The following is a 57,671-nucleotide window of genomic DNA, read 5'->3' as shown; positions in this document are numbered from 1 at the left end:
GGCGCGCTTCAGCTTGGGCCGGCGGCTACAGTTCGCGTCGGTAGGCCAAAGCTTTATGCAGCGTTACTTCGTCGGCGTACTCCAAGTCGCCGCCGACCGGCAGCCCCATCGCCAAGCGCGTTGTGCGTACGCCGATGGGTTTGAGCAAGCGCCCGATGTAGTTCGCCGTCGCCTCGCCTTCCGTCGTTGGATTGGTCGCCAAGATGACTTCCGTAATGTCCAGCGTCCGTAGCCGCTCCAACAGAGAGCGAATGCGCAGCTCGTCGGGGCCGACGCCGCGCAGCGGCGACAATGCGCCGTGCAGAACGTGATACAGCCCCTTGAATTCGCCGGTGCGTTCAATAGCGAAGACGTTGTGCGGTTCTTCGACGACGCACAGAAGTCGCCGGTCGCGGGCCGGACTGGTGCAGTAGGCGCAAGGGTCGTGATCAATATCGGTCAGGTTGTGGCAGACCGAACAAAACGTGATGCGCGTCTTGACTTCGGTAATCGCGGCGGCAAGGCGCGCGGCGTCTTCGGGTGCGCTCCGCAGGATGTGAAACGCCAGCCGTTGGGCCGACTTGTGACCGATGCCCGGTAGCCGTTTGAACTCATCAATGAGCCGCGCGATGGGTTCGGCAAACTCCGCCATAGGGCGCTGTACGAGTCGCTTGACCTAGGACGTGCCGGGGATTTTTAGATTGCCCAACAGGGACGACATTTGCTGCTGCATGTGCTGTTCAGTGACTTCATCGGCGCGACGAACAGCTTCATTGAAGGCGGCGGCGATGAGGGCTTCAAGCATTTCCTTGTCGGCCAGGGCTTCGGCGTCGAGTTTGACCGAGATGACCTGTTTGAGGCCGTTGACTGTGATGCGCACCATCCCGCCGCCGGCGGAACCTTCACAGCGTGCGCTTTCCAAGGCTCGCTTGATTTCCTCTTGTTTTTGCCGCATTTGCTCCATCGCCCGCTCAAAACCGGGCAGGCGATCCAAACCGGGTAACTTCATGGGGATAACTCCTTACGAAAGGCTCTAACCAAGCTTGGAAGTTCACTGGGGAGGTACAGCATAACGGTTTACCGGCTCAGAGTGAACCAACTTTCTCCGCAGCAGGCTGCTCCAAGGCAGGCTGATACAGAATTACATAGCCACTCAAACTCGCTATCACTTTGTAGCGCTGTAGAAAGCGCTCTGGAATCCCCATGATTTCCCGTCTCAAGAACCACCCCATCTGAAGGTGCTGCTTGATAATAACCCACTTTACCCGACGACGTTCCGCTTCTTGCACAATTTGCTCCGGGGGAAAGGGATTAGCGGTTCGATCAAAGATCACCATCGGGAGGGGAGGCCGCCGTCCAGTCATTACGTAGAAGGGGTCTTCCTGTGGAATACACACCACTGGCTCATCTTCAGGAATGTGCTCCCCAACAAAGCTCAGCAACTCAGCAAAGTTGCTAAGTTGAGGGCTGAAAGCCGTCAAGCCACGAAGTGGGCCTGTGGAAGCTGTTTGCCGAGTCGCTCCACTCTGGTCAGTGTAACGGAGACGAACATTGTTTTGGATGTATGGAACTGCAGCAGTTACCAAGGCAAGCCCCATTCCCCAACACAAGGCTGCTCGGCAACGACTACTGCCTAATGATTGCAAAGCAAACGCAATCATTAGAACAAAAAGAGCCCATATCCCATAAGATGACCGAACATACCCCTGCGAAAGAAATGAAAAAAAAGTCAGGCTAAGCCCAAACCATGGCAACAATTCGGATACCAAGCAAGGCGAGTGAAGTATGTTCAGTAAGCGCCAGATACCGCCAACAAAAGTGAGGCTCATTACCGGCACCCACAACCACAACAACGGGTAGTCAAACTCGACGAAGTAAGCATCAAAGAAAACCGTTGTTGCAGTGACAACGACAAACGGTCCGAGTAAAAGCGTTGTACCAAACAAGATACTTCTTGGAGATGCCGGCGACGCTGGCTTCCGTTTCCAAAGCCACCAACCCAAAGTCAGCAATCCCCCAGTTACCCAAGGTGCCCAATCACCATAGGTTTCCTTTATGGTGGGGCGTGCCAAGCGCTGACTAGCCGAGACAAACACCCAGAACCAGTAATTGTCCAACCCACATGTCGCGCCCAACCATAACACCGCCACTGCCAGCCCAACTAGTATCCCAACCCCAAACCATCTTACCCCCACTTCGCCGCCATCTTTCGCATCAACCCCCGAACTGTCCTCCACACCAACCCACCAACGCCGCAGCCATCCCCACCACACCACTCCAAAGACCACTAACGCCAAATACGGATAACCCACGTTCTGCTTCGCCAGCGCCGGCAACACTGTCGTCATCCCACACATCACCGCTGTAACTGCACTCACCCGCCCTCTCGTCACCCAGTGCAGCAAGTTCAAATTCAGGAGAATCAATAGGCAGGTGTCTGGGTCGTAAAACGGATGTGGGTAAATGCAGTGCGGCGCTAGCCACATCAGAGGCAAACACAGCCCCACTGCCGACCACGGCGGCAGCAATACCCGCAACAGCCGGTACGTCAACAGGACATACGCTACGTTGACCACCGTGCAGTACCACACCGTCAGCCGGTAGCTAAACCCGAACAACTTGATGAGCGTCGCCTGCACGTGGAATGTCAGCGGCGAGTGCGGCAGCACGAAGTCGCGGTACATCACCTCGCCCTGCGCAATCCGCCACGCAGTGTCCATGATGTAGGCGAAATCACCCAGCACCCCGATGCGCGTCGTCTGCCACTGATGCACCGCGCCCGCGCCGACCGCCACAAGACAAACGGCAAGCCACGGGGCAGCTTGCCGTCGGTATGACGCGGCAGCTTCGGGTAAGCCGTCGTCAGTCGAGCCGAATGCAGATTTTACCGAAGTGTCCACCCTGAGCCATCAGCTGAAACGCCTGCTGCGTCTCCTCAAGCGGGAAGATTTTGTCTACAACCGGGCGGATGCGGTTCTGCTCTAGCGCGCGGTTCATCGCTTCAAACATTTCCCGTGAACCGACGATGATCCCCTGAACACGAATGTTTTGCATCAGAATTGGCGCAATATCCACTTCACCGGTGCGTCCCGACAGCACGCCGATCAAACTGATCTGTCCACCAAACCGCACTGACCGAATCGCCTTGGCAAGCGTCCCAATGCCGCCGACCTCAACGACGTGATCCACACCACGCCCGCCGGTCATTTCGCGAACGGCTTTGTCCCAGTCCGGCGCTTGTTTGTAGTTGATAATCTCGTCCGCGCCAAGCGCCTTGGCGCGTTCCAGCTTTTCGTCGCTGCCGGACGTGATGATGACGCGCGCCCCAGCGGCCTTGGCAAACTGAAGCGCGAAGATGGACACACCACCTGTTCCCTGTACCAGTACCGTGTCGCCTGGCTTAAGCTGACCATGCGTTATCAGCGCGCTCCAAGCCGTCAGTGCCGCGCAAGGCAGTGTCGCCGCCTCTTCGTCATTGAGGTAGTCAGGAACTTTGACCACGCCCTCCTGCGACAGCGCTCGATACTCCGCCAACATGCCGTCTAACGGCCCGCCTAGCGTTGTTCCCCGTATTTTCTCAATAGACGGTTCACCAGCAATCCATCCCTGCGCAAAAATGCCAGCGACGCGGTCCCCGACCGCCACCCGCGTCACGCCGTCGCCAACGGCAACGATTTCCCCAACGCCATCCGAAAGTGGTATCAACGGCAGCGGTTGCTTTGGGTTGTAAACGCCCGTCACCGTCATTAGGTCACGGAAGTTGAGCGAAGCCGCCCGTACTCGCACCAAGACCTCGCCATACCCTAACTCTGGGTGCGGTCGTTCCTTCACAGTCAAATGCTCAATGCCGAACTTTTCGGCAATTTCGACACACTTCACAGCCAGGCTCCTCCCATCGCTTAAAAATCTCACGCTTCGGCGCGACTAAAAACCAGGGAGACGTTGGTTCCACCAAAGCCAAAGGCGTTGCTCATCGCGTAGTTCAGCGCCTTGTCGCGGGCGACGTGCGGCACACAGTCAAAGTCCACATCCGGCTCGTCAAGATTTAGGGTAGGTGGGATGCGTCCGTCCCGCAACGCAAGGACGGTGATCGCGGCTTCTAGTGCACCCGCCGCACCCAGTAGATGGCCGGTCATTGACTTTGTGGCGCTCACCGCCAAAGATGAAACCGCCTCGCCGAAGACCTGCCGAATGGCGGCGGCTTCGGCAGCGTCTCCAGCAGGCGTCCCCGTCGCATGGGCGTTGAGATACCCCACCTCCGCCGGGGTGACCCCTGCATCGGCAAGCGCCTGCTGCATCGCGCGCGCAGCTCCGTCCCCAACCTCACTTGGATGCGTCAGGTGAAAGGCATCCGCCGATTGTCCAAACCCGACAATTTCAGCCAGCGGAGCCTTGCCGCGCGCCAGCGCCTGCTCACGTTCTTCTAGAACAAGAATCGCCGCCCCCTCGCCTATGACAAAACCGTCGCGGCGCTTGTCGAATGGGCGACTCGCCTGCGTCGGTTCATCGTTACGGGTTGAAAGCGCCCGCATGGCGGCGAACCCACCAATGCCGGTCGGGGTTACGGCGGCCTCAGCGCCGCCGCACAGCATAGCGTCGGCGTCGCCGCATTGAATCATGCGAAAGGCCTCGCCAATGGCGTGCGCCCCGGAAGCGCAGGCAGTCGCCGGAGCGGAATTCGGCCCCTTTGCGCCAAAGCGAATCGAGACCTGCCCGCTCGCCAAGTTGATGATCGCCGCCGGAATGAAGAACGGCGACACCCGATGTGGCCCTTCGCGGTGCAATTTGGCATGCTCACGTTCAACAATGGTGAGGCCGCCCAGCGCCGACCCAATATGGACGCCGACCCGCGTCGCGTTGTCGTCCGTGATACGCAGCCCACTTTCGTCCATCGCTTCCTGCGCCGCCGCCAGCGCATATTGGATGAACGGATCCATTTTTTTGATCTCTTTTTTCTCGATGAAGGCCGCCGGATCGAAACCGCGCACCTCAGCGGCAATGCGCACCGTAAAGGCCGAGGCGTCAAAGCGCGTAATCACCCCGACACCGCTTGTCCCAGACAGAAGCGCCGCCCATGTCGCAGCGGCGTTCAACCCAAGCGGGCTGACGATGCCGATGCCGGTCACGACGACACGCCGTTTCATGAGACGCATCCTCCGCCGCCGATACCGTAACAGGAAACAAGCTTACCCAAGCTTGGACTGGATGTAGTTGACGGCGTCCTTGACGCTCAGGATTTTTTCGGCGTCTTCGTCGGGAATCTCAAGGCCGAAGTCTTCTTCAAAGCGCATGACGAGTTCCACCGTGTCAAGTGAATCCGCCCCCAAATCTTCAATGAACTTGGCTTCCATCGTCACTTCGCTCTCGTCCACGCCAAGTTCCTCGACAATAATGGCTTTGACTTTTTCTTCGATTGATTGCTCCGCCATGAGCGAACAAATCCTCTCTCTGTATGGATTGAACGGGGACGAACGTGCTTCGGAACACGTCGCCGCCGACAAAATCGGCGCACGTTAACCCGTCCGCGGCCTTGCCGCAACCGTTTCTCTTGGCGGCCAAAAGGTCGCTTCCTCTGCCGCAACGCCGGCCGACACACAGACGCCGCCGACCAGCGTCATCACCGGCGCACCCTTGAGCCGCCAGCCGTCAAACGGGCTGTTCCGCGCTTTTGACGCCCACCGACGCACATCCACCACGGTTTCACGGTGAATGTCCAGTATTGTCATATCCGCTGGACGCCCAATTTGCAATGTCCCGCCGGGCAGGTTGAACGCCCGCGCTGGGCCGGTCGAGAACAGTTCGATGACGCGCATCAACGAAATGCCCTGCCGCCAGTAAAGCTGATCCAGCATCAGGCTCACAGCGCACTCCAACCCGACGACGCCGAAGGGGGCATGCGTTAGCACTTGGTCTTTTTCAAGCGCTGTGTGGGGCGCATGATCCGTCGCAATGCACGTCACCGTCCCATCGGCGACCCCTTCGAGCAGAGCTTCCACATCGGCCGCCGTGCGCAGCGGCGGATTCATCTTGGCGAGCGTCCCGAACGTAAGGACAGCCGACTCGTCTAGCGTCAGATGATGGGGCGTGACTTCACAAGTGACGCGCAACCCTTCGGCCTGCGCGCGTCGCACCAGTTCCAGTGACCCCGCCGTACTTAGATGCGCAATGTGAATGTGCGCGCCGGTCACGCTCGCCAGTACGACATCACGCGCCACATCCACCTCCTCGGCGGCGCGCGTCATTCCGCGTACGCCCAACTGCGTAGACACAAAGCCTTCGTTGACGACGCCGCCTGCCGCCAAGTCGCGGTTCTCACAATGGTCAACCACCGGCAAACCGAAGTCACTGGCGTACTCCAACGCCCGCCGCAGCAGGTTGGCGTTGGCGATGCTGTGACCATCGTCGGAGAGGGCGACGATGCCAGCCGCCGCCATCCCGCCGATGTCGGCCAACGCTTCGCCTTGCAAGCCCTTCGTAACCGCCCCAATCGGATACACCCGACAAGCCGCCGCCTCACGCGCCCGGTCGAGAATGTAGCGCGTCACCACAGGGGAGTCGTTGACGGGCAAGGTGTTTGCCATGCAGCACACGGCGGTAAACCCGCCAGCGACGGCGGCGCGCGCGCCGGTGGCAATCGTTTCCTTGGCAGTGAACCCCGGCTCGCGCAGGTGTACGTGAACATCAATGAACCCCGGCGCAACCACCAATCCCGTTGCGTCCACCGTTTCGGCGTCCGGCGGGGCTTCCAAGTTCGGGCCAAGCGCCGCAATGCGCCCGTCCACAACGAGGACATCCATCACGGCGTCCAAACGCTGGGACGGATCGCACACCCGGCCGTTCCGAATCACAAGCGCCATACGCCGCCTTCAAACCTTGGCCAAGGTCAGCCCCGACTGGTACTGGTACTTGCCCGCGCGGTCGCTGTACGAGACAGCGCAGGGTTCGTCCGATTCAAAGAAAATGATCTGGACGAAGCCTTCCTCGGCATAGAGCCGCACCGGCAGGTTGGCGGCGTTGTAGAGTTCAATTACCAGCCGCCCCTGCCAGTCGGCCTCAAGGGGCGTGGTGTTTTGAATCAGACCACACCGTGCGTAGGTGCTCTTCCCCAACGCAATCGCCGTGACATTGCGAGGCATCCTGAAATGTTCAATGGTCACGCCCAGCGCATAGGAGTGCGGCGGAAGCAGCCAGTATTGGCTGCCGTCAGCGGCTGTTCGCAGCGGAATGTCGAGCAGGTTGTCGGGGTTGAAGTTTTTCGGGTCCACCTCCGTCCCCTGAATCGGCGAAAAGACCTTGAATTCGTCCTTAGCCAGCCGACAATCGTAGCCGTAGCTCGACAGGCCACAGCTAATGATGCGGCGATCTTCGACTTGGCGGATGAGTCGCCGCTCAAACGGAGTAATCAGGCCCTGCTCTTCGCACATGCGAAGAATCCACTTGTCGGATTTGATCACGTTCAACGTCCACAGCGTTTCAGAAACTCACACTTTTGGTCGGTAACGTTACACCGAAACCGGATGATATGGCAGCTCGACCCGCCTTGCTCAAGTACTTTTTCAGCGTAGCTAGTACGGCGCTGCTCAGTTTCAGCTTCGGAGTCTCCGCTACCGTCCGTGCGCCCCGAACGTCACCGCCGACGGCGGACGCCGTGCAAACTGAGCCGTTGTCGGAAGTCAACTTTTACCGGCTGGTGCAGCGCGTTCGCCAACGACAAACGACGACGGAAGCAGCGATTCAGGAGTTACGTCAACGCGGCATCGCCTTTGAAGTGACGGACGAGGTGCTGGCGCGCGCCCGCCAACTGGGTGCGCCAAACGACCTGCTGACGGCGCTCATCGAGCTGGACCTTCAACGCGCCGAACCATCTCCTCCCACCGTGCGTCCGCGACCAACGGGAGGCATACCGTCGGGGACACTTCCGGAGGCGTCACGTCCAACCACCACCGCGCCGACTGAAGCGTCAGCATTGTCTAATGACGCGCCCCTCGACGGCGACATAGAGCAGCGTTTGCGCCAGCTGCCCTTGATTGAACAGGCGCGGTTTTACGCCCTGCAAAGCGCCGATGACTTGCCGGATTTTCTCGTCACGCAAACCATTCGCCGCATGACCCGCGACAGCGATGGCCGTTGGCGACTGCGCGATGTACTTGAAACCGAAGTGCGCGTCGAAGGCGGTCGGGAACGGGTTGAACTGCTGTCCATCAATGGCCGTCCAACAAACCAGCGCTTTGAGGAGATCGGCGGCGCGACTTCCATCGGGGATTTTTCCGGTCAACTGGCTGCGCCGTTTCTCCCAGCGACCAACACCCGTTTCACCGAGGTCAAACAAGAACGCTACCGGGGCCGTTTGTGTCGGGTTTACGACTTCACCGTGCCGCAGGCGAACTCCGGCTACACCCTGACGGTACGCCTCTCCGACGGCCGCCCGCAGCGCATTCAGGTCGGCTACCAAGGCAGCCTGTGGGTTGACGAAGAAACCAAACGAATCGTCCGCATTGAGCATACGGCGACCGACATCCCGCCGGGTTTTCCAATGTCGCAGGTGGAATCCGCCGTGGACTATGACTGGGTGACGATTCTCGGCAGACGGTACTGGATGCCGCGTACGGCAGAGACCATTCAAGTCAGCGACGCCTACCGGCAAGCTTTTCGGAACATCAGCGAATTTCGGAACTACCGAAAGTTTGAGGGCGATATCAAAATCATTGATTAGCCTGATTTACGGGCAAATGTTGACAAGTTATCCGTTTTTGGCGTGCGGCGCGTTCCGCGCCGGAAAACTTCCGCTTTATACCGCCATCCTCTCCGGCGTGCGCGACGCTTTCGAGCCACTGTCACCACTGTTCAAGCGGGGTTTTTCAGTAACCTAAATACGCCTCTCGCACCCGCGCGTCCTGCGCCAACTCCGTTGCGGCACCGCTCATGACCACGCGACCGGTTTCGAGGACGTAGCCGCGATGCGAGCGCGCCAGCGCCAGATGCGCGTTTTGTTCAACCAGTAAGATGGTGAGGCCGTCACGGTTGAGTTCGCTTAGCGCATCAAAAATCGCTCGCGTGACCAGCGGGGCTAGGCCTAACGACGGTTCATCCAACAACAACAACGTCGGACGACTCATCAACGCCCGCCCAATCGCTACCATCTGCTGTTCGCCGCCGGACAGCGTCCCAGCACGCTGCCGAAGGCGCTCCTCGATGCGCGGAAACAGTGTACAGACTCGATCGAGGTCGCGCTGAAACTGGGCTCGGTCAGATTGCCGATATGCGCCGAGTTCAAGGTTTTCCAGCACCGTCATCTCTGGGAAGATCCCGCGTCCTTCCGGCGACAAGGCGACGCCGCGCCCAATGATCTCGTGGGTTGGGCGTCCGGTGATGTCCACGCCGTTGAAGAGCACCCGCCCATGTTTTGGGCGCAGCAGGCCGACAACCGTTTTGAGCGTCGTCGTCTTCCCCGCTCCGTTCGCCCCGATGAGCGTGACGATTTCCCCCTTCCCAACCGTCAGCGACACGCCATGCAGCGCTTCAATCGCTCCGTAAGCGACAGACAGGTTTTCCACGGTCAAGAGCGGCGGCGCAGCGGCGGCGCGGCGGCGTTGTTCGTCCATTCGCGGCTCGCTTTCTACTGGCGTCACCACGCGGCGGCTTCCAGCAGTGAGTTTTGGTAGGCTGTTCCTGCCACACGCCGTCGCGCATAGGCGCAGTAATCTGGGTTGATGTCGATCCCTATGTAACGCCGCCCCAACTTCTTGGCGGCGACGGCGGTCGTCCCCGATCCCAGAAACGGATCGAGAACGACATCGCCGGGGCGCGTTAGCAGGTGAATAAACTCCGTCACGACGGCTTCAGGAAAGACCGCTCGATGGGGACACCCTTTGAGGGACTCCACCGGCGTCTCAATCACATCGCGCTTGAGCCGTTCGCCATGCATGCGAATGATGGTGAAGCCGTCCCGTTCCAGATGAATGTTGCGCCCGCCTTCCCGTCCGCCAAAGGGTGCGGAGTGCAACCCACGAATTTTCATCCGAAAGTCCCGAATGGCGCCATCCCGAACTTCGGCAATAGCGGCTTCCAGTGCTGCCCGCGCCCGCGCCTTTTGCTCCGGCGTCAGCGTTGAAGCCTCAATAAGTTGGAAATACCGCCGCCCAATGCGCGTCCCGCGCCGCTCCTGTTCGGCTGCCGGAGTGCGTCGGAGGAGAAAACACTGCGGGAAGTACTGATACGCATCGGACACAACGAAATGGAAAAACGGCTCCGTACTCGACACCAAACGGCGTTGGAAATGGCGCGGCGTCGGGTTGCGCTTGACCCAGGTCACGTGGTTGACGAGCCGGACGGGAAACCGTTCTAGTGCGGCTGTCGCAAAGCGGTACGGAACCAACAGCAGACTTCGCCCCTCATACTTGTCGCCAACGTTGAACACCAAACTACCGGTTGGCTTGACGACCCGTAAGCATTCGCCAAACACCGCCAACAGCGCCACAAGGTAGTCTTCCAACGCCGCTTCATTGCCGATGCCGCGCCCGTAGTCGCGCTGACGAAAATAGGGTGGCGAAGTCAGCACCAAATCCACCGACGCCGAGGGCAGTTTCTGCAAGATGAACAGGCTGTCGCCGCAAAGAATAGTATCAAGCGGAAGGCGTCCGGCGGCGGTCAGTTCGGGGTTGTTTTCCGAGTCGATTTTGGTGTCGTCCTCAGGGTTGGTGGAGGCCATAGGGGGGTCACCTGGAAGCTTGGGCGCTGCCAAGATAAGCCGCAATGACGCGCGGATCGCGTTGGATGTCATCGGGCGAGCCAACGGCGATGGTTTGTCCCTGCTCCACAACTTGAATTCGCTCGCACGCGCCCATCACAACACGCATGTTGTGCTCGACCAGCACGATTGTCAGCTTGAAGTCATCTCGGAGTCGCTGAATTTGTCGCATAAGCGCCAGCGATTCCTGAGGATTCAAACCGGCGGCGGGTTCATCCAGCAGCAGCACTTTGGGCCGCGTCGCCAGCGCGCGCGCAATTTCGAGACGGCGTTGATCGCCGTATGACAACCCCTTAGCCGGCGCATGCCGGTACGCTGCCAGACCGAACCGCTCTAGCAGCGACAGCGCAAAGTCACGTTGTTCCTGCTCTTCAACTTGCCAACGCGCCGTCCGCAGCACCGTCGCCAACAAACCGGCGCGGCTGCGTGGATGGCAGGCCGTCATCACATTTTCCAAAACGGATAGTTCTCCAAAGAGTCGAATGTTCTGAAATGTCCGCACGACACCGCGCCGCGCAATCTCGTGGGGTGACAAACCAAGGATGCTCTTCCCCTCTAGTTCGACATCGCCGGACGTCGGCCGATATACGCCGGTCAGCACGTTGAAGATGGTTGTTTTACCAGCGCCGTTCGGCCCGATCAGCCCAAAAACCTGCCCTGCCGCCACCGTCAAATCAAGGTCTTTGACAGCCACCAAACCGCCAAAGCGTACTGTTGCGGACTTAATCGCCAAAAGCGCCGCAACCGATGACATACTCCATGTTCCAGCGCCGCAACGCTTGGTCGTCACGGCGGATTCCCGTGGATTAGTCGCTAAACGCCGGCCCTTCCTCTGGCTGGCCATAAATTTCCAGCAGACAGTCGCGGAGATAGGCAAACGCCTCCTCTGGCGTATCGGCGTAGCGAAAAAAGTCTAAGTCGGTGGCTGAAATCATGCCCCATTTGACCAATGCTTCAAAGTTAATGACCTCACGCCAGTAGGCCTCGCCGTAGATGACAATCGGTATGCGCCGGTTGAGCTTGCGTGTCTGAAGCAGGGTCAGCACTTCCAGCAGTTCGTCGAGCGTTCCGAAGCCGCCGGGGAAAATCACCAGCGCCTTGGCGGGATACACCAGCCAGAACTTCCGCATAAAGAAGTAGTGAAACTCAAAGCATAGTTCCGGCGAGATGTAGGGATTTGGGTACTGCTCAAATGGCAGACTGATGTTGAAGCCCACCGACTTGCCCCCAGCGATCGCCGCGCCCCGATTGGCGGCTTCCATGATGCCGGGGCCGCCGCCGGAGCAAATCAGAAACCGCCGCTGTGTCGTCGGCAGGCTCATCGCCCATGTGGTGAGCATGCGCGCCAAGTCCACGGCGTCGTCATAGAAGCGTGCCAGGGCAGGATCGGTCACACCGTCGCTAGGCTGTTCGCTCTCGTACTCCGGCGGGTACTTGCTGTTTTGGTTGGGATGAATCCGCGCCGAACCGAAAAACACAATCGTGTCACGGACGTTATGCTCACGCAGCCGGACAGCCGGCTCAAGGTACTCACTTTGAATGCGGATGATACGCGCAGCGCGGCTCTCAAGAAATTCTTGATTGCGATAGGCCTTAGGAGGTTTGACCAATCGCCTTAAGCTTTGCGTCATCGAGTCATTCCACTTACGAAAAATGGGTTGAACTTTAGTGTTGCTCCTATCGCCGGTAAGCGTTTTGGCGACCACCGTCCCGGTCAAAAACGCCAACCGACAACAAACAAACCCTGTTTGTAGCACAGTCTTTGCAGAGACAACGACACCAAAGCGACCGGCATCCATCCTGCGTCGCCTAGGACGCTCCACACGTAGCGCCGACAGTTTCAGGCGGCGGGGGCGTCTTCAGAGATTCCTAGCACGGCCTGCTCAAGGCGGCGTGACTCGGCGATGATGTGTTCGAACAATCGCCGAATAGCGGCGTCCTCCAGCGGCCCGGCATTGTGCGCCGTCACGCGCGTCAGCACTTCTAACTCGCGCGCTGGGATGTGAATCGGAAGCCCGCTGGCTTGCTTGACGTGCGCTACGGCGATGACCAACTCCGCCCGCCGGTTGAGCAGGGCGACGAGCTGGGCGTCGGTTTCGTCAATGAGACGGCGATATTCGGCGAGGGTCGTTTCAGCAACCATGAGCGGCACCGGCGCTGTGCACCCAAAAAGCCTTTGGCTTGGCTCTCGAGAAAGACGTATGTTTTATCACACTACACAACGGTTTGTGTTACTTTATCTCACCTGCCGGCCGTCGAGCTAGAAAACGCCATAGTCCTACGTTAGGAGACACAATTCCTGTATGCACAACCGTAGACTGTTGTTGGCGCTCATGACGAGCAGCCTGTTGATAGCAATGCTTATCCCTACAACGGTGTTCGCGCAGCGTCAGACGAGCAGCCCCCCGTCAACCAGCATGCGCGACAACCAACCCAAAAAAGGCAAAATCAGGATCGCCATTATTCCGCAGGATAACCAGCGCGGTTGGACGAAAGACATCATGGTGGCCGAACTGGAAACGGCGTTGACCGGCGGGCGGTTTGATATTTTGTCCCGCGACTCCCTCGACTCCATCATCGCCGAGCAAAAGCTTGCCAACTCCGATTTAGCCGACCCCAACAACGCCATCAAGGTCGGGCGACTGGGTTCGGCGCAGTACATCATCGTCGCTAAGTGCGTGTCGGTGGATGTCAAAGAAGGCGGCATCAACATCGGCGGCTTCGGTCGGCGCGAAAAGAAAATGACCACCAAGGTCAACATGCAACTTATCAACGCCGAAACCGGCTCAGTCATCAAGTCGGAAAACTACGACGCGAGCGATTCGACAGCCTCAACCCGGCTGGGCAACTTGGGCGGCAACACCAGCGATGCGCCGGGGCAGGAGTCGTTTACCAAGATGATGAAAACCTTCGCGCAGCGTTTCGCCGAAGTTGTAAGTCTCGAAGTGCCGCTTGAAACGACGGTGGCGCTGGTGCGGGACGGACAGGTCATCATTCGCTGCGGCGCAGCCGACGGCGTGAAGGAAGGCGTTCAGTTTGATGTCATTCTTGAAGGCGAACCGATCCGCGACGTTGACGGAACCATCCTCGAACGCATCACCACTCGTGTGGCGACGCTGCGCGCGGCGAAGGTCAGCGAACGAGTCACCTACTGCGATGTCGTGCAGACTTACGACCCCAACTCCAAGGCGGCTGACCCGACGCCGAACCTCGCACGCATTCAGACGGATATGACTGTCCGGCAGGTGGCGCGCACAGCCGCCCTACCACCGCGCCAGCGATAACCAGGCTGTCTGCACTGCCCCCAGCGGGACGACAACCGCCGGGTTGTTCTTCAAAAGTCTTTTGAGCTTCCCAGGAGGTCGCCTGTGAAATTCGCGCTCTGCCTTGCCACACTCCTCTACGGCTGTTTCTTTGTCGCGCCGCTGACGGCGCACGGTGAGACGCTCAAAAAACGCTACACGTTTGACTACAACCCGGCGACGCGGGCGGCGTCGGAAGCGCGCGCTAAGGCCAAAGCCCGCAAGCAGTTTCTAGCGGACTTTCTGGAGTCGAAGTTCTCGCGGTCCATTATTGAAAGCCTTGCGGAAGAAATTGACGTGGCGCTCGACCCGCCAGATGAGTTTTTGACCGATTTCAAAATCACGAACACGCGCTACAACGACGACGAAACCAAGATCATTCTCACAGTCGAAGGCGATGTGAACCTGCCGGCGATGGTCGCGGCGCTGGTGCAAAACAAAGTCTTGAGCTTCGGGGAGCGTCCGCCGCGCGTGATGGTCATGCCGTCCAATCGCTTCGACGACCCAAAAGCCGCCAAGACGCTGCGCGCACTGGTCTATGAACAGATGCGTCAGGCGGGACTGCAATCCGTGGCGTTTGAGGGCGTCACGGAAATTACGTCCGTTCAGATCAAACAATCGCCTAACGGCGTGCGCCTGCTCGCCAAGCAGGCGCTTCAGTACGGCGCGGATTATCTGATTTACATTGACTCGGAAACGGATAATCGGCCGGCGAGCATCGGCGGCTATATCTGTGACGCAAACTTCATCTACACCGTCATGCGTCCGAACGACAATCACATTCTGGGCGAGGGCGTCGTCACAACGCGCGGCAGCGCCAACTCCGCCCTAGTCGCCTTCGGCAAGGCGATGGACGAAGCTGCGCCGATGCTCATCAACCGCGCCGTCGGGCAACTTTATCAGGCTATCTTCGCCGACAGCGACGTGATTTACGACCAAAAGCAGCTCAAAAACAACATTACACTGACGGTCTATTTCAAAACTTCGCCCCAGCAAACACAGGCGATCATCAAGGCGCTTCAGGCGCAAAACGCCTACGTGACGCTAGGCGTCGGAGGGGTCGGCGACCGGATGACGGTGGAAACAACGATGGATGTACTCGACCTCTACAACTTCTTCAATGACCAGACGTTTGAGGCGGGCGGCGTGAAGTTCAAGGCTCCGGTCGTCGGGTATGGTGAAAATACGCTTGACGTGGAAATTGTACCGCTCAACGGCCAACCTAAGAAGGCGCGTCCGACGACGCCTCCGACGCGGCGAACTCGCCCGTCAAATGCCGGCGCGTCCGGCAAGCCCAGAGGGATTGTCTGTAACCTCAAGCCGTCGCTGCGCGCGCCGGCTTTCGTGCAGTGAAGTCGCGCCGCGAGTCGGCGGGACGACAATCAACCCACTCAAACAGCGTCGGGAGCGGCCGCCTCGGCGCTGTCTTCGCTTTTGGGCCTCCGCTGTGCGACCGCCTGACGGCAAGATGTGGACCGTCGCCGGTAATCACACATAGGCGGCGGCACACCCCCTGCTACAGTAGCGCCTATGAGTTGGTACGAGGTTTTCCGCCTGGCCTTCGACGCCATTTGGGCGCACAAGCTGCGGTCGTTTCTGACGTTGCTCGGCGTCATCATCGGCGTGGCGAGCGTCACCGCTGTAGCGACGGTTATCGAAGGTTTTAGCGAGTACGTCAACGAGAAAGTCGCCGTATACGGAGCCGGGGCGCTTACGGTGGAAAAGGCAGCCTTTCAGGGCTTCGCCGACTTTGAGAAGTTCCTGCGCGCGCTTCAGCGCAATCCCGATCTGACCACGGACGACCTGCTGGCGCTGCGCGAACAGTTGACGCTGGCGGATGAAGTCGCTGCGCAGGACGGCTCGGCGGCGGATGTGCGCTACGGCAATACGGTCGTGCCGACGGTGGGCATACAGGGCGTGACGGCCAACTTCAATAATCTTTCGACGATCGAGTTGGCGCAGGGACGTGTCATCAGCCCGTTTGATGAGGAAAACCGCCGCGCGGTGTGCGTGCTGGGAGCGGACATCGCCAAGGAGCTTTTCCCACGGGGCGACGGCGTCGGCAAGACGGTCAAAATCGGCCGCGATCCGTATGAGGTCATCGGCGTCGCCAAACCCCTGGGGACGTTTCTTGGTCAATCCCAGGACAACTACGTACAGATTCCGCTGAGTACGTTTCACAAAGTGTACGGCGAACGACGGTCGCTGACGCTGTACGTCAAGCCGCGCCGGGGCGTCCCAAGCGAGCTTGTCGAGGACGAAATTCGGATGATTCTCCGCACCCGCCATCACCTGTCGCCGAACGACGAGGACGACTTCAGTATTACGAGCGACCCGGCGACGCAGGGGATTTTCACGACGCTTTTGACGATGGTTAGCGCCATTGTTCTGCCCATCACCGGTATTTCGCTGGTAGTCGGCGGCATTGTCATCATGAACATTATGCTAGTTTCGGTGACGGAACGGACGCGCGAAATCGGTATTCGGAAAAGCCTCGGCGCACGGCGGCGCGACATCCTACGGCAGTTTTTGGTCGAGTCGGCCCTGTTGTCGCTGATTGGCGGCGTGGTCGGTTTAGCGTTGGCCTACGTGACAATGCTGATCGTGTCGCACTTTTCGGGTCTGCCGGTAGCGCTTCCCTTCTGGGCGGTCGCCTTGGCGGTGGTGGTTTCGGGCAGCGTCGGGCTGTTTTTCGGGATTTATCCAGCCAACAAGGCGGCGCAACTCGATCCAATTCAGGCGCTCCGCGCCGACTAGCGTACTTTCCGAGCTAGGCGCAGCGGCCCTATGCGGGTTTATAGGCGGCGGCTACTGGACGGCGACGGCACAAGCGGGAGTGCGCGCCGGGCGCTTCTCTGGCTGTATGAGAGCGCTCAGTGACGAAAATGACGCAGCCCTGTCAAAACCATCGCCATGCCGTGTTCATCAGCGGCGGCGATAACTTCTTCATCACGAATCGAACCACCCGGCTGAATCACCGCCCGGACGCCATATCGGGCCGCCTCGTCCAAGCTGTCACGGAATGGGAAAAAGGCATCCGAAGCAATAACTGCGCCGGCTAACGGCGCACGAGCCTTCAGCGCCCCCACTTTGACGGCGTCCACCCGGCTCATCTGCCCAGCGCCGATCCCAACCAACCGCCCATGTTGCGCGTAAACGACGGCGTTCGACTTCACATGCTTACAAACTGTCCAAGCAAACAGCAGATCGCGCCACTCGTCTTCGGAAGGCGCACGCCGCGTCACAACACGCATCTCCGCCGGCGTCACCAGCTGGTCGTCGGCTGATTGCAGTAGGAAGCCGCCGGAAATCGTTCGCACGTTCATGCCGTGGTCGGCGTCGTCGGTTACGACCAACAAACGCAGGTTTTTCTTCGCCGCCAAGACCTGCCGCGCGGGATCGTCGAAGCCGGGCGCGACAATGACTTCGAGGAACATTTCCGCCAGTTCCGTCGCCGTTCCGGCGTCAACTGTTCGATTGAACGCCACAATGCCGCCAAAGGCCGCCGTCGGGTCGGTTTCCCGCGCCAGCCGAAAAGCCTCAAGCGGTACGGCCGCCAACCCAACGCCGCAGGGATTGGTGTGCTTGACGATGACGCAGGCCGCCGTCTCGCGGAATTCCCGCGCCAGCCCCCATGCGGCGTCGGCGTCCAGCAGGTTGTTGAACGATAGTTCTTTTCCCTGCAACTGTCGCGCGGCGGCGATCCCACCGGTTTTTTCTGGCGCGACGTAGAGCGCCGCCGCCTGATGGGGATTTTCACCGTATCGGAGAGACCGCCGCCGCATCAGCCGGAGCGAGATACGCGGTGGGAAAGGTTCGGTCGGTTGCAAGCCGACTTCATCCATCGTCTCATCAAACACTGTTCGGTTGGCGAAAAAGTCGGCGATGAGGGCGTCGTAGCGCGCCGTATAATCAAAAGCCTTACATGCCAGCCGATGACGAGTCGCAGCCGAAACGGCTCCAGTACGCGCCAGTTCCGCCGCCACTGCGTCATAGTCAGACGGGTCGGTGACGACGACGACATGCCGAAAGTTCTTCGCCGCCGCCCGGATTAGCGCCGGCCCGCCGATGTCAATATTTTCAATGGCTTCCTCAACCGTCACGTCAGGACGAACAACGGCGTCGGCAAACGGATACAGGTTGACGATGACGAAATCAAAGCGGTCAAGGTCATGCAGCGCGAGCTGTTCGAGGTGCTCCGGTAGGTCGCGCCGCGCCAAAATGCCGGCGTGGATGCGCGGATGGAGGGTCTTGACGCGCCCGTCCAGCAGCTCTGGAAACCCCGTCACCGAAGCGACATCTCGGACAGGCAATCCAGCGTCGGCAAGCGCCCGCGCCGTACCACCAGTAGAAACCAGTTCGAGTCCGTGCGTGTGGAGAACACGTGCAAAATCAAGTAACCCGGTTTTGTCTGAAACGCTCAGCAGCGCGCGGGAAGGGGCGATGGTCGTCATAAACTCTAAAACGCCGTCCGAGCGGCCGGCGACGAGAAATCATACCTAAAGCATAACCGTGCGTGCACAATAACAGAACCAACCCCACTTGTCTTTGCCCCACCGTTCAGCGTAAAAGCCGCACATCCGGCAAGCCCAACGATGCGTCGTTTTTTGGGCGGTGTTGCGCATGTTGATTTCCATCGTCGAACTCCACGAGAGTATTCCGCTCTGGTTCTGGGCGATCTGGGCCTTTGTCCTCGGAAGTTGTGTCGGCAGTTTTCTCAACGTGGTCATTTACCGTTTGCCGCGCGGCGGTTCGGTGAACTCACCGGCGCGTTCCTACTGCCCAAGCTGCCAGACGACCATCGCTTGGTACGACAACCTGCCCATCATCAGCTTTTTCATCCTGAGAGGTCGGTGCCGCGCCTGTGGTGCACGGATTTCGTGGCAGTATCCGCTGGTTGAGCTGGCGACCGGCCTGCTGTTTTTGGGGACGCTGTTGGTTTTTGGCCCTACCCTCCAGTGCCTCTTCAACTGCGCCTTTGGGGCGGCTGTCCTAGCGCTCATCGTCACTGACTTCAATGAGCAGGTCCTGCCGGATGCCATCACTCTCCCTGGAACCGGTCTGGCTTTGGCCGCACGAATGGTTGACCACAACTTGGTCGGCCTGTCGTGGATAAACCTCTTCTTCGAGGGCTTGACCGGCCGGCCGTTGCCGATGACTGGGCTTTCCGGCTCACTGGTCAACGCCGCACTGGGGATGGCTGTTGGCGCGGGAACACTGTGGGCGCTTGGCGTCGGCTATTTCCGCCTGCGCGCCTTTCCCATTCGGACGCCCGAAGACCTGACGGATTTTCTCAAGCGGCGCTGCGTTGTGGGGACGCTAGCGCGCCTCAAGGTTCGGCGGGCCGACGGCAAGCGCGGCGTGGTGTATGTCCTCGGCGGCGACTTCAGCGAACTGTCCCCGGAAGAACTAGCCGAAGCTGAGTTTACCCCATCCAACACCGGTTCGCCCGAACTCAGCATGACGGCGCTCGACGGCGCGCTGGTAGAGACCGGTGAACACGGCGTGCGCATCACGAGCATTCCCAACAACCTTGAACAAACGGTGGAGGGTCGTCTCGAAGCCGGCGATACCATCACTTCCGGCAACCTTGAAGGGATGGGGCTAGGTGATGTGAAAATGATGCTGTTTGTCGGCGCATTTCTGGGCGGCGGAATGACGTTTTTTGTGCTGCTAGTCGCCTCGGTCATAGGGGCGTTGGTGGCTGCGCCGCGCATCATCCTACGCGGGCACGCCGCCTTGCAACATCCGCTGCCCTTCGGCGTAATGCTAGGGGTGGCGACGCTTCTAGCGCTCTTTTTCGGAGAAAAAGGGCTGACGACTTATCTTGATTTTATTTCCAGTTTGATACCCTAGTTCGCCTCACCGCTATGACTGACGCGCCATCACTTCACGCCGCCATCACTGACGCCCACCACCGTCTCACAGCTCTGTTCCTCGAGCGTTTTCCAGAGTGGGTGCTGCCACCGTTCACGGCGGATGCCGCCGCACCACCGCGCCGCCACTGGCAGGCGGTCAACGACTACTGGCTAGCCCGCAAGCAGGGCGCGTTGGCGCTGAAACTCAAGGAGCTTGGAACTCTGCCGCCCGACGTGCGTCCGGCGCGCGGCGCGGCGCTCAACGCCTTCAAAGCGGAAGTGGAGGCGACGCTGACGGAACTGGAGCGTCACCTCAAAGCTTTTGAGGAAGCCGAAACCATTCGGCGCGAAGCCGTGGATGTGACGCTGCCGGGGCTAGTCCGCCGACGCGGACGCGCTCACCCATTGACCCAGATTCGGGAGCGGATTGAAGACATCTTCGTGGCGATGGGCTACGCCGTCGAGGACGGTCCTGAAGTGGATACAGTTTTTTATAACTTCGACGCGCTCAACATCCCACCCGACCATCCGGCGCGCGATCTGACGGACACCTTCTACATCAACGACGAACTGGCGCTGCGGTCGCAGACCTCAAACGTCCAGATTCACGCTATGCAGCGCCGCCGTCCGCCGCTGCGTGTCATTGCGCCGGGGCGTGTCTTTCGCCGCGACGAACCGGACGCCACCCACAGCCCGATGTTCTTTCAGGTCGAAGGCCTCAACGTTGGGCATGGGATTACCATGGCCGACCTCAAGGGGACGCTGCAGGTATTTTTGACCCGGCTTTTTGAGCGCCCTGTCACGCTGCGCTTCCGGCCTAGCTACTTCCCCTTTGTCGAACCGGGGGCGGAAACCGACTTTCAGTGTATTTTTTGCGGCGGAACCGGCTGTCGCGTATGTAAGCACACCGGCTGGATCGAGTTGGGCGGTTCGGGCATGGTGCATCCAAACGTCCTGCGCGCCTGCCGGATTGATCCGACGGAATTTTCCGGCTTCGCCTTTGGGTTTGGCATAGACCGTATGGCCGCTCTGCTCTACGGCATTGACGACATCCGGCTGTACTTTGAAAACGATCTGCGGTTTTTGAGTCAGTTCTGAGGCCGGGCGGCGCGTCTTGGAGACAATGTATGAAGCTTTGTGTACCGGCTGTATTGGTTCTCTGCGCCGTCCTAAGCCTGTCCGTCTGGGCGCAGACCGGCGACCGTGCGCTGCTCCGCGTCTGGCAGGGACGCTATCCCCACCACGAAGTCAAAGGATCGCGTGGACGGGTTCAGCGAATCAGCTTTTTCAAGCTGCCGGCCATTCGCGGCCCCCTGGCCGAGTTGCTTGGGCAGGCTTTCCTCGCCAGCGTTGAGGCGGACGATTACCTTGAGGAAAAGATCGAGCTGGTCGGCGACTATCTGGTGCTGCGACTCTATCCCAATGGTCACCGGATTGACGACGAACGACGGCTGATCATCGTCGTCCCACTCCAGAACACCGACCTGCACGCTGTGTACTATCAAGAAGTCGTCAGGTCGGACGGCCGGCGCGAGGTCCTGCAGGACTGGAAGCACAGTCCTGGTAGGTCACTGGACGATTTGCCGAAATCGCTCAAAATCAGTTTGGCGACTATGATGGGCTTGCCGTGAGACCGGTCCATACGTAGGCGTTCCACAGACGGCTTGGTGAGGCGTCTTCTTCGCCGCCGATTGACGGATGGGATGTCTGATGCGGACGGAACGAATTTTCTGCGACTCCACACGTCCCAACCCGGAAGCTATCGCTAAGGCGGCGGCGCTACTTCGCAGCGGTCAGTTAGTGGCGTTCCCGACAGAAACCGTATACGGCCTTGGCGCACCGGCGTTCGACGAAGTCGCTGTCGCGCGGATTTTCGCCGCCAAGGGCCGGCCGCCAAACAATCCGCTGATTGTCCACATTGCGGAAAGCGACTGGCTTGAACGGGTCGCCGTCGAGATTCCGCCGGCAGCGTACCGGTTGATGGACGCCTTTTTTCCGGGACCACTGACGCTCATTTTGCCAAAACACCCGCGCGTGCCGTCCAATGTAACGGCCGGCGGCGCGACCGTTGGGGTGCGGTGGCCGTCCCACCCTGTTGCGCAGGCGCTTCTTCGGGCGGTGGGAGCGCCGCTCGCCGCGCCCAGCGCCAACCGCTTTACGGAAGTGTCGCCGACCACCGCCGACCATGTTCTCAAAAGCCTCGGCGGTCGGATCGCCGCTGTGCTTGACGGCGGCCCCTGTCCAGTCGGCATCGAGTCGGCGGTGGTGGATGTGACGACGGACCCGCCAACGCTTTGGCGGGCGGGTGTGTTGTCGCAAGCCGTGCTGGAAGCCGTCGCCCGCCGGCCGTTGCAGTCAGCGCCGCCGGTCACCGTCGCACCTAGCCCCGGTCAGTTCCCACGCCACTACGCCCCGCGCGCCCGCGTGGAATTGCTGCCGTTTGGGGATGTCACAGGGCTTGAACAACGACTGGCGGATCACCAAGCGCAGAAGCGCCGAACTGGGGCGCTGGTGATGTCAGACGTGACCGCTGCGCCCGATGTCGTGTTGATTCGCCTGCCGCTTGACGTTGCGGCTTACGCCCGACAGCTCTACGCCGCCCTGCATGACCTTGACGCACAGTTTGTGGAAGTCATTGTGGTGGAGCAGGTCCCCGACGACCCGGCTTGGGACGGCCTCCGCGACCGGCTTAGTCGCGCGGCTTATGCGCCCTCGGCGGGAACCCTGTGAAACTCCGCAACTTCCACACGCCAAATTTGGAAAGGCGGTGGTATGATCGCTGCTAGGCTCCATCTCGACTTGCGCCGGCCCGGTCGCCCGCATGAACATTTTTCACGATTGGCGGTCGCCTCAGCTCCAGACGCCCACCGTCCTGACGATGGGCGTTTTTGACGGCCTGCATGTGGGCCACCAAACCATTATTCGGCGTGTTGTGGAGCGCGCCGCCGCGCTGGCGTGTACGCCGACCGTTGTGACCTTCGACCCGCACCCGCGCGCTGTCCTGTATCCGGAGACCGCGCCACCGCTGTTGCAAACGCTCGGGCAACGGCTGGAGGCGTTGCGCATTCTGGGCATCCGGCAGACATTGGTGCTTCCCTTCAATCGGGAACTGGCGGCGTTGTCGGCGACCGAATTTGCGCGGACGATCTTGTTTACGGCGCTGCGACCGCGCGAAATCCACTTAGGTGAAAACTTCGTGTTCGGTCGCGCCCGGCAGGGCAATATCACTACGCTGCGTTGTCTGGGCGCGGATTACGGCTGTGCGGCATACGAAGTCGAGGCTGTGCTACTGCGCGGCAAGCGCGTCAGCTCAACCCTCTTGCGCGAAGCCATTCAAGCCGGGCGAGTCAATTGGGCGCGGCGGATGCTGATGCGTCCGTATGGTGTAGAGGGTGAAGTTGTGGTTGGTCGCCGTCTGGGACGAACCATCAACTTCCCAACCGCCAACATCGCTGTGATTAACCGCGTTTTGCCGGCCGACGGCGTTTACGTCACTGCGACGCTTATCAAGGGTGTCTGGCGGCGCAGCGTCACCAATATCGGCTTCCGTCCAACCATTGGCGACAGCCGGCAACGTGTGGTTGAGACGCACATTCTGGACTTCGACGGCGATCTTTATGGCATGTCGCTACGGACGCGCTTTCTGCACCGGCTTCGCCCAGAGCGAAAGTTCGCTGGACTAGAAGAACTCCGGGCGCAAATCGCCCGCGATGTCGCTTGGGCACAGCGTTATTTCCAGCGTTCCGGTGTCCGGCGATCGCTGGCGGTTGAATGACGCTCGCCAGCGGGGTTTTGGCTCCGGTCGGGGGCGCTGACGTGGGCGGACAGATTGTTTGCTTTTCCGGCTTCTTGTTCACGCGGCGAGAGTCGCCGGCAAGCCTAGGGTTCCGCCGTCTCACGGCGGGACGGGTCGGCAAAAGACAGGCTACCGTTTGGATAGAACAAACTGGTCTAGACGCTCCACCATCCAGCCGGCGCCGACGCGGCGCAGCGTCAGCAGTCCCGTCCCGGCTTGCGCTTCCTTGGTCGCCGAAACCACGGCGACGTTGACGTCCAGCAGAACGCGCTGGGCGTCAAGGCGCTCCATGCGGAAGGCCTGCGTCGTCCATGAGTCAGGTTTGGAAACGACGATGCCAAGGACGAATTTCGACGTGTCGGGACGAATGAAGCAGCTTTCTAGAGCTTTAGACGTACTGGCACGAATGGCCTTATCCATAGTTGAGAGGAAGGCGCGTATCTCGTCGTCCGGCGGAAACGACCGGCCAGCGGCGTTTTCACTCGCCAGCAGGCCTCGTCGCGCCTGTTCATCAAGGGTCGGGCCGGCTTCCATCTCAAAAGCGGTCTTGTAGGCGGCGCGCGCCCGGTCGTGTTCCTTGCGCGCCGCCGCGAGGTCGCCTTCCGTCAGCAGCGCCAGAGCCAACGGATAACGCGACGGCGGGTTGGCGCGGCGGACGGCGGCGACGGCCTCCTGCGCCGCGTCAAGCTTCCCCTGCGCCACTAACGTCCGGGCTAGGTAGGCGTGAGCAAGCGCCAGACCGGGTTCACGGGTGACGGCCTCACGCAGCAGCCGTTCAGCCTCCGCTTGACGTTGAGCTTCAGTTTCGTCGGCTTTCAGACGGCGCGTCAGCGTCGCCTCGGCGTCAAGGAGCAAGCTGAAAGCATGCCGCCGTTCTGGGCGAGCATCGTTGTCAAACTGTTTGGAGTTGCGGTCGTAGCCGAAGCGCACCTGCGGGTAGAGCTTTTCCGGGTCAAGCTCAACCTCGACAATCGTCGCTGTTGTTTCAAAAACGGCGGTTCCGTAGCCCTTTGACGGCACTTCAACTATTGCCGTGAGCTTCTCGCCCTTGTCCGTCAAGGCGACAACCGGTAGCACGGCATCTCCCGTACCAAGATTACGTAGCGCACAGCGCCAACCTGGGCCGTCCTCGCGCTTGACAGGAATGCCGACGACAAAGTCTGGCTCGCTTAGCTCTTCAAACCACTGCCTGAAAAAGCTAGCGCGGCGTTCATCGGGCGGCGTTCCAACCAGACGCGCACGAAAAGTGTCATAGGTCGCTGTTCCGCTCGCGTCACCGACGGTCGCTTTGACCGCCCCCAGCAGCGTGTCGCGTCCGACAAGGCGTTCCAGCAGGCGGAAAACCAGCGCCCCTCTGTTCGGAACACTTACGTAGTAGTCTGGGAAAGTCGGGTGCTGCAGGAGGGGAATGGCGTCAATCCCACGCTCAAACCCCTGTTGCGAAACCCGGACGTTCGCCAGTCGGCTGTAGGCAAAGCTTCGCCGCAGCCAGAAATCACGTTCCGCCGCCGCACCGTAGTGTTGCTGAATATACTGGCTGGTCAGGTAGGCCGGCAGAGCGTCCGCTAGCACCGTCCATCCGCGGCCGCGCAAGCGAACCTTGCCGCCCAACCACGTTTGGGCGACGGCGGCCGTTAGCCACTCAATGGTTTCCGCATCAAGCGCTGGCCGCAGCAGCGTCGCAGTTTCCATCAGCGCCGCGCCGGGCGCGGCATGCCGAATAGCGCGGTCGGTGTCGAAGTCCCGCCCACGCAGTTCGGGACTGCGCCGGTCGGCGACAATGCGCCGTGGTGTGGTGAGAACGCGAAATTCACGAATGGGAACTTCGCCCCACAAAGCTTGGTAAAACAACAACATCCGTTCGACCTCTTCCGCCAACCGTTCAGCGTTGCGGGCGCTTTTCTCCGGTAGGCCCTGTGCACCGTAAACAGCGATGACCGTCGGCGCCCCAGCGGCGGGAGAGAAGCGGCGACTGACCAACGTGGCGAACGGTTGCACGACCAGCCACGGAGATCCAGCCAACGTAGAGGTGAAGACTACATGTTCACCGACTTCCTGCCGGACACCGCTCGACCACACTTCGCCGTCCGCTGGCCTCGTCACTGTTAGCACGTAGGGAGCAGTATCAGGGCCGTAGCTGCTTTGCGGTAGGTGGATGAAGGGCGTCCAGCCCGCTTCCGGCAACAGCAGGCTGTCGCCGGGCGTTAGCGCCGCGTAGTTGGTGCTCTCACGGTAGGTCAGGCTGTACACCAGTTGCGCCGTCACCTTGCCGCCCGGCGGCAGCGGCGGGGAAAGCTCGGCGACGTAAGCGGCAATGGCCGTATCGGTGCCCGGTTGCTTCTTTTCATCTGTCGGCATGGATCGGTCGTTGACGGTAAAAGCCGTAACCTTCGCCGCTTTGGTCAGGCGTAGGGTGAGCGTCCGAGCTTCGGCCTGCTTGGCGATGTTAGTCAGCTCAAGAAGAGCCGTGACATCCGCACTGTAGTCCGCCGGCCGAAGCGTCACGCGAATCTCCGAACGGACGAGGCCGAAGTCGGCGAACTCCTGCGCTTGCGCCGCGCCGACGGCGAGTTGCAAGACGAACAAGCCTGTCACCCAAACTGCAAGCAGGTTTTTTTGAAGTCGTTTCATCGTGTGTACCAAGCCATCATCGAGCTTGAAAAGTTCACGCCGCCGAACACTTTGCCGGCTGGACGCCGCACAGCCAAACCTACTATGGTTGTCGCTGTCAATGACATCACCGCCGATGCGCTTCGCCAAGTCGTCGGCCGCCTGATGTATCTCGCGCCTATGGCCTGGTTTAGACGCAAACGCAACATCACGGACGAAACGCCGCCTGCCGACCGCAAAGTGCGTACGGAGGGGTTGTTCGTCAAATGTCCCGCCTGCGGGACGACGCACTTCAAGAAGGACCTTGAAGCTAACCTCAACGTCTGTACCAACTGCGGCCATCACCTGAAATGGCCGACCCTGCACCGGCTGGCGCACCTGTTCGACGAAGGGCGCTACGAGACCTTCGACGACAACATTGTGTCCACCGATGTTCTAGGGTTTTTTGACACTAAGTCGTACGCCGACCGCATTGCGCAGGCCCGGCAGAGCACTGGCTTCAACGACGCCATTGTGTGCGCCGAAGGCAAGCTAGGTGGGCGTCCGATTATCGGCTGCGTTATGGTGATGGAATTCATCGGTGGCAGTATGGGATCGGTTGTCGGTGAAAAGGTCACACGCGCCATTGAGCGGGCGATCGCCAAGCAACGCCCGCTGATCATTGTCTCCGCTTCGGGCGGCGCGCGCATGATGGAAGGGACGTACAGCCTTATGCAGTTGGCGAAAATCTGCGGCGCGCTCGCCCGACTGGACGCGGCGCGAGTGCCGTACATTTCCGTTCTCACTGACCCCACCACCGGCGGCGTTACGGCTAGCTTCGCCATGCTGGGCGACATCAATATTGCTGAGCCCGGAGCATTGATTGGTTTCGCCGGCCCGCGCGTTATCGAACAGACCATCCGCCAGAAACTGCCCCCCGGCTTTCAGCGCGCTGAGTTTCTTCTAGAGCATGGGATGCTGGACGCTGTGGTGGATCGCCGCCACATGCGGCGTTTTCTGATAGACGCGCTGGATTTTATGGCGCGTTGACGCCGACTGGGAGAGTTGCTTCAACCCATGCCCATCATTCCACGGGGTAAAGGCGCGGTTGGCTTTGGCGACGGCGACGCACGCGGCGTGCGGCTGAAGGCGGCGGGGCGTGATCAGCGTCAGCGCCAAGGCACGAAGTCCAATCTACGGCGGTAGTTTGCGACTTTGCCCATGTTGCAGGCGAAGTCAAAGGGACTACGGCGGTCGTCCTAGGGGCGCAAAATTCTCGGCGGCGAGATGTGAGTCCAAGTGCGGACGGTGCACATTTGTGAACTTTACAGCGTCGGTTGATTATCTTTACGGGCTGGGCAATGAAGTTACGGCGATGAAGCTCGGCCTTGCCGCCGTGACTTCGTTGCTTGACGCGCTCGGTCGCCCGGAGCGCCGGTTTCCCTCACTCCACGTCGCCGGCACAAACGGCAAGGGTTCAACCTGCGCCTTCCTGGCCAGTATTCTGCAACAGGCTGGCTTGCGCGTCGGGTTATACACCTCGCCGCATCTGATTAGTCCAGTGGAGCGGATCAAGATCAACGGCGAGAACATCACCGAGGAAGCTTTTGCACAGGTCACAACCCAGGTCTACGACGCCGTTGAAGCAGCCCTGAAAGACGGACGGCTTGCCGCTCGTCCAACGTTTTTCGAGCACCTCACGGCCGCCGCTTTCACCTACTTTGCCGCGCAAAAGGTGGATGTTGTCGTCGCCGAAGTCGGCCTCGGCGGCCGCTTGGACGCCACAAACGTACTCATGCCGGCGGCTTCCATCATTACCAACATCGGCGAGGATCACCGTGAATGGCTTGGGCCGACGATGGCGCACATCGCACGCGAGAAAGCCGGGATTATGAAGCCCGGCGTACCGGTGTACATCGCCGATACGCAACCGGAGGCGGCGCGGTGGGTGCTCAGCCAGGTCGCGCTGGAAAAGGGGCTTGCGCCAAGGTGGATTGCGCCGTTTTCTATTGCGCAGTGCGACGAAACCGGCCTGCCTTGGGTGCGTTTCGACGAACGATTGCCAAGCCTTGGCGGGCAAGTCGGCAAGCTTGCGTTGCGCGGCGCACATCAGGCGCAGAATGCGGCGCTGGCCGCACTGACGGCCGCCGACTATCTTCTTGCGCTTGGGTATAGCGACGGCGACATCGGGAGGGCTGTTCTTGCCGGTCTCGAACGCGCCGTCTGGCCTGGCCGGTTGCAGTGGGTGGACGGCTCGCCGCCGATGTTGCTGGACGGGGCGCATAACCCGCAGGGCGCGGCGGCATTGGCGTATTTTCTCCACACTGACTGCCGGCGTCGTCCCATCACGGCGGTGTTTGCCACGATGCGCGACAAGCCAGCTGTTGAGTTGTTGTCCCAGATGTCAGCGGTGGTTGACCGGATTATTTTGACCGAAGTTAGCCGACAGCCCCGTACGACGCCGCGTGATAGCTTGGAGGTGATGGCGCTCGGCTACTGGCTGCCGTCCGCCGTCATGCAAGCGGCGGATGCAGCGACGGCGCTAGCCATGGCCCGTCAGCTGACGCCCCCGGACGGCTTAATTGTTGTCTATGGTTCGATTTATCTTATTGGCGAAGTCCTGAGCCTACACTGACACACGCCATCGCGCCTTCCGGCGGGATGCTCACCCCCAAGCCGGCGGCTTCGGCGACTTGTTTCGCCAGCGGGCGGTTTCTAAGATGCCGGTGCTATGGCCGACCGTACTTTCACTCGCCGTGACATCCGCCCGGAACGCAAACCCGACTGGCTCAAAATCCGGCTCAATGCCCGTGAGAAGTTCCAGGAAGTCGCCCACCTAGTGGACGATCTCTCGCTCAACACCGTCTGTCAGGAAGCGCGGTGTCCCAACATCTGGGAGTGCTTCTCGAACCGGACGGCAACCTTCATGTTGATGGGTGACATCTGTACGCGCCACTGCGGCTTCTGCGCCGTCTCGAAGGGGACGCCGCGCCCGCTTGATCCGCAGGAGCCGCGCCATGTCGCCGAAGCCGTCCGCAAGTTGGGGTTGCAGCACGCGGTCATTACGTCCGTCAACCGCGATGAACTGCCTGACGGCGGCGCGCGCCACTTTGCGGCGACGATTCGGGAGGTGCGGCGCTTGAATCCCGGCTGCCGCATCGAGGTGCTCATCCCGGATTTTTGCGGCAACTGGGAGGCGTTGGCGGTTGTGATGGACGCGCGTCCCGATATTCTCAATCACAACACGGAGACAGTTAAGGCGCTCTACAAGCGTGTCCGGCCCGATGCGGTGTACGCCCGCTCGATGGAACTGCTGCGGCGGGCGGCGGCATATCGCTCCGCCGATTACCCCCTGCTGACGAAATCGGGGGTGATGCTGGGCTTGGGCGAAACGCGCGACGAACTGCTGGAAACCATGCGCGATCTGCGCGCCAACGACTGTGACATTCTCACCCTCGGACAATACTTGCGGCCAAGTTTGCGGCATTTACCGGTCGAAAAGTTCTACCACCCCGACGAATTCGCCGAACTCAAGCAGATCGGTCTGGCGATGGGCTTCAAACACGTCGAGGCTGGCCCATTAGTGCGGAGTTCATACCACGCTCATGAACAGGCGACCGAAGCGGACGGCGCTCCGGTATCCGTCGCTCCGTCAAGGGCGGCCGTTCCACCATCCCCACCGCCGCTTGTTTCCCTGACTCGTCGCCGGTCGGCATCGTAGGCTTTCTGGGCGCTCGCCTACACCCCCGACACACGCGAGAGCAGCCAAGTCCAAACACTTGGCCGGTTCTTTACTTTCTCCGAACAACCGCTCGCCCTTCAGGGGGTATGCTTGCGGCGCTGTGAAACCATGGCGCGGCGGTGTTGAAAACGCTATGGTCAGAAGTCAGGGAAAGGAATCGCCTTATGCCTACGTCTTCCACCGATACCGACCCACCGCCGACGGACGCCTCACCAGACGCCCTTTCGTTCGAGACAAAATTTCGGCTCCTCTTGGAAATCACCCGCACCATTAGTCGCTCGCTCGACTTGGATGAAACGCTGTCGCTCATCATTGATTCGGTGAAGTCGTTTGTTCCCTACGACGCCGCCGCCATCTACGTCCTTGAAACGAACGGCCGCGACCGGCGCATCCGGGCGACGGTGTACCGTGGGTACGATGAAGCGTCTATGGAGCGGCTGCTGCGTTTGGGCGAGGGTTTTGTCGGGTGGGTGGTGCAGTCGGGCGGGGCCATCGTCATTCCAGATGTACGCAACGACCAACGCTACATCAGTTCCGACCCGCTTACGATGTCGGAAATCGTGGTGCCGATCATCGCCAACAACCGCATCATTGGAGCGCTCAATCTCGAAAGTCGGACGCTGGACGCCTACAAAGCCGCCGACTTGGAGGTGCTTACGCTCTTCGCTTCGGCGGCGGCGATTTCCATTGAAAAAGCCATCCTGCACCAAGAACGACTTGAAAAACGCCGCCTGGAAAGCGAACTGGCTATTGCACGCCAAGTGCAACGCAGCCTCCTTCCCGACAAAGCTCCGACGGTAGAAGGATTTGACATTGCCGGTCTGACCGTGCCCAACGAAGCCGTCGGCGGCGACTACTACGACTTCATCCCCTTCCCAAACCATCAGCTCGGTATCGCCATCGCCGACGTATCCGGTAAAGGGATTCCGGCGGCGCTGATTATGGCGACGTTTCGCGCTTGTCTGCGCGCCCAAGTGCGAAACGACTTTTCCATCCGGGTCATCCTCCGCAAGGTCAACTATCTGCTCTGGGAAAGTTTGGACAGCTCACAGTACGTCACCGCCATTTACGGCGTCCTTGACCCTGTAAGCCGCCGCTTCAGTTACGGTGACGCCGGCCACAATCCGGCGCTCCTGATGCATGCGGACGGTACGTATGAGGAGCTTTCCTGCGGCAACACCGTGCTCGGCCTCTTTGAGGATCGCAAGTACACGGAGTGCTACTGCAACTTACGGCCGGGCGACGTGGTTGTTCTCTATACCGACGGCGTTACTGAGGCGGGGCAGGACGGCGAAGAGTTTGGCCTCGCGCGCCTTGTGGAGACAATCCGCCGCCATCGGCGCGCTTCTGCGCAGGAACTGGTTCAGACGATTTATCAGGAGGCGCGGACGTTCGCCGGCCCGGCGTCGCTGAACGACGACCTGACGGTGGTCGTCATCAAGGTTCTTGAAACGCCGCCGAAGGCGATGTAGAGACAGCGCCTGAGTGTTACTTCTCGTAACACTTCCCCGACGTCGCCGAAGCGACCAGCGCGCCATGTTGCGCCTGAAGCCGTTCTTGTCAAGCATCCGGTGACTAGGCTCGGATGGCACGAGCTTTGCCTGAAGGGAATGCGGTTGAGCTTGGTTGGTACAGTGGAGGTTGTCAGCGATGCGGATGTCTGTTGTTTTACCTGCCGCCCGACGCCTGCGGCTTCGTCGGGCGCAGCAATCGGGCGTAACGCTGATTGAGCTTATTTTGGCGCTGGTGATCCTGTTTGTTGGGATGTTCAGTGCCTTGGCGTTTATGTCTATTGCGCTGACTAGCTCGCTCAACGCCAACAAACTGCTGCTGGCGCGCAACCTTGCGGAAGAAACCCTCAATCAGATTATTATGATCCGTGAGATGAACGCCTTCGGCGGCCTTCCCGATCCGGAAAACCGCAACATCAACACCTTCCGCCGCCTGAGTAACCGCGCTGAGATCAACGGCATTTTTCCCGCTGTTTTCCGGCCGGTCTACCAGAATATCGGCTGGGACATGATCCGGGCAACCGATGATGACAGTGGGCCGCCTGACCCGCGGTACGAGGGCTTTGAAATTCGCGTTTTGGTGCGCACGTCGGATGCAACGCGGCCAAACCAAGGTAATCCGACGGGGCCGCCGCTTCCTATCTGTTTCGACCGTGAGTATGACAACAACTATGACTTAGCGGATGAATCCAACTGCCCGCTAGAAAATCCCGGGGATATAGTTAAGCGAGTTATAGTACAGGTTCGTTATCCCTACACCCGTGCGACGGGCAGCGGTCGGCGCACCGTTCAGCTTATGACGCTTTTGACACAACCGCCTTCGCAGATTCGCGGCATTTAGCTAGGCAACGAACTTGCCGACGCTTTGGGAGGACACAGCTTCCCAGAGCTGTGTCCTCTACAACTTTTTATTGACGGCGAAGCTGCGCCGGGGTTGCGTTTGCGTCGCCGCTTTATTCTTGGTGAAACGCCCGCAGCAGCGCGTTGACCTGCTCCGGTTGGTCTTCCTGGGGGCAGTGTGAAGCGTTCGGCAAAATTTCCAGCCGTGCCTGCGGCATTACACGGACCAGTTGCTGACCCCGAATTGGTGGGACAAAGGTATCCCGTTCGCCCCACAGCAATAGCGTTGGCTGCGCGATGCGCCGCGCCATAGCGTCGTCCATTACGAAGTCGTAGAACCGCTTCGTCACCTCGAAGACAATCTCACGGTTTTCCGGCGCGAAAAAGCATTCCCGGTAGTGCGCAATGACCTCCGGCGTAACGGCGGCCGGATTGGCGTAGAGCCGGTGGCGAATGTTCCACTCGACGACACGCTGTTGTACCAGTGCGTCGAACAAGGCGCGCCCAATCAGCGGCGTCCGCATCAGTAGAAACGGGAAGTTGACGAATAAGCTTTGCAAGTAACTTGACGCGCCGGCCGAAGCAATCAATGCCAACCGTGATACCAAATCCGGCCGACGGTCAGCGACATGCGCCGCCACGAGACCGCCGAGCGAGTTGCCGGCCACAAGCGCCGGTCGTCCAATCACCGCCTCGATGAAGGCAATGATTTGGGCTGTCCAAAGTTCTACCGTGTAGGCTGTGTCACGCGGTTTGTCCGAACGCCCGAAACCAAGCAAATCGGGGGCAAAGACCCGAAAGTCCGCTTGGAGCGCCGCGACCTGATACCGCCACGTAAAATGCGACGTGGCGTGACCATGGATGAACACCACTGGCGGCGCGTCGGGAGCGCCGGCGACTTGGTAAAAACAGCGCCGTCCGTGCCAGTCAAAATACGCTCCGTCGTACATCAGGGATTGACCAACCATCCAACCGTCCGATTGTCGCGGTGCAGGTAGGTCGCCGCCGCCTGTTGGATGTCCTCGGCTGACACCTGCCGCACACGCTGCAAGTAAGCGTCAAGGTAGCGATACCCACGCGCGTCCTCAGTTACGCGCGGGCCGCAAGCGATGGTTTCATACTCGCCCAGCAGCATCGCCTGATTGAGAATTTCCTCATTACCAAGAATAAACTGCGCTTCGGTCTGGCGCTTAGCCTTGGCCAACTCCAGGTCGGTCGGCGGCTCTTGAGCCAGCCGCTCCACTTCTTCAGTGATGGCGGCTTCGACTTCAGCCGGGGTATGGTCGGGCTTGATCTCGGCTGAAATTGTGAACAGCGACGGGTCAATGTGCTCGGCGTAATGCGCCGTGGCGAACGTCACCGATTCGTCCTGCTCCTGCAAACGCCGGTAAAGGCGCGATGTGCGCCCGTAGGACAGCAGCATTGCGGCGACGTGTAGGGCATAGGAATCCGGGTGCGCCACTTCCGGCGCGTGATAGCCAATCGTAAGTCGCGGTAGCGGCGTCGGCTTTTTGACGGTCACCCGCTTTTCACCGCGCTGAGGCGGCTCGCAAGCATGGGGCGGGTCGGGAAGCGGACGCCTTGGCAACGCCCCAAAGGTCGCTTCAATCCGGCGCAGCGCCTTTTCCGGGCGAATGTCCCCCACGACGACCAGCGTGGCGTTGTTCGGGCCATAGTAGCTTTCATAGTAGCGCCGCATGTCGTCCACCGTAAGGTGTTCCACGTCTTCGCGCCACCCAATCGTCGGAACATGGTAAGGATGCTGCCGAAAGGCCGTCGCCCAAACCTCCATCTCAAGCGCGTCAAAGGGGCTGTCCATGTACATTCGCAGCTCCTCTAGAACGACTTGCTTTTCGGCTTCGAATTCAACCGGGTCGAACGCTGCGTTCTGCGCTCGGTCGGCTTCAATCTCCAGCGCCACTTCCCAGCGGTCGGCGGCAAAGGTGAAGTAGTACGCCGTGAAATCCATCCACGTAAAAGCGTTGTTGCGACCGCCGTTGACGAGCGTCAGGCGGTCAATCTCACCCTTGCCGAGGTGCTGCGTCCCCTTAAACATCATATGCTCAAGGAAGTGCGACAGCCCGGTTTTTCCAGACGGCTCGTTGCGCGACCCAACACGATACCAGATCATGGTGGACACAATCGGGTTTGATGGTACCGCTTTGAGCAAAACCGTCAGCCCATTGGATAACACGTAGCGTTGCACGCCAGCGGTGAGGAGCGAAGTTGAGGCAGGTATAGTCATCATTCTCTCTCAGTTTTTATCGGCGGGTCTGTCTGTGCTGGCAATTTACGCCAACCCCAACGCCGCGACGAACCATCCATCCGATGCGGCTTTCCATGCCGGATATAAGGACAACGCCGGAAGCCGTCAGCCAGCCCGTCTGCGCAAACTCCGTACGCGACTCTGCAAAACCAAGAGAGCCCGGCGCTTATCACCGGGCGCGGCCGCAAGGAGGCGACCTGCACTCCGTTCACCACGTTGTTCGCTGACAACCTTCTAGCTAGAAAGCGGTAGCCATCCGCTATGCGTCCGCGCGCCTTACGCCCGCCGCCAGCGCGTCGTCCCATCCTTGCCGTCTTCAAGAATAATCCCCTGCGCGGCCAGTTGCGCCCGAATCTCATCCGCACGGGCAAAGTTTCGCGCCTTACGGGCAGCCGACCGCTCCGCAATGAGCGCTTCAATTGTCGCATCCAGCAACGGCGTCTCCGGCGGATCAAGAATTCCCAGCACGGTTTGTACGTCGTCAAACGCCGCCAGCGCCGCTGTTTTGAATGATTCGGTCAGTTCCCCGTGCGCCAACGCGATGTTGACCGTTGTCTCCAGTTGCGCCGTCGCCGCCAGCGCCTCGGCTGTATTCAGGTCGTCGTCCATAGCCGCCCCAAAGGCGTCGCGGATGGCGGCGATCGTTGCGGTCGCATCATCCGTCGCCTCGGCGGCGACCGGCCGTGCTTCCCGCAGGCGGCGGACGGTTTCATTTAGGCGCTTGAGCCGGCGCTCCGCCGCCTCGACACCTTCGAGCGTAAAGTTGAGCGGCTTGCGGTAGGGGACGGCCGCCAACACGTAGCGCACGGCGCGCGCCGCATAGCCGCGCTCCAGCAGGTCGCGCAACGTGTAGTAGTTGCCTTCCCGCTTGGACATCTTGCGCCCGTTGACGAGAAGATGTTCAGCGTGTAGCCAGTACCGGACAAACGGCTTGCCTGTCGCGCCTTCCGACTGGGCGATTTCGTTTTCGTGGTGCGGAAACATCAAATCCACGCCGCCGCAGTGAATGTCAAACGATTCGCCCAGATACTTCATCGCCATCGCCGAGCATTCGATATGCCACCCTGGCCGTCCCGGCCCCAACGGCGAATCCCAAGTCGGCTCACCCGGTTGCGTTCGCTTCCAGAGGACAAAGTCGCGGGCGTCATCCTTTTCGTACTCGTCCGCCTCAACGCGCTCGCTCGCTCCGGCGATATTGCCGGCCAGTTTGTTGCCTGACAGCACGCCGTAGCGCGGAAACGACGCAATGCGGAAATAGGTCGAGCCGTCGCTGTGGTAGGCGCAGCCGCAGCGCACCAGCCGACCAATCAAATCAATCATTTCTGGGATGTGCTCCGTAGCGCGCGGCGCGACCTCTGGGCGCTCGATGTTGAGCGCGTCGGCGTCCTCCCAGAAATACCGGATGTACTTTTCCGTAAACTCACGCAGCGACTGACCGGCGGCGCGCGCATCGCGGATGATCTTGTCGTCCACGTCGGTCAGGTTCATGACATGGAGCAGGTCGTAGCCGCGCCACTTCAAGTGGCGACGGAGAATGTCCACGAAGACAAAGGTTCGGAAGTTGCCAATGTGGGCGAAGTTGTACACCGTCGGCCCGCAGGCGTACATCCGCACCCGCCCTGGTTCGAGCGGGATGAACGGCTCGCGGGTTCGGGTCAGGGAGTTGAAAAAGTGGACGCTCATCGCCGTTTCTCCACTGCGAACACCCAGATGCTACACCGTCGCACGTCCGGTTGGCAGCTTATTCACCGGCCACGAGATCAATGACGGCTTCGGCGTAAAACTGAATGCGCAACCAGAGCGTCCACAGCAACGCTCCGGCGACGACCACTAAACAGCTCCATGCAAACAGGTCGCCTACGACAACGTAGGGCGTTGTTTCCGGCGACGCTGGCTGCACCGTCCACACGCGAACCTCCGGTCGCCCCTTAGGCGTCGTGGCGCGCAGGCGACCGTCGGCGTCAATTAGTGCGCTCACGCCATCATTCGTCACCCGGACAAGCGGACAGCCGGTCTCAATCGCCCGATAGACCAGATGTCGCAGATGCCGCTCGCTGCCGGGCGTCGGGCCGAACCAGCCGTCGTTCGCCAGATTGATCAGGAGATTCGCCCCCTGCCGCCGAAACATCCGGTGCAGACTCGGAAAAGCCGACTCAAAGCAGACGCCAACCCCCAGCCGGATGTCAGCGTTGAGGGGCAGCGTCTCAATGCGCGCGCCGGGGACGGCTTCGGTCGCCAGCGTCGGCAGCTTGATTGGCAGGTAACGACCGAACGGGACATACTCGCCGAACGGCATCAAATGCGTTTTCTGGTACTCCGCTAGTCGCCCGTTTGGCGCATAGAGGACGGCGGCGTTGGCGAAACCGTCGCCGACAGGGCGTGTCGCATTGGTCAAAACATACGCCCCTTCGCCTAGTAACGGGAGGAAATCAGCTTCTGCGCTAGGCGCGCCCAAATCAGGCGCAAGCTGTGACTCCGGGAACACCACCAGTCTGACAGTCTCCGGTGAAGCCTGCTGCAACCCCTCGACCGCCAAGGCGCGCTGCCGGGCGTAGGCGCGGGCGTATTCGTCAGCCTGCGCCGTTCCCTGCGGCGCACATGGTTGCACCGCCACGACCGTCAGCCTCGGCGATGCGCCAGAGGTGGGCGGCGTCAAAGTCCTCGCCGCCAGCATTGGAATGAACAGGGCCAACGCGCCAGCCGCCAAACCTGCGACAGCGAAACGCGGCTGCCGCCAAGACCATCCAGCGTAGGCGACGCTGGCGGCCGCCGCCGCGAGCATCGCCCCGACCAGATAATGTCCACCCAGTGTCGCAGTGCGCGCCAACCACAGCTCATAGGCGACGGCGTTGGCTAGCGGGTTCCATCCGAAGTCCATCAGTTCGCCACGCACGTACTCGCCGGCGCACCACCATGCCGGAACACACCACCAGCCGAGCAGGGTGTCCCGGCGCGTCGTCACGTGGACGCCCCACGCAAACAATGCTGTTGGGAGCGCTGCAATCCCGGCAGCGATGATAATCAGTACGTGCGCAACGAGCGTCGGCAGGTGACCGTACACGATGAGCGAATGGGTCGCCCACCAGCTTGACCCGTAATAGAAAAGCGTCCCGGCGAACCAGCCAAGTAGGGTCGCCGTCGTCGTGCGTTCGACGGCGACGACCGCCCACAGCAGCGGCGCGAGCGCCGTAAGCGCCCACGGCAGGCCGGATGGTTGAAAGGCTGCAAGCATCAGTCCGCCCGTCGCCGATGCGAGCGCCCACGGATATAGCGGGGTTAGGTTCGGAAACCGCACGCGCCAAGACGCAGCGACGGGAGCCGTGGACGGTGACGCCATTGCGGTTAGTCGTAGTACTCAAGTCCCAAGTGCGTGATGAGGTCTTCGCCGCGCAGGTGGCGGAGCGTGTTCTTGAGCTTCATCAGTTGAATGAAGACGTCGTGCTCCGGGTAAAGCTGTGGCGCGACCATCGGACTCTTGAAGTAAAAGCTCAACCATTCCTGAATGCCGCGCATCCCGGCGCGCTGCGCCAAATCCAGAAAGAGCGCCAAATCCAGCACCAGCGGCGCAGCTAGAATTGAGTCCCGACACAGGAAGTTAATTTTGATCTGCATCGGGTAGCCAAGCCAGCCGACAATATCAATGTTGTCCCACCCCTCTTTGTTGTCGCCGCGCGGTGGGTAGTAGTTGATGCGTACGACGTGCGAAAAATTCTTGTACAGCTCCGGGTACAGTTCTGGTTGCAGGATGTATTCGAGCGCCGACAGCTTGGATTCTTCCTTGGTTTTGAACGATTCCGGGTCGTCGAGCACTTCGCCGTCGCGGTTGCCAAGGATGTTGGTGGAGTACCAACCCTGCAAGCCCAGCATGCGCGACTTTAGCCCCGGCGCGATAAGCGTTTTCATGAAGGTCTGGCCAGTTTTGAAATCCTTGCCGCAAATGGGGACGTTGTTCGCCTGAGCCAGTTCAATGAGCGCCGGAATGTCCACCGTCAGATTAGGCGCACCGTTGGCGAAGGGGACGCCGCACTTGAGCGCCGCGTAGGCGTAAAGCATCGAGGGGGCGATGCTTTTGTGGTTGGCCTTCATCGCCGTCTCAAACGCCTTGAGCGTCCCGTGGTGCTTAGGCGACGGCGCAAGATACACTTCCGTGGACGCGCACCAGATCATCACCAGCCGCGTACACTGGTGCTGCCGCTTGAAGTTCTCAATGTCGGCGATGAGCTGCTCGGCTAGTTCATACTTGTTAGTAGCCGGCTTGACGTTCGAGCCGTCCAACCGCCTGACGTAGTTGCGGTCAAACGCGGCCGGCATCGGCTTGATTGTGGAGAGCACTGGCTTGAGCTCTTCGATCAGCGAGCGTTCCAACACACCTGCGTGCAGCGCCGCCTCGTACGCTGAGTCGGGGAAGATGTCCCATGCGCCGAACACGAGATCGTCGAGCGTCGCCAGCGGGACGAAGTCCTTGATGCGCGGGTTGCGGTTTTCGGTGCGCTTACCAAGCCGGATGCAGGCCATCTGGGTCAACGAGCCAATCGGCAACGCCAGCCCACGCTTGACGGCTTCGACGCCAGCGATGAAGGTCGTACTGACCGCGCCCAGTCCCACTAACAGGACGCCAAGTTTGCCTTTGGGTTCAGCAATAGGGGCAGGGCTAGGTACGGAAGTTTTGTTTTTTTCGGTCATGAATGAAGAAGCCTCACAAGGAAGAAATGCCTGCGCCATGTGCGCGAAGATGCGTAAGTACCACAGACCGGACGGGAATGAACACGTAGCGCGCGCAGATAGAGGGCGCTCGCACTCCGCCAAACTTTTTCGCTGGCGACGGCCTCATAACAGGGTGACGGCGGCCGCCGACCGCCAAGATGGTTCGTGTTGAGGAGAAACGCCTATGCCTCGTCCGTCCCAGAGGCTGGGTTTTGCTTTTGCCAGCCTCCTTTGTCTCTGTGCTCCACCGACGCCGTTGGCGGCGGTTTCGCTCGACGCGTCCCTGGTTAAGACAACGACGACGCTCACGGAAGACCAGCGTATTCTTCACGTCCTCAATCGGTTGGGGTATGGCCCACGTCCCGGCGATGTGGAGCGTGTTCGTCGGATGGGGTTGCGCCAATACATCGCCCAACAGCTTCACCCGGAAATGATTGACGACAGCGCGCTGGAAGCGCGGCTGAAAAAGCTTCCGATGCTCAACGTTCCGACGGCGGAGTTGGTCAAGCTCGAAGCGCAGGCGCGCGAAATGCGCCGCGAGCTTGTTCGCAGGAACGGTGACGAACCGCTGAATGCGGCTGGTGATTCACCCGTCAAGCGCTCCCCTGAAGAGCGCAGGCGGTTACGTGAACGCTACCACATGGCGTTCGGCGACGGTCGCGAGCCGCGCCGCATAGTGAGCGATCTTCAGCAGGCAAAGGTTTTGCGCGCCGTCTACAGCGAACGTCAGCTTCTGGAAGTCATGACCGACTTCTGGTTCAACCACTTCAATGTTTTCGCTGGCAAAGGGTTGGTGCGGGTCTTTTTGAGCGAGTATGAGCGGGATGTGATTCGTCCGCATGCCTTGGGTCGGTTTGAGGACTTGCTGCGCGCGACAGCACACAGCCCGGCAATGCTGTTTTATCTTGACAATTGGCAATCTGTGACGCCTGACCTCAAGCCGCCTAGCGACGGGCGGCGTTCACCGGCCGGCCTACGCCCCGGCATGGGACGCCTTGGACAGTCGCCGCCGGGTTGGGGCGGCTTCGGGCGTGGCCGTTTGGGTCGGGGCGGCGTCTTCAATCAGCGAAGCGGCGTCCGCCGACCGTTCCCGTCGCCGCCGACCACACCGGCGGCGCGCCCGCCTCTCAATCCCGGCAATCCCGGCGCGGCGCAACGTCGCCGGCCGGGCGTCAACGAAAACTACGCCCGCGAGCTTCTGGAACTGCATACGCTGGGCGTGGACGGCGGCTATACGCAAAAAGACGTACAGGAAGTCGCCCGGTGCTTTACGGGCTGGAGCATCCATCAGCCGTTCGGCGACCAGCGGCGCAACCGCCTCGGACGCTTTGACGCGCCGGATTTGCCGCCCGGCTCGTTCGTTTTCCGCGACTGGGCGCACGATCAGGGCGAAAAGGTTGTGTTAGGCGTCAAGATTCCGGCCGGCGGCGGCAAGCGTGACGGCGATACGGTGTTGACCTTGCTGGCGCGGCATCCTTCGACGGCGAAGTTCATCGCTACAAAGTTGTGCCGGCGATTTGTAGCCGACGAGCCTCCGGCGTCGCTGGTGACGGCGGTCGCCGCGACGTTTGAGCGGACACAGGGCGACATCCGCGCCTGCCTGCAAACCATCTTTGACGCGCCGGAGTTTTTCGCGCCGGAAGCCTATCGCGCCAAAGTCAGAACGCCGCTCGAACTGGTCGCCGCCGCGCTGCGCGCAGTGAACGCCGATATTAGCGACGCGCAGGCAGTGGTCGGCGCGTTGGCGCGACTCGGCATGCCGCTTTACGGCTGCCAGCCGCCGACGGGCTACAAGGATGTCGCCGAAGCGTGGGTGAATACGGGCGCACTGCTCAACCGGCTCAACTTTGCGTTGGTGTTGGCGAGCGGCAAGCTGCCTGGCGTAAAAGTTCCGGAGGCGTCCGTCAATGCCGAAGGGGCGGCGCTCGTTGACGCGCTGCTGGCGCGCTATGTCGGCGGTGAAGTTTCGCCGATGACGCGCACAGCACTGCTGGAAGTCGTCGCGGATCCAACACAGCTGAAGGTGCGCAGACCAGTTGCGACCGACGCCGACGCGATGGCTGTCCCTGAAGAAGAGGATGACGACATTGAGGAAGGCGACGACACGCCGGCGATGCGGCGGAGCCTGCGCACGGCGGGTAAGCCGTTCGGCCTCGGCGTCACACCGGCGATACGCCGCTACGATTTGGCGCTGGAGGCGCTGGCGCAACCCGGCGCAACCTTGCCGCTGACGGCGCAGTTGACCGGCTTGATTCTTGGCTCGCCGGAGTTCCAACGTCGTTAGGTTTGGTGCGCGGGCGTTCGCCCGCCTTGGTGCAACAGGAAGCCTATGACAATGCTGATTTCTCGTCGTCACTTCGCGCGCTTTGGTGCCACCGCCCTTGGCGCGACGGCTTTGACGCTGCCGATGTTCGAGCGTCTGCTCCATTTGCGGGTCAGCGCCGCACAGAACAACGTCACGCAACCCCGCAAGCGACTGGTGGTGATTTTCCAGCGCGGGGCCATGGACGGCCTCAGCGCCGTCGCGCCCTTCACAGATGAGCATTACCGTCAACTTCGCCCGCTGCTGGCCGTTGCGCCGCCCAAGCGCGGCGACCAGACGACGGCCCTTGATCTTGACGGCCGATTTGGTCTGAGTCCGCATCTGGCGGCGCTTCTGCCGCTGTTTCAGGCGGGTGAGTTGGCGATTGTTCACGGGGTCGGCTCGCCGGACAGCACGCGGTCGCACTTCGACGCGCAGGATTACATGGAATCGGCGACGCCCGGCCGCAAAGGGACGCCGGACGGCTGGCTGAACCGCTACTTACAGGCCGCGCCGCTGAGGTCGGCGTCGCCGTTTCGGGCTGTTTCGCTCACGCAACTGACGCCGCGCGCCATGCAGGGCAAGGCGGAGGTCGTCGCCATGGCCGATTTGCGGACGTTTGAGCTACGCGCGGGCGGCGCGACGGGAAAGGTGACGGCCGGTTTCGAGGAAATGTACGCGCAGGCGGCGGCCGACGCCCTACGCGGCACGGGACAGGATACGCTGGAGGCCGTTCGTTTTCTCAAGCGCGCCAATCCGTCGCGTTTGCAACCGGAAAACGGCGCGACGTATCCGAACTCGCCGCTGGGTAACGCGCTGCGACAAATCGCGCAGCTTGTCAAGGCCAACGTCGGGCTTGAGGTTGCCTTTGCCGACTGCGGCGGCTGGGATACGCACGCCAATCAGGGCGCGCCCGGACAGCCTTTCGGGCAACTCAACCGGCTGCTGCGCGACTTCGGCAGCGCGATCGCCGCCTTTGTACGCGACTTGGGTCCGGAGCGCATGCGCGATACGGTGGTGCTGACGATGACCGAGTTTGGACGCACCGTACGACAGAACGGCGCGGGCGGTACGGATCACGGGCGTGCGTCGTGCATGTTCGTGGTGGGCGGCGGCGTACGCGGCGGACGAGTGTATGGCGACGTGCCGAAGCTGGCGCCGACCAATCTGGCCGACGGGCGCGACCTGCCGGTGACGACCGATTTTCGCGCTGTTTTAGCGGAGATTATTGTACGGCACTTGGGATTGACCGATCCGTCTCCGGTCTTGCCGGGCTACGCCGGCAAAAGCTTCGTGGGTTTATTCGGCGCGCCTTCCGCCTAAAGTAGTTTCCACGTAAGTGGAACGACGCCCTGACGTGAACTGCGTCAACGGTTTGGAATGCGGCGGCTTGACAGTCGCCGCAGCAATGCCTTTCCGCCCGCAAAGCAGGCGACACAAGGTCATACCTGCCTGTGACGGGCGGGGGCGTTCCGCTGCTTTGTGACGGCGTGGCTTGGTAGTCCGAAGCCCGCGCCGTGCTTTGGCACAGTGAACGAATAATTGCCATATCCAAGCGAAAACTGCTAAGAAAAGCCAACCTACCGACATTGCACAGCAAATGCGGCACAGTACAGTCCATCCCTCCATCCGTATGCATAGCGGCTTGGGCAGTGATGACGCTTGGATTTATTCGATCATGAGTGATTCGAATTTCACAGAATGGTTCTCAAAGCTAAAGCCTGACATCCAACCTTACCCTTGGCAAGAGAACTTGGCTGCCGAGCAAACCTGTCGCAACCGCATGATTCGCGTACCGACTGGTTTGGGAAAGACAGAAGGCGTGCTGGCTGCTTGGAGCTACCATCGCTTGTCTCGCGGAGACGACGCTTGGCCACGGCGTTTGGTCTGGTGCCTACCGATGCGCGCGCTTGTGGAGCAGACGGAACAGGTCGCCCGCCAACTTGCTGCACGAATCCCCGAACCGACTCGGCCTGCAATCCATCTGGCGATGGGCGGTGAAGACAGCGGAGAATGGTTTCTGTATCCCGAACGGCCGGCGGTGCTCATCGGCACGCAGGACATGTTGCTGTCGCGGGCGCTCAATCGCGGGTTTGCCGCCCCACGCGCCCGCTGGCCTATGGAGTTCGGCCTGTTGAACCAAGATTGCCTTTGGGTCATGGATGAGGTCCAGTTGATGGATGTCGGACTGGCGACCTCGGCGCAACTTCAGGCTTTCCGTGACCAAGATTGCTCGAAACATCTTCGCCCATGCTTCACGTGGTGGATGAGCGCGACGCTTCAACCAAGTTGGTTGCATAGCGTAGATACCAAAGAGTATCACCACACTTGGGTACAAAATCCGTGCGAAGTTTTGGCAGCGCAACAGATGGGCGGACTGTGGGACATTACCAAGTCGGCAACAACAGCCGACATTAAGCCGGACGCCCACGAGGAATTCGCCCGTCTAATCCTCGCACAACATGCTCAGTTGAACGACGAAGGTTTTGGTCGGATTACTCTGGTTGTATGCAACACAGTGGAACGAGCGTGCCAAACGTTTGATGCGATCACCAAGCTTCGCAAGGAAGAAACTCGGCTGATTCATAGTCGTTTTCGCCCGGAGGATCGGAAACGCTGGCGGGAGGAGTTTTTGAACAAAGATGCCTGCAAGTCGGGCGTAGACCGGATCATTGTCGCAACGCAGGTCGTGGAAGCGGGTGTGGATATTTCCGCCGGATGCCTCGTCACGGAACTCGCGCCGTGGCCCAGCTTGGTTCAGCGATTCGGTCGCTGCGCGCGATACGGCGGCAGCGGCAAGGCGCTAGTGGTTGATCGCCGGAAAAAGGCCGACGATGCGGTTCCCTATCAACCCGCAGAACTTGAGAGCGCTTGGGAAACCATTCGGCAACTTAACGATGTGGGTATCAAGGCGCTGGAAAGCTATGAAGCATCGCTGAGTGATGATGCCAAGCGAAAGCTTTACCACTATGCTCCGTCACATCTATTGCTGCGGAAAGAGTTCGATGAATTGTTCGATACTACACCGGATCTAACCGGCGCCGACCTCGACATCAGCCGATTCATCCGCTCCGGTGAGGAGCGAGATTTGCAAGTCTTCTGGCTAGAGATTCCTCCCGATACGAAAGGTGAACCACCGCATAAGCCACCTGAGAGTTACAAGCCACACCAACAGGAACTGTGTGCTATCCCCTTTCTGAAGGCCCGAGATTGGCTGTGTGAGAAAAGCCAGTCCAAACTGAAAGCGACGAAACGCGCTTGGGTTTGGGACTGGCTCGACGGCGAGTGGGTGACGGCGACACGCGAGGCGCTATTGCCCGGCCGGGTGGTCTGTGTGGCGGCGGATTCGGGAGGCTATTGTTCGAAGCGCGGATTCGATCCGCAATCCTCTGCTTCGGTGCTTCCGATTGCCAGACCACAAGGCACATCTCCACGAATATTGTTGGATGGAGCCGACGATCAACAAGACGGCGAACAGTTGAGCTTCAACACTTGGAAGACGATCGCGTTTCACGCCAAGGAAGTCGCCGAACAAGTAAAAGTGATTGCCAAAGCACTGAAGCTTCCTACGAAGCTCGAAGACCTTCTTGAATTGGCCGCCCTCTGGCACGACTGGGGCAAGGCTCATCCAGCATTTCAAGGCTCAATACGCGGCAACGGAACCGTCACCAGGCCGGATCGGATGGACTTGGCAAAGGCTCCCGGTGACTGTTGGCCGAAGAAATGTCTGTATAAATACCTCGACGACAGCGAAACCCGGCCGGCGTTTCGCCATGAACTCGCCAGTGCCCTTGGCCTGTTCGCATTGCTGGAGACCTACGATCCGGCGCATGAAGCCCTACTCGGCCGGTGGGCGAGTGTGCTCCCCCAACTGGGAGGCACTTTGCCCAACAACGGCAAGCCAACTCCGGCAATCTGCCTCGTCGAGCGATTGCTGAAGTGTGCGGCAGAGGACTTCGACCTAGTGGCCTATCTCGTCGCCAGCCATCACGGCAAGGTACGGGTCGGCCTGCACGCGGCCCCAAAGGATCAGGACTACCGGGACCGCGACGGCCGCGGGCTGCCGATCCGGGGCGTTCGTGAAGGAGACCGCTTACCGAGTATCGAATTTGCGCCATACCAAGAGCCAATCCCGGAAGTGACTCTCACTTTAGAACCGGCGAAACTTGGTTTGTCGTTGAAAACCGGAATCAGTTGGCGGGAACGGTGTATTGGGCTTTTGGAGCGATACGGCCCGGCCGCGCTGGCGTTTCTTGAAGCGATCCTGCGGGCGGCCGATGCGCGGGCGTCTCAGTTGACCACATCTGATCCAGCCCTTGATCCAGCCTTGGCTGCACAGAGCAACCCATGAGAATGCATTTGCACGTTCTAAAGGGCTGCGCCCCAATGCCCCTTGCAAATTATCTGAAAGCGCTCGGCATCCTGCGGCTGGTCGGAGAACAGGCGGACCCACAAGCCCGCGGCTGGTGGGACGGCGAACGCTTCTGCTTGCTCACAAAGCTGTCGAAGGAAGAACTGGAAGCGTTTTTCCTGAATCAGTACGAGCCGACGCCGCTGCTCTCGCCGTGGAATAAGGGATGTGGGTTCTTCAAGGCGAATGATCATGGGCTGTGCCCATTAGAGAACTCAACGGCGCACCGATTCAAGCGGTTCCGTGACGGCATCGAGGCAAGTCGCCAGTTGCTGGATGAGATCAGCAAAGCGGATGCCGTCATCCGGGCCATCAAGGCGCGCACCAAAATCAACAAGAGTTTCCAATCCGAGGAGCAACGCCAACTTCTCGAATCCGCTCCGACTTATCGAAACCTGCTTCAACAACTGTGGGAGCAACTCAAGAAGCCTGAAATCGAACCTGATGAGCGAGCCAAGCTTGAAAGCGCTCTCAAAACCATCGAGGCACTGACGCATAGTGTTTCCAGTCCCCCAACAAAGACGGAAGCCCAGAAACTCAAAGCCAGTGACGGCTACAAGTGGTTGCTGGCAGCGGCGGAGCGCCACTTCAAAGCACTGAAAGCGACATTGATTCCTGATTGCCGACGGCTCTGGCGCGGTCCCCATGCCGACTGGCTCTCAGCAGCTGTAGTTTTGGATGAAGATGGAAGTCCCGATTGGCCTTCACTCCTAGGAACAGGAGGGAATGACGGCAATCTGGACTTCACTAATAACTTCATGCAACAGATCGGTTCACTTTTTGACCTAAAGTCGGAAAGCGGACAGCCGAGCGATTCAGCAAAAAGCTTGCTCGACGACGCATTATGGTCCATTCCGGCCAATCGTCTGGCGAGTGCCGCGATCGGCCAATATCAGCCAGGATCAGCGGGTGGGGCAAATAGCTCGACAGGCTTCGACGGTGGGAATTTGATCAATGCCTGGGACTTTGTGCTGATGATGGAGGGGACGGTACTCTTCACATCCAGAGCCACGCGGCGACTAGACCCAACCGCCTTTAGTAAGGCGAGTGCTCCCTTTGCTGTGCGTCCCCACGCTACAGGGTTTGCGACGCCAGGTTCCGAAAAGGCCCAGCGCGGCGAGCAATGGATGCCTCTCTGGCGACAGCCGACGACGCTAACGGAACTTTCAACGATGCTTGGCGAAGCCCGCATTCAGCTGGATCGTCACCCTGCTAATCGGCCGATTGATGTAGCTCGTGCGATCAGTCGCTTGGGGGTAGCCCGTGGCGTCGAAGCCTTTGTGCGTTACGGTTACCTCGAACGGAACGGCCAATCCACGCTCGCGGTTCCACTTGGCCGCGTTCGCGTTCACCATCATTCTCACGCCTATCTGATTGATGATCTTGCTGCTTGGATGAATCGACTGCAACGCCGAAGCCGAGACAGCAACGCTCCGGCTCGACTGGTTCAAGCGGAACATCGCCTAGCCGATGCTGTTTTTGCTGCGCTGACGCACGACCACACGCCCGAACGCTGGCAAGCGATTCTGCTAGCAGCGGCGGATCTTGAAGCGATACAGGCTACTGGAACGGCCATCGAAGCCGGACCAATCCCCGCGCTCCGACCTGAATGGGTTACAGCGGTAGCGGAAAACTCGGCGGAGTTTCGCCTTGCATTGGCCCTAGGCAGCGCCGCTGCGAGTTACCACAAGGACAAACCAAGCGACCCGATTCGCCATCATGTTCTGCCACTAAAGCCGGGGGCGAGACAGTTCAAAACGGTGGACAAGAAGCTGGTCAACGATTCGCGCGTCGTCGTATCCGGGCGCGATCCACTGCAGGACCTAGCCGCCATTGTTGAGCGTCGCCTCATCGAGGCGATGCAGCAGGGGCGACGGCGCTCCCGGCTGGTGGCTGCGGCGGGCTGCGGGGCGCGGTTTGACGATCTAGCTCGATTCTTGTGTGGGGCTGTTGATCTCAACCGATTGTTTGGCCTTGCCCGTGCCTTCATGGCCATCAAGTGGAACCAGTGGTCGCGCGGGTACCTACCAACAACAACTGCAGCGACCGATATGCCGGAGGAATGCTGGCTGGCGCTGCGGTTATGCTGCCTGCCGTTTGCCATTGACGAAATGCATGACATCCCTGCCGATGAGCGAGTCGTGCGGTTGTTGAACACCGGAGACGCCGCGCGAGCCATCGGGATTGCCCGGCAACGGTTGCAGTCGGTTGGCATTCGTCCACCAATGTATGCTGGCACGACCGATCCTGAAACAGCCCACCGCTGGGCGGCGGCCTTGGCCTTCCCGATTCACCGCAGCGCCGCCCGACGTGCCGCCGCTATTCTGGACCCCTCTATGAAAGGACTACGCCATGCTTGACCTCAGCCCACTCGACGGCGTCAGCCGGCTTCTGATGACGGTTTCCCTGAGGCCGGTTCAGGGCGATCGCTTCCAACCGACCGGCTTCCCAAGTCTGGGCGCCGCGACTTACCAGACCAAGAACGGCCCCAAGCTGCTCGTCGAAAGCGCCCAGAGCATGGCCAATCGGCTCGAAGCGACCTGCTGGGACACGGCGACGAACCAGCCCGTCGCTGCGCTGGATGGCGTCAGCCATGTGACTGTCACCCGTGGCGGTCAATTCCTCACTGATTCGATGCTCGAAGCGCATCGCCTGAACAGTCCATACCTTCTCGAAAGCAGCGACAAAACCTTCTTCAACAGGATTAAGGAAGAACTGGGCGGACTTGCTGAAGGTCCAATCAACCGCAAGAAACTGGCCGAAGTGCTGCTGAAATACGATATCGGAAGCCTCATCCACGGCGTTTTCCTTGCTAAGAAGGATCTCGCAGGTGGGCGGCTGCGCGTTGCACGAGCATTATCTGCATTCATCGAGGCAACGGGCGTCACCGTGGCGGCCTCAGGTGGCGTGAAGAACGACCACGTCAACCCGTCAGGCGATACCAAGAGCGGGTTCGGCAATGTGCCCTTCCCGCGAGATGAGTACGTTGCGGAGCAAATCGACTGCTACTTCAACCTCGACCTTGCCCAGATTCGCGGCTATGGCCTGGGTGACAAGGTCGAGAGACTGTTGATCCTGCTGTCACTGTACAAAATACGCAAACTGCTCGAAGGCGACTTGCGACTGCGAACCGCGTGCGATCTGGAACCGGTGGATCGCGACAACTTGGTTGCGACCCGTCCTGCAAACTTCAAGCTGCCTTCGCTTGCCGACCTCGAAGCGGATGTCAAGACGGCCATCAACGATTGCAAGGGACTGATGGTGCATACCACCGTCGCCTTCGAGGATGAACTAAAGAAAGGTGAAGAAAAGTCCGAAGAAGCGTCTGGCGATGATGAAGTCGAAGAGCCAGAAGACGAATAAAGGAGCCCGCGATGCCGACCGTGAAACTCTGGTTTCCCGGCGGGCGTTACCATGCCACGCCGTGGGGGCACCATGTCAACGAAGGCCTCATCGAGTGGCCACCGAGTCCGTGGCGATTGCTGCGCGCGCTCATCGCCCGTGGCTTCACCAGCCAGGGTTGGAGCGAGATGCCACCAGTCGCCCGGAGCTTGATCAATAAGCTGGCGGCGGTGCTGCCATCCTATTGTTTACCAGCCGCCGGCACGGCCCACAGTCGGCACTTCATGCCAGTTGGCGCCCTTGCCAAAGGACGGGAGCAAACAACGCTCGTCTTCGACACTTGGGCTAACGTCGGCGACGGGAAACTACTGATTCACTGGCCATGTGAACTCAACGCTGAGGAAACGGAGCTTCTTGAGAAACTGGTCGGCGCGCTGGGCTATCTGGGGCGCAGTGAGAGTTGGGTGGAGGCCCAACTCTTGCGCGACGGCCCCGGCATTGAGTGGAACGCGGTGCCCTGCCAAGAGGGTGAGCATCGCGTCCCCGGTTGGGAACAGGTATCCCTGATGGCCGCCATTTCACCGGCGGACTACGAAGAGTGGCGCGAGGCTCAAGTCCAAGAAGCGTTGCGACCCTTTCAAGGCCAAAAACAGACTGCAAACGTGAAGAAGAAGCAGACACAAGCCGTCGAGCCTTACCCGACTGATCTGCTGTCCTGTCTGACCAAGGACACGGCTTGGTGGAAAGGCCACGGCTGGTCGCAGCCGCCGGGTTCACGACGCATCCTTTACTGGCGACGGAGCGATGCCCTGCAAGTTGGAGTCCCGGCCGCACCGCGACGGGTTTCTGCCCAACCGGTTACGACGATGCTTCTAGCCATCACCACCCCAAGTGGGAATCGGTCGGCGCTGCCGTCTGTTACACGAACACTACCGCAAGCGGAGTTGTTCCATCGCGCCATCATCGGTCGTCTTGGAAATGGCCGGCGCGTAAACTGCCCTGAACTTACGGGAAAAGACGAGTTTGACCGTCCCCTTCACGAGCGCCACAGGCACGCGCACACAATTCCGGTTGATCTGGATGGCGATGGTCGTCTCGACCACATTATCATTTATGCGGCTATGGGGCTTGGTGATAGCGCCCAGCAAGCCATTAGAACCCTCAGGCGAACGTGGACGAAAGGCGGCGTTGGTGATCTCCAAGTCGCTGTCGTCGGTAGCGGCGATCTCAAGATGCTGCGACGATTGCCGCCCCCACTCAATATTGAAATCCAAAAAATTCTTGGTCCACCCGATGGCGCCCACGTTTGGGAAAGTATGACGCCGTTTGTGCCGCCACGATTCTTGAAAACGAAGGGCAAAGACACACTCGTAGGTCAAGTGCAAGCCGAACTAGCTTCGCGGCGATTGCCCAAAGCCGCCAGTGTCGAAATTGATCTTGGATTGACCCGATCTCTCCGCCATTTTGTCCGCCGGCGAGTTCGTGGCGGCGTTCCACCCAAAATGGACGTAGGCTACGGATTGCGCCTCCATCTCACCGAGCCGATCCAAGGCCCTTTACTTCTTGGTTATGCCGCGCACTATGGTCTGGGTCTATTTCGCGCTTGCGGGGTGGAACCGTCCGTGGTCACAGCAGGTAATCGCAAGGCTACAGTAAGCTGAGCCGCCGAAGTTCGCCATGCTCCGGTGGTTTGTCAAGCCAATGCCGAGTGTCAAAAAAATCCGGGCAGCCGAATCGTCCGCTGGTGCATTCAGCCAAGAGTGAGAACCAAGTCGTACACCTCTTCTCAGAAAGCCCCCTAGGTAGTCTGTGGTAGTTATCTGTCAACCACGACGCGGGCGGCATGGTTTTATCGCTCCCGAGGTCGTTCGCGCCTGTGTCGGTCGGCGCACACCGAAACGGTTCATTCATCGCCCCGGCGAAACGTCAACTCACCCAAGAAAGCGAGAAAACCGATGGACAAAGACGAGTGGGACATCCGGCGTCAGGGAAGGAGTTGGAGGGGAGAAGAATTTTTCCGTCGCCTCGAGCATAAGCAGTCCCCGGAGAAAATCGAATATGTGGACGGCTGCATCTTCGGCTGTGAGGAAGAGCGGATGACGGTTCTGGCGATGCTGCTGGAAAACTTGGGCATCGATAAAGCCGTCAGACTGGGCAACCTTGCCGATTGGAAGGCGGCCATCGCAGAGCTGGAAGCGGAGACCAAAGGCGGCTCGGTCAAAAACGACGAGAAGTGAAACACACAACGTCGGTTGACAAGAACGCCCTCGAACAGAGAAGCCGCCGTTCCGGGTGTGCAAGCCGCCGCCTGCAAGGGCGGTGCGGTTTTTGGTCAAGCAGGCCGGAAGCCCGCGCACCCAAAACGGCATTACTTCGTTCTTTTTAGTGTTTCCCCGGCTCCAACGGGACGCCCTTCCGCCGCGCCGTGATGTAGGCTTCCAGCGCAATCATCCGCGCGTCGTCGGCGGCTAACGGCTGACCCTTCATCGGGTTTTCAATGCACCAGTTGATCATGTCGCGCAATGTGGCGACTCGCTTGAGCTGCGTTTGGAACTTTGGGTAGGTCTCCGGGTGCGTGTTCGAGCCGTCAGGATGGCACATGTCGCACGAAATGCCGATTGTGCCGCCCAATGCCTTCCAGTCGTGAAAGAGCTTGTCGCCTTCACTGACGACCCGCGCCTGCTCGCGCTCCCAAATGAGACGGTCGCGCGCCGACCACTTTGAAGCTTGCTTTTCCTGCTGTTCGGCGTGGCGCGTCATGAGTTCATGGGCGACCGCACGCGCCGTCTCAGGCGGAAGCACGTCGCCTTCCTTGACGCCGGCGACGGCGACCGCCGTTTCACCATCGCACAACTGGACGACCAACGACCCATCGGGACTTTTTACTTCGGGATGACGCGGCAACGGCGCACGCTGCACCGGTTGCTGTGCTTTCACCGTTGCGTCATGCACGTGTTTGAGCGTCGGCGCAACCAACGCGCAACCAATGACGGCTCCAGCGACGATGACAACCTTGGCTGACTTTTTTGACCACATAAGCTTCTTCCTCGCAGGTTTTGGCTCAATCGGCTCAATAGGACGGAAACTGTGGGACGGGCGGAACGGCCGTTTTCCCCCACGACTCCAGATACGCCTTGGCGACCTTGATCGGGTTCCGACTCCAAAGCGTGTAGTGCGCGTCAACGTAGCCGCCCTGAAGCGCGTCAATGACCCCGTGACCCGTCCCGTCGGCCTCATCGAACGGATCAGCCCGATCCATCTGGACAGTCAGCTTCGGCAGTCCCTCCGGGGCGTACGGCCACGGCCACGCCGTGGACAGCATGCCGTGGAAGTGGATGTTCTTGATGCGATTCGTCAGCATTTGGTGGGTGTGGCCGTGAATGACCGTCACCGACTTGAACGGCGCCAGCAACGCTTGCACCTCCTCGGCGTCTTCCGTCCAGAAGTTCCACGGACGGTAGTACTTGTAAAGCGGCGAGTGCGAAAAGACGATGATCGGACGATCCTTCGGAACGGTCGCCAAATCCTTCGCCAGCCACGCGCGTCCCTCCGCGCCGACTTCAAAGCGGCTTTGCAGAGCGTTGTCCAAACCGGCGACGGTTTGCATACGCTCTTCGGGCGTCATCTTGCGCGCCGTCCAGAAGTCCTTCTCGTTGACGCTCATCAAAACGATGAAGTGAACGCCCTTGTGGTCAAACGAATACTGGGGCGGCCCGAACAGTTCCTTCCACTTGTCCCCCATGTCGAGAAACCAGTCGTGCTCGCCGACAATCATTTTCACCGGCGCTTTGAGTTCGGCGAGAATTTGCTTGCCGAGTTCGAGTTCGCCGGGCTTGCCGAGTTGCGCCAAGTCGCCCCCGAACAGCACAAAATCGGGCTGCGGATCAAGCGCGTTAACGTCTTCGACGGCGCGCATGGCGGCTTTGACAAAGCGTTCGTTGAGCGTCCGTTCGTAGAGGTGGGTGTCCGAAATGTACGCAAAGCGGAAGGCCGGCTTGTCCGACTCAGCCGCTCGGACGACATCCACAAGTTGAAACGAATGTGGGGCCAGTCCGCGCGCCGCTGCGTAACCACCGGCCAACGCGGCAATTTTGACAAAAGAACGGCGGTCAAGTCGCTTCAGGGCGGCGAAGAAGTCCGTCCGTTCGGCGCGATAGCGTTCCTCACGCGCTTTCCATTTGAGGTACAGCATGACGGTTCCTCCTGTGTTTGGTGAAGTGGCTGTCAGGGACGGGTCGCCGGCGCGGCGGCGCGGCGGGCGGCGTCACCGGTCAGGGTTTCTAAAAACGCCTCCAAGTCGGCCATTTCCTGTTCGGACAAGTTCAACGGAACAATGCCGCCGTCGAGGTTCGGATTGGGTTCGCCGCCCCGGTTGTAAAACTCAATGACCTCACGCAGCGTCTTCAGGCTGCCGTCGTGCATGTACGGCGCCGTCAGGGCGACATCACGCAGCCCCGGCGTTTTGAACGCGCCCAAATCCTTCGGCTGGCGCGTGGTCAGGAAGCGGCCGAGTTCGGAGAAGCCTTCGGTCAAGGCCAGCCGGTCAATCTCCTGCGGGGTGAGCTTGCCCTGCTGCGCCAGCCGCTGCACGGAGCGCGCCAGCGACTCAAAGTTGTGCGTCGCGCGCATGCCGACCCCGATGTTGTGGTACTGGAAATCGGTGAAGAACGGCGCGGTGGGATTAAAGCCGTGACAGGTCAGACACCGCGCCTTGCCCTGAAACAACTGCCAGCCTCGCTGGGCGGCTTCGCTGATGGCTTGCTTGTCGCCGGCAATGAAGCGATCAAACGGCGCGTCGCCGGACAGTTGCGCGCGCTCAAAGGCGGCGATGGCGCGCGCAATATCGGCGGCGTTGATCGGCCGTCCGAACACTTTCTGGAACCGGGCTGCGTATTCGGGAATGCCCTTGAGCTTGTTTGTAACGGCTTCCACCGACGGCATGCCCATTTCCAGCGGGTTGACGATGGGTTGGAGCGCCTGCTCTTCGAGGGTGGCGGCGCGGCCGTCCCAGAACTGTTCGCTGTAAAACATCGCGTTAAGCACCGTCGGCGTATTGCGCGCGCCGCGTTTGCCGCCGATGCCTTCCGCCACCGGCTTGCCGTCGGTAAACGCCAACGCCGGATCGTGGCAGACAGCGCAACTGATGGAGTCGTCGGCGGAGAGCCGCTTGTCGAAGAACAAATCACGTCCAAGGGCGATTTTCTCTTCAGTGATCGGGTTGTCCTCCGGAATGAGCGCCTCCCAGAAATCGGCCGGCAACCCACGCGGGATGGAAACCGGCGGCCGCCGCCCCTGCTCCGCAGGAGACGGCGCGGACGCCGCCACCCACCACACAAACAGACCGACGCCGAACAGCAGCGCCGAACACTGACGCAAACGTTTCTTGCTCATCGCCGTTTCTCCCCAAACGTGGTCTCCGCCGTCGTCAGGTCGCCCAACTTGGCGATCTGGCGGCGGCGCTCATCGCGCTGGTGACAAATCAGGCAACTTTGCGCGCCGACGGACAGGGAAGACACCAGCGCGTAGGTCTGTCCGTCGCGCGTCCACGTCAGCCACGTCAATTGCGCCTGTAGGTCGGCGCGATACACAAAACCGTTCATCATCTGTGCAGCTTGAGCAACGCCAGGCGACTCGGCGGCAGGCGTGACGAGGAGCGTGACGGGGGCGCCGTCCAAGATGTACCCCACCATGACGCCGCGCCGGTCGCCGACAGTGACGCGCTTGGCGCCCTTGGGACAGGCGCGCGCCGGAACAGCGGCCGGGACGCCGGGTGGGAGGTCGGTCAACGGCACGTCCAGTCCTGCCGTTCGCCGCAGCCAGTCGGTCAGCGCCGGCGGCTGGTCGGTTTCAATCTCGAACCGAAGCGTACCGGCGGCCCAGTCGCGGTGCAGGTCGCGCGCCGCCAGTTCAAGCGTGGTTTGCGGCCCGCACGCCGGATACACACGCAATGTTTCCGGCTTCTGTTCGTCGGCTGTGTGCTCCCACCACCAGACCCCGCCGACGAGGAACATCACGGCGACGGCGGCGAAGGCCGGCCATTGCACCATCCGCCGTACGGGTTGCTCCGCCGCGTCAGCCCTGGTCAACTGTTTGGCGATCGCCGGCCAGAGCGCGTTCGGCGCAGCGCGGCGTACCGGCGCTTCAGCGGACGCAGCGACGGCGCGGACGGCGTTGTACGCTTCGGCGCATGCCGGACACTGCGACAGATGGCGACGAACGCGCTCGGCTTGACGCGGCGCAAGTTCGTGGTGGACGTAGGCCGTCAGCAGATGGGCGACATGCCGCGCGTCGCGCCGCAGCAAGCGCGTAAGTATCGAACTAATCCAGAACATGACGCAGATGGGCCAGTTTGCCGGCCAGTGCGCGGTGGGCGCGGTTGAGCCGTGACGCCACGGTGCCCTTCGAGCAACCGAGCGCGGCGGCAATGTCTTCGTAGGAAAGTCCTTCGACGTACTTGAGAACGACTGGGAGGCGGAGTTTCGGCGACAATTCGGCGACGGCCTGCCAGACCGCTTGGTGGAGTTCAGCGCGCAGAATCCGGCTTTCCAAGTTCGCTTCCGTCGCGGCGGCCGGTTGCGACAGGGCTTCCAACGGTGTGAAACGTCGTCGCCGGCGGTATTCGTCCAGGCAGGCGTTGACAACCAATCGGTACAGCCAAGTGGAAAACTGCGCGTCCTGCCGAAACCGACGAAGCTCGGTAAAGAGCTTGACGAACACGCGCTGGGTGATGTCGCCCGCTTCGGCTTCATTGCCGGCGAAGCGGTAGGCGATGTTGTACACCCGGTCTTTGCAAATGAGGAAAAGCCGGTGAAAAGCCTCAACGTCGCCGCGCCGACAGTCTTCAAGCAGCGCGTACGAAACGCCGACGGTCATCTCCGGCGGCGGCGACAGGCAACCAACGGGGACGGCAAGGGACAGGTCTTCGGCGTTCACGTTGGGGGAGCTTCCTCAGAACATGACTTTTGACCCTATTAGACGCGGCAGCCGGCGATTTTCTTCCATGCCGTATGGCTTTTCCGGTGGTCGGCGTGGTTCGGTTTCAGCGGCCGCCCACAGACGCGACTTGACATGCCTGGCGGCTGCTCCAAATGATGCGTGCGAATTCACACGCTTGCTCGCTTGCTCAACACGGAAGGAACACCACCCGGCCATGCACCAACCTGACCTCAAAACGGATGTTTTCTCGCCTCTCAAACTTTTCACGCACATGGACGTGATGTATGCCTGGTGGCAGGGCAAGAACGTCTACCCGATTACGATGGAACTTAGTCCCTCAACCATCTGCAACCACTTCTGTACGTGGTGCATGCACGGCGGTTATTTCGGCTCGCACAAAGGCGACGACAAATCCAAGAAAGCCAACCCGGACGCGAGCATCATGCCGCTCCCGTTCTACCGGACGCTGCTGGATGAACTCGTCACGCTCGGTACGAAGAGCATGATTTTTTCGGGGAGCGGCGAGCCGTTCGTCAACCCAAACTTCATGGAGTTTGTCGAATACACCGCCCACAAAGGAGTGGAATCGGCGATAATTACGCATGGCGGCCTACTGACGCCGGAAAAAGCCAAAGTGGTCGTCCGGCATTGCACGTGGATTCGTATCTCGCTCAACGCCGGTACGCCTGAAACTCGCGAGAAAATTCACAAGGTCAATGACTTCGAGAAAGTGCTCGGCAATCTGACCACCTTGGCGGAGGAAAAGCGTCGGCAGGGTTCAAAAGTGCAGATTGGCGCGCAAATTGCCGTTGAGCCAACAAACCTCGCGGAAGTCGAGGAGGCTGCGCGGCGCGTCCGGGAAACCGGCATTGACTACTTCCAGATCAAGCCGGTCATCCTGCACCCGAAGTCATCCAGCGAGTTTTACGACCGCGATTTTTACCTTGACGCGCTCTATCGCGCCCGCGCCGCCAAGCAAATGTACGAGACCGAGACGTTTCGCGTCTTCGTCAAGGAGGATCAATTCGCCGGCGTTCTGTCGCCGGATTTGGAGCGCAGCGCCTATCGGAAATGCTACGCCACGTTCTTTCCGGTGATTGAAGCCAACAAGAAGGTGTATTACTGCTCGCAGACGCGCGGCCAAGAAGAATTCTGCCTTGGCGATCTCAGCAAACAGACCTTCAAGGAAATCTGGGAAGGCGAGCGACGGCGGCAAGTCATCGCCGCCATCAACGTAGACGAGTGCCAGCCGATTTGCCGCTGCCATCCCATCAACAAAATGCTCTGGACGCTGCGCCATCCGAGCAACAACCCCAACTTTGTGTGACGCTCCGTGAGTGCGCACG

Annotated in this window: 49 protein-coding genes (1 of these 49 running past the window's edge); 24 read left to right on the top strand and 25 right to left on the bottom strand. The window is 60.3% G+C overall.

The annotated features are described in order from the left end of the window. Positions 1-25 precede the first annotated feature (25 nt). The 8 genes from recR to dcd form a co-directional block, all read right to left on the bottom strand. Complete coding sequence (gene recR, locus NZ585_09035) at positions 26-631, bottom strand: recombination mediator RecR (GenBank protein MCS7080181.1); 606 nt, start codon at positions 629-631, stop codon at positions 26-28. Positions 632-655: 24 nt separating this feature from the next. Further along, positions 656-988 carry a YbaB/EbfC family nucleoid-associated protein gene (locus NZ585_09030; GenBank protein ID MCS7080180.1) on the bottom strand — a complete coding sequence of 111 codons (333 nt, stop codon included), beginning with the start codon at positions 986-988 and terminating at the stop codon, positions 656-658. Positions 989-1,064: 76 nt separating this feature from the next. After that, complete coding sequence (locus tag NZ585_09025; GenBank protein ID MCS7080179.1) at positions 1,065-2,879, bottom strand: hypothetical protein; 1,815 nt, start codon at positions 2,877-2,879, stop codon at positions 1,065-1,067. Then, a complete protein-coding gene (locus NZ585_09020; protein ID MCS7080178.1) occupies positions 2,842-3,858 on the bottom strand; it encodes an NAD(P)-dependent alcohol dehydrogenase in 1,017 nt (338 codons plus the stop codon). The genes NZ585_09025 and NZ585_09020 overlap by 38 nt, the downstream gene beginning before the upstream one ends. Before the next feature lie 29 nt (positions 3,859-3,887). Further along, positions 3,888-5,123 (bottom strand): beta-ketoacyl-ACP synthase II, encoded by a 1,236-nt coding sequence (gene fabF, locus NZ585_09015; protein ID MCS7080177.1) that lies wholly within the window; start codon positions 5,121-5,123, stop codon positions 3,888-3,890. A 42-nt stretch (positions 5,124-5,165) separates the two neighbouring features. Beyond that, positions 5,166-5,408 carry an acyl carrier protein gene (locus NZ585_09010; GenBank protein ID MCS7080176.1) on the bottom strand — a complete coding sequence of 81 codons (243 nt, stop codon included), beginning with the start codon at positions 5,406-5,408 and terminating at the stop codon, positions 5,166-5,168. Positions 5,409-5,492: 84 nt separating this feature from the next. Beyond that, entirely contained in the window at positions 5,493-6,776 is a 1,284-nt protein-coding gene (locus NZ585_09005) for a dihydroorotase (protein MCS7080175.1), read from the bottom strand. Positions 6,777-6,845: 69 nt separating this feature from the next. Continuing rightward, positions 6,846-7,433, bottom strand: coding sequence for a dCTP deaminase (gene dcd, locus NZ585_09000; protein MCS7080174.1), 588 nt, complete (start codon positions 7,431-7,433; stop codon positions 6,846-6,848). Positions 7,434-7,501: 68 nt separating this feature from the next. Between dcd and NZ585_08995 the strand changes: the two genes are divergently transcribed. Further along, the gene (locus NZ585_08995) at positions 7,502-8,692 is read left to right on the top strand and encodes a hypothetical protein (protein MCS7080173.1); all 1,191 of its coding nucleotides are present in this window, start codon (positions 7,502-7,504) and stop codon (positions 8,690-8,692) included. 145 nt (positions 8,693-8,837) lie between these two features. Here NZ585_08995 and NZ585_08990 read toward each other — a convergent pair whose 3' ends face one another. From NZ585_08990 to NZ585_08970, 5 genes are all read right to left on the bottom strand, one after another. Further along, positions 8,838-9,581, bottom strand: coding sequence for an ABC transporter ATP-binding protein (locus tag NZ585_08990; protein MCS7080172.1), 744 nt, complete (start codon positions 9,579-9,581; stop codon positions 8,838-8,840). A gap of 23 nt (positions 9,582-9,604) precedes the next feature. Continuing rightward, entirely contained in the window at positions 9,605-10,687 is a 1,083-nt protein-coding gene (locus tag NZ585_08985) for a site-specific DNA-methyltransferase (GenBank protein MCS7080171.1), read from the bottom strand. A 7-nt stretch (positions 10,688-10,694) separates the two neighbouring features. Further along, a complete protein-coding gene (locus NZ585_08980; GenBank protein MCS7080170.1) occupies positions 10,695-11,480 on the bottom strand; it encodes an ABC transporter ATP-binding protein in 786 nt (261 codons plus the stop codon). A gap of 52 nt (positions 11,481-11,532) precedes the next feature. Continuing rightward, positions 11,533-12,357, bottom strand: coding sequence for an LOG family protein (locus tag NZ585_08975; protein ID MCS7080169.1), 825 nt, complete (start codon positions 12,355-12,357; stop codon positions 11,533-11,535). A 209-nt stretch (positions 12,358-12,566) separates the two neighbouring features. Then, the gene (locus NZ585_08970; protein MCS7080168.1) at positions 12,567-12,869 is read right to left on the bottom strand and encodes a chorismate mutase; all 303 of its coding nucleotides are present in this window, start codon (positions 12,867-12,869) and stop codon (positions 12,567-12,569) included. 160 nt (positions 12,870-13,029) lie between these two features. On the opposite strand from NZ585_08970, the gene NZ585_08965 reads away from it, so the two are divergent. The 3 genes from NZ585_08965 to NZ585_08955 all read left to right on the top strand — a co-directional run bounded on the left by NZ585_08965 (position 13,030) and on the right by NZ585_08955 (position 16,785). Further along, positions 13,030-14,010 (top strand): CsgG/HfaB family protein, encoded by a 981-nt coding sequence (locus tag NZ585_08965; protein ID MCS7080167.1) that lies wholly within the window; start codon positions 13,030-13,032, stop codon positions 14,008-14,010. An 84-nt stretch (positions 14,011-14,094) separates the two neighbouring features. Continuing rightward, positions 14,095-15,381 (top strand): hypothetical protein, encoded by a 1,287-nt coding sequence (locus NZ585_08960; protein MCS7080166.1) that lies wholly within the window; start codon positions 14,095-14,097, stop codon positions 15,379-15,381. A gap of 177 nt (positions 15,382-15,558) precedes the next feature. Then, a complete protein-coding gene (locus tag NZ585_08955; protein MCS7080165.1) occupies positions 15,559-16,785 on the top strand; it encodes an ABC transporter permease in 1,227 nt (408 codons plus the stop codon). Between the two features lie 116 nt (positions 16,786-16,901). On the opposite strand, the gene purH is transcribed toward NZ585_08955, so the two are convergent. After that, positions 16,902-18,482, bottom strand: coding sequence for a bifunctional phosphoribosylaminoimidazolecarboxamide formyltransferase/IMP cyclohydrolase (purH, locus tag NZ585_08950; GenBank protein ID MCS7080164.1), 1,581 nt, complete (start codon positions 18,480-18,482; stop codon positions 16,902-16,904). Between the two features lie 169 nt (positions 18,483-18,651). Here purH and NZ585_08945 point away from each other — a divergent pair, with 169 nt between their 5' ends. The 5 genes from NZ585_08945 to NZ585_08925 all read left to right on the top strand — a co-directional run bounded on the left by NZ585_08945 (position 18,652) and on the right by NZ585_08925 (position 23,661). After that, positions 18,652-19,884: a prepilin peptidase gene (locus tag NZ585_08945; protein MCS7080163.1), complete on the top strand. Its 1,233-nt coding sequence runs from the start codon at positions 18,652-18,654 to the stop codon at positions 19,882-19,884. A 14-nt stretch (positions 19,885-19,898) separates the two neighbouring features. Next, a complete protein-coding gene (gene pheS, locus NZ585_08940; GenBank protein ID MCS7080162.1) occupies positions 19,899-20,984 on the top strand; it encodes a phenylalanine--tRNA ligase subunit alpha in 1,086 nt (361 codons plus the stop codon). 29 nt (positions 20,985-21,013) lie between these two features. Next, positions 21,014-21,517, top strand: coding sequence for a hypothetical protein (locus NZ585_08935; protein ID MCS7080161.1), 504 nt, complete (start codon positions 21,014-21,016; stop codon positions 21,515-21,517). A 79-nt stretch (positions 21,518-21,596) separates the two neighbouring features. After that, positions 21,597-22,616: an L-threonylcarbamoyladenylate synthase gene (locus NZ585_08930; GenBank protein ID MCS7080160.1), complete on the top strand. Its 1,020-nt coding sequence runs from the start codon at positions 21,597-21,599 to the stop codon at positions 22,614-22,616. Positions 22,617-22,707: 91 nt separating this feature from the next. Next, a complete protein-coding gene (locus NZ585_08925) occupies positions 22,708-23,661 on the top strand; it encodes a bifunctional riboflavin kinase/FAD synthetase (protein ID MCS7080159.1) in 954 nt (317 codons plus the stop codon). A gap of 150 nt (positions 23,662-23,811) precedes the next feature. Here NZ585_08925 and NZ585_08920 read toward each other — a convergent pair whose 3' ends face one another. Continuing rightward, positions 23,812-26,313 (bottom strand): tetratricopeptide repeat protein, encoded by a 2,502-nt coding sequence (locus NZ585_08920; protein MCS7080158.1) that lies wholly within the window; start codon positions 26,311-26,313, stop codon positions 23,812-23,814. A 159-nt stretch (positions 26,314-26,472) separates the two neighbouring features. Between NZ585_08920 and accD the strand changes: the two genes are divergently transcribed. From accD to NZ585_08890, 6 genes are all read left to right on the top strand, one after another. Next, positions 26,473-27,321 carry an acetyl-CoA carboxylase, carboxyltransferase subunit beta gene (accD, locus tag NZ585_08915; protein ID MCS7080157.1) on the top strand — a complete coding sequence of 283 codons (849 nt, stop codon included), beginning with the start codon at positions 26,473-26,475 and terminating at the stop codon, positions 27,319-27,321. Positions 27,322-27,348: 27 nt separating this feature from the next. Continuing rightward, on the top strand, positions 27,349-27,477 hold the full coding sequence (locus NZ585_08910) for a hypothetical protein (protein MCS7080156.1): 129 nt from the start codon (positions 27,349-27,351) through the stop codon (positions 27,475-27,477). Positions 27,478-27,589: 112 nt separating this feature from the next. Continuing rightward, the gene (locus NZ585_08905) at positions 27,590-28,906 is read left to right on the top strand and encodes a bifunctional folylpolyglutamate synthase/dihydrofolate synthase (GenBank protein MCS7080155.1); all 1,317 of its coding nucleotides are present in this window, start codon (positions 27,590-27,592) and stop codon (positions 28,904-28,906) included. 96 nt (positions 28,907-29,002) lie between these two features. Continuing rightward, positions 29,003-29,992, top strand: coding sequence for a lipoyl synthase (lipA, locus tag NZ585_08900; protein ID MCS7080154.1), 990 nt, complete (start codon positions 29,003-29,005; stop codon positions 29,990-29,992). 185 nt (positions 29,993-30,177) lie between these two features. Continuing rightward, the gene (locus tag NZ585_08895) at positions 30,178-31,485 is read left to right on the top strand and encodes a SpoIIE family protein phosphatase (protein MCS7080153.1); all 1,308 of its coding nucleotides are present in this window, start codon (positions 30,178-30,180) and stop codon (positions 31,483-31,485) included. A 178-nt stretch (positions 31,486-31,663) separates the two neighbouring features. Beyond that, entirely contained in the window at positions 31,664-32,365 is a 702-nt protein-coding gene (locus NZ585_08890; protein ID MCS7080152.1) for a prepilin-type N-terminal cleavage/methylation domain-containing protein, read from the top strand. Positions 32,366-32,477: 112 nt separating this feature from the next. Here the strand turns inward: NZ585_08890 and NZ585_08885 are convergent, their stop codons facing one another. The 5 genes from NZ585_08885 to NZ585_08865 form a co-directional block, all read right to left on the bottom strand. Further along, the gene (locus tag NZ585_08885) at positions 32,478-33,332 is read right to left on the bottom strand and encodes an alpha/beta fold hydrolase (protein MCS7080151.1); all 855 of its coding nucleotides are present in this window, start codon (positions 33,330-33,332) and stop codon (positions 32,478-32,480) included. Beyond that, entirely contained in the window at positions 33,314-34,612 is a 1,299-nt protein-coding gene (locus NZ585_08880) for an insulinase family protein (protein MCS7080150.1), read from the bottom strand. The genes NZ585_08885 and NZ585_08880 overlap by 19 nt, the downstream gene beginning before the upstream one ends. 294 nt (positions 34,613-34,906) lie before the next feature. Next, positions 34,907-36,313 carry a cysteine--tRNA ligase gene (gene cysS, locus NZ585_08875; protein MCS7080149.1) on the bottom strand — a complete coding sequence of 469 codons (1,407 nt, stop codon included), beginning with the start codon at positions 36,311-36,313 and terminating at the stop codon, positions 34,907-34,909. 58 nt (positions 36,314-36,371) lie between these two features. Beyond that, a complete protein-coding gene (gene lnt, locus NZ585_08870; GenBank protein ID MCS7080148.1) occupies positions 36,372-37,967 on the bottom strand; it encodes an apolipoprotein N-acyltransferase in 1,596 nt (531 codons plus the stop codon). Positions 37,968-37,972: 5 nt separating this feature from the next. Beyond that, a complete protein-coding gene (locus tag NZ585_08865) occupies positions 37,973-39,313 on the bottom strand; it encodes an inositol-3-phosphate synthase (GenBank protein ID MCS7080147.1) in 1,341 nt (446 codons plus the stop codon). Positions 39,314-39,518: 205 nt separating this feature from the next. Here NZ585_08865 and NZ585_08860 point away from each other — a divergent pair, with 205 nt between their 5' ends. The 7 genes from NZ585_08860 to NZ585_08830 all read left to right on the top strand — a co-directional run bounded on the left by NZ585_08860 (position 39,519) and on the right by NZ585_08830 (position 51,626). Continuing rightward, positions 39,519-41,618, top strand: coding sequence for a DUF1800 domain-containing protein (locus tag NZ585_08860; protein MCS7080146.1), 2,100 nt, complete (start codon positions 39,519-39,521; stop codon positions 41,616-41,618). Positions 41,619-41,663: 45 nt separating this feature from the next. Next, complete coding sequence (locus tag NZ585_08855) at positions 41,664-42,959, top strand: DUF1501 domain-containing protein (GenBank protein ID MCS7080145.1); 1,296 nt, start codon at positions 41,664-41,666, stop codon at positions 42,957-42,959. A gap of 322 nt (positions 42,960-43,281) precedes the next feature. Next, the gene (cas3, locus tag NZ585_08850) at positions 43,282-45,987 is read left to right on the top strand and encodes a CRISPR-associated helicase Cas3' (GenBank protein ID MCS7080144.1); all 2,706 of its coding nucleotides are present in this window, start codon (positions 43,282-43,284) and stop codon (positions 45,985-45,987) included. Between the two features lie 2 nt (positions 45,988-45,989). Further along, the gene (gene csx17 / locus NZ585_08845; GenBank protein MCS7080143.1) at positions 45,990-48,407 is read left to right on the top strand and encodes a type I-U CRISPR-associated protein Csx17; all 2,418 of its coding nucleotides are present in this window, start codon (positions 45,990-45,992) and stop codon (positions 48,405-48,407) included. Then, the gene (cas7u, locus tag NZ585_08840; GenBank protein MCS7080142.1) at positions 48,400-49,410 is read left to right on the top strand and encodes a type I-U CRISPR-associated RAMP protein Csb1/Cas7u; all 1,011 of its coding nucleotides are present in this window, start codon (positions 48,400-48,402) and stop codon (positions 49,408-49,410) included. The genes csx17 and cas7u overlap by 8 nt, the downstream gene beginning before the upstream one ends. Positions 49,411-49,421: 11 nt before the next feature. Beyond that, positions 49,422-51,050 carry a type I-U CRISPR-associated protein Csb2 gene (gene csb2 / locus NZ585_08835; protein MCS7080141.1) on the top strand — a complete coding sequence of 543 codons (1,629 nt, stop codon included), beginning with the start codon at positions 49,422-49,424 and terminating at the stop codon, positions 51,048-51,050. 294 nt (positions 51,051-51,344) lie between these two features. After that, a complete protein-coding gene (locus tag NZ585_08830; protein ID MCS7080140.1) occupies positions 51,345-51,626 on the top strand; it encodes a hypothetical protein in 282 nt (93 codons plus the stop codon). A 145-nt stretch (positions 51,627-51,771) separates the two neighbouring features. Here the strand turns inward: NZ585_08830 and NZ585_08825 are convergent, their stop codons facing one another. The 5 genes from NZ585_08825 to NZ585_08805 are packed head-to-tail and all read right to left on the bottom strand — an operon-like array spanning position 51,772 to position 56,322. Then, positions 51,772-52,425, bottom strand: coding sequence for a cytochrome C (locus tag NZ585_08825; protein ID MCS7080139.1), 654 nt, complete (start codon positions 52,423-52,425; stop codon positions 51,772-51,774). 34 nt (positions 52,426-52,459) lie between these two features. Beyond that, positions 52,460-53,578: a metallophosphoesterase gene (locus NZ585_08820; protein MCS7080138.1), complete on the bottom strand. Its 1,119-nt coding sequence runs from the start codon at positions 53,576-53,578 to the stop codon at positions 52,460-52,462. 35 nt (positions 53,579-53,613) lie between these two features. Then, positions 53,614-54,780, bottom strand: coding sequence for a c-type cytochrome (locus NZ585_08815; GenBank protein MCS7080137.1), 1,167 nt, complete (start codon positions 54,778-54,780; stop codon positions 53,614-53,616). Then, positions 54,777-55,721, bottom strand: coding sequence for a zf-HC2 domain-containing protein (locus NZ585_08810; GenBank protein MCS7080136.1), 945 nt, complete (start codon positions 55,719-55,721; stop codon positions 54,777-54,779). The genes NZ585_08815 and NZ585_08810 overlap by 4 nt, the downstream gene beginning before the upstream one ends. Beyond that, on the bottom strand, positions 55,708-56,322 hold the full coding sequence (locus NZ585_08805; GenBank protein ID MCS7080135.1) for a sigma-70 family RNA polymerase sigma factor: 615 nt from the start codon (positions 56,320-56,322) through the stop codon (positions 55,708-55,710). The genes NZ585_08810 and NZ585_08805 overlap by 14 nt, the downstream gene beginning before the upstream one ends. A 217-nt stretch (positions 56,323-56,539) precedes the next feature. On the opposite strand from NZ585_08805, the gene NZ585_08800 reads away from it, so the two are divergent. Further along, the gene (locus NZ585_08800) at positions 56,540-57,652 is read left to right on the top strand and encodes a radical SAM protein (protein MCS7080134.1); all 1,113 of its coding nucleotides are present in this window, start codon (positions 56,540-56,542) and stop codon (positions 57,650-57,652) included. Positions 57,653-57,658: 6 nt separating this feature from the next. Continuing rightward, positions 57,659-57,671, top strand: partial view of a glycosyltransferase family 39 protein gene (locus NZ585_08795; protein ID MCS7080133.1) — the 5' end (the start) only. It continues 1,568 nt past the right edge of the window; the window shows 13 of its 1,581 coding nt (coding positions 1-13); the start codon lies at positions 57,659-57,661; its stop codon lies beyond the right edge, outside the window.

It is taken from the genome of Chloracidobacterium sp. (genome assembly GCA_025057975.1).
GTDB lineage: Bacteria > Acidobacteriota > Blastocatellia > Chloracidobacteriales > Chloracidobacteriaceae > Chloracidobacterium.
Note: the sequence above shows the minus strand (reverse complement) of the source record. Positions and strands in the feature narration are given on the sequence as shown.

Excerpts from the sequence above, each read along its gene's own strand:
- NZ585_08810 (MCS7080136.1), bottom strand. The coding sequence starts at position 55,721 with ATGTTCTGGATTAGTTCGATACTTACGCGCTTGCTGCGGCGCGACGCG.
- NZ585_08995 (MCS7080173.1), top strand. The coding sequence starts at position 7,502 with ATGGCAGCTCGACCCGCCTTGCTCAAGTACTTTTTCAGCGTAGCTAGT.
- pheS (MCS7080162.1), top strand. The coding sequence starts at position 19,899 with ATGACTGACGCGCCATCACTTCACGCCGCCATCACTGACGCCCACCAC.
- accD (MCS7080157.1), top strand. The coding sequence starts at position 26,473 with ATGGCCTGGTTTAGACGCAAACGCAACATCACGGACGAAACGCCGCCT.
- recR (MCS7080181.1), bottom strand. The coding sequence starts at position 631 with ATGGCGGAGTTTGCCGAACCCATCGCGCGGCTCATTGATGAGTTCAAA.
- csb2 (MCS7080141.1), top strand. The coding sequence starts at position 49,422 with ATGCCGACCGTGAAACTCTGGTTTCCCGGCGGGCGTTACCATGCCACG.
- NZ585_08855 (MCS7080145.1), top strand. The coding sequence starts at position 41,664 with ATGACAATGCTGATTTCTCGTCGTCACTTCGCGCGCTTTGGTGCCACC.
- NZ585_08825 (MCS7080139.1), bottom strand. The coding sequence starts at position 52,425 with ATGTGGTCAAAAAAGTCAGCCAAGGTTGTCATCGTCGCTGGAGCCGTC.
- cysS (MCS7080149.1), bottom strand. The coding sequence starts at position 36,313 with ATGAGCGTCCACTTTTTCAACTCCCTGACCCGAACCCGCGAGCCGTTC.
- lnt (MCS7080148.1), bottom strand. The coding sequence starts at position 37,967 with ATGGCGTCACCGTCCACGGCTCCCGTCGCTGCGTCTTGGCGCGTGCGG.
- fabF (MCS7080177.1), bottom strand. The coding sequence starts at position 5,123 with ATGAAACGGCGTGTCGTCGTGACCGGCATCGGCATCGTCAGCCCGCTT.
- NZ585_08880 (MCS7080150.1), bottom strand. The coding sequence starts at position 34,612 with ATGATGACTATACCTGCCTCAACTTCGCTCCTCACCGCTGGCGTGCAA.
- NZ585_08865 (MCS7080147.1), bottom strand. The coding sequence starts at position 39,313 with ATGACCGAAAAAAACAAAACTTCCGTACCTAGCCCTGCCCCTATTGCT.
- NZ585_08975 (MCS7080169.1), bottom strand. The coding sequence starts at position 12,357 with ATGACGCAAAGCTTAAGGCGATTGGTCAAACCTCCTAAGGCCTATCGC.
- NZ585_08935 (MCS7080161.1), top strand. The coding sequence starts at position 21,014 with ATGAAGCTTTGTGTACCGGCTGTATTGGTTCTCTGCGCCGTCCTAAGC.
- NZ585_08980 (MCS7080170.1), bottom strand. The coding sequence starts at position 11,480 with ATGTCATCGGTTGCGGCGCTTTTGGCGATTAAGTCCGCAACAGTACGC.
- NZ585_09010 (MCS7080176.1), bottom strand. The coding sequence starts at position 5,408 with ATGGCGGAGCAATCAATCGAAGAAAAAGTCAAAGCCATTATTGTCGAG.
- NZ585_08890 (MCS7080152.1), top strand. The coding sequence starts at position 31,664 with ATGCGGATGTCTGTTGTTTTACCTGCCGCCCGACGCCTGCGGCTTCGT.
- NZ585_08965 (MCS7080167.1), top strand. The coding sequence starts at position 13,030 with ATGCACAACCGTAGACTGTTGTTGGCGCTCATGACGAGCAGCCTGTTG.
- NZ585_08895 (MCS7080153.1), top strand. The coding sequence starts at position 30,178 with ATGCCTACGTCTTCCACCGATACCGACCCACCGCCGACGGACGCCTCA.
- NZ585_08985 (MCS7080171.1), bottom strand. The coding sequence starts at position 10,687 with ATGGCCTCCACCAACCCTGAGGACGACACCAAAATCGACTCGGAAAAC.
- lipA (MCS7080154.1), top strand. The coding sequence starts at position 29,003 with ATGGCCGACCGTACTTTCACTCGCCGTGACATCCGCCCGGAACGCAAA.
- NZ585_08800 (MCS7080134.1), top strand. The coding sequence starts at position 56,540 with ATGCACCAACCTGACCTCAAAACGGATGTTTTCTCGCCTCTCAAACTT.
- NZ585_08990 (MCS7080172.1), bottom strand. The coding sequence starts at position 9,581 with ATGGACGAACAACGCCGCCGCGCCGCCGCTGCGCCGCCGCTCTTGACC.
- NZ585_08925 (MCS7080159.1), top strand. The coding sequence starts at position 22,708 with ATGAACATTTTTCACGATTGGCGGTCGCCTCAGCTCCAGACGCCCACC.
- NZ585_08930 (MCS7080160.1), top strand. The coding sequence starts at position 21,597 with ATGCGGACGGAACGAATTTTCTGCGACTCCACACGTCCCAACCCGGAA.
- csx17 (MCS7080143.1), top strand. The coding sequence starts at position 45,990 with ATGCATTTGCACGTTCTAAAGGGCTGCGCCCCAATGCCCCTTGCAAAT.
- NZ585_08920 (MCS7080158.1), bottom strand. The coding sequence starts at position 26,313 with ATGAAACGACTTCAAAAAAACCTGCTTGCAGTTTGGGTGACAGGCTTG.
- purH (MCS7080164.1), bottom strand. The coding sequence starts at position 18,482 with ATGACGACCATCGCCCCTTCCCGCGCGCTGCTGAGCGTTTCAGACAAA.
- NZ585_08830 (MCS7080140.1), top strand. The coding sequence starts at position 51,345 with ATGGACAAAGACGAGTGGGACATCCGGCGTCAGGGAAGGAGTTGGAGG.
- NZ585_08815 (MCS7080137.1), bottom strand. The coding sequence starts at position 54,780 with ATGAGCAAGAAACGTTTGCGTCAGTGTTCGGCGCTGCTGTTCGGCGTC.
- NZ585_08945 (MCS7080163.1), top strand. The coding sequence starts at position 18,652 with ATGTTGATTTCCATCGTCGAACTCCACGAGAGTATTCCGCTCTGGTTC.
- NZ585_08955 (MCS7080165.1), top strand. The coding sequence starts at position 15,559 with ATGAGTTGGTACGAGGTTTTCCGCCTGGCCTTCGACGCCATTTGGGCG.
- NZ585_08885 (MCS7080151.1), bottom strand. The coding sequence starts at position 33,332 with ATGGTTGGTCAATCCCTGATGTACGACGGAGCGTATTTTGACTGGCAC.
- NZ585_08860 (MCS7080146.1), top strand. The coding sequence starts at position 39,519 with ATGCCTCGTCCGTCCCAGAGGCTGGGTTTTGCTTTTGCCAGCCTCCTT.
- NZ585_09005 (MCS7080175.1), bottom strand. The coding sequence starts at position 6,776 with ATGGATGTCCTCGTTGTGGACGGGCGCATTGCGGCGCTTGGCCCGAAC.
- NZ585_08970 (MCS7080168.1), bottom strand. The coding sequence starts at position 12,869 with ATGGTTGCTGAAACGACCCTCGCCGAATATCGCCGTCTCATTGACGAA.
- NZ585_09030 (MCS7080180.1), bottom strand. The coding sequence starts at position 988 with ATGAAGTTACCCGGTTTGGATCGCCTGCCCGGTTTTGAGCGGGCGATG.
- NZ585_08910 (MCS7080156.1), top strand. The coding sequence starts at position 27,349 with ATGCCCATCATTCCACGGGGTAAAGGCGCGGTTGGCTTTGGCGACGGC.
- cas7u (MCS7080142.1), top strand. The coding sequence starts at position 48,400 with ATGCTTGACCTCAGCCCACTCGACGGCGTCAGCCGGCTTCTGATGACG.